This is a genomic window from Methylobacterium sp. 13MFTsu3.1M2 (assembly GCF_900112625.1).
Taxonomy (GTDB): Bacteria; Pseudomonadota; Alphaproteobacteria; order Rhizobiales; family Beijerinckiaceae; genus Methylobacterium.
Window position 1 is genome coordinate 1 of record NZ_FOMM01000035.1, and the last position, 56759, is coordinate 56759.

A 56759-nucleotide genomic window follows, 5' to 3' on the forward strand; every position below is an offset into this window, starting at 1 on the left:
AGATGACCGGCCACACCCGCGACGCCGTCATCGGCCGCAGCGTCTACGAGGTCGACGTCCTGGCCGGCGCGCGCAACCGCGACCTCGCCGTCGCGCGGCTCAACGCGGGCGGCACGATCCCGCAGATGGAGGCCTGCCTCGACCTGCCCGACGGCGGGAGCCGCTTCGTGATCGTCGCCGGGCAGCCGATCGAGATGGGCGACGAGCCCTGCATGCTGTTCACCTTCGCGGACCTGGAACTGCGCCGGAAGGCCGAGGCCGCCCTGCGCCAGAGCGAGGAGCGCTTCGCCAAGGCGTTCCGGATGACGCCGATCCCGACCGTGCTGGTGCGGGCCGAGGACGGCCAGGTCACGGGCGTGAACGAGGCGTTCAGCCGGGTCTTCGGCCTGAGCGGGGACCGCGTCGTCGGTCGCTCGCTGGAGGAGGCCGGCCTGTGGGTCGCCGAGAAGCAGCGCCTGCAGGTCGAGGCCGCCCTGGAGCGGCAGGGCTACGTGCTGGGTCTCGAGGTGTGCCTGCGCCACGAGAGCGGCGCGAACCTCGACTGCCTGGTCTCGGCCGAGCGGGTCGAGATCAACGAGACGGCCTTCGTTCTGCTGGTGCTGCAGGACATCACCGCGCGCAAGCACTCGGAGCGGGAGCTGTTCGACGCGATCGAGACGGTGATGGCCGACACGTCGTGGTTCAGCCGCGGGCTGATCGAGAAGCTGGCGAACCTGCGCCGGCCGGCCCGGGAGGGCGGCGACGCGGCGGCGCCGAACCTGACCGTGCGCGAGCGCCAGATCCTCAACCTGATCTGCGCGGGGCTCGGCGACGACGCGATCGCGCGCAAGCTCGGGCTGTCGCGCAACACGGTGCGCAATCACGGCGCCGCACTGTACCGCAAGATCGGCATCCACAAGCGCAGCGAGGCAGTCGTTTGGGGGCGCGAGAACGGCTTTCCCCTGAACATCTCTGACGGATGAATACCGCCATACTGGTACAACCACACCATTGATCCGGCGCGCCCGGCGTACATCTTCCGCTCGGCAAGGGTTTTCTCACGCATGACGAGGCGCCCATGACCGAAGACAGGAAGACACCGTCCGCCGAGCACCTCAAGGGCTCGGTGAAGGAGGCCATCGGCAAGCTGACCGGCGATGCCCGGACGGAGACCGAGGGCCGGCGCCAGAAGCGCGACGCGCCCGGATCGAAGGCCGGCTCCGGGCCCGCGGGCTCCGGCCCGCGCTGACGGACGTCACCCGGCGCCTCACGGTGAGGCGCCCCCACCACGAGCGCGATCGCGGAGGCGGTCGCCGACGCGACGACGAAGGAGAACGACATGGTCGATACCAATCGGATCACGGGCGCGGCCCGGGAACTCGGCGGCAAGGTGCAGGGCGCGTTCGGCGACCTGACCGGCTCGCGGCGGGACTCGGTCGAGGGCCGCGCCCGCGAGGCCGCCGGACAGGCCGAGACCCTCTACGGCCAGGCCAAGGACACCGTGCGCGACGCGGCCGACCACGTGGCCGACGCGGCCCGCGACATCGGCGGCCGGGTTCGCGACGCCGTCGACGATCTCGGGGCCGACGACGTCGAGGCCCGCGCCCGCCGCGCCCAGGGCGCCGCGCAGGATCAGTACGCCCGCGCCGAGCGCGGCGTCCGCCACGCCGCCGAGGAGGCGTACGACTACGCCGAGGACGCCTACGCGCGCGGCAGCCACGCCCTGCGCCGCGGCACCCGCGAGGTCGGCCAGCAGGTCGCCGAGTACCCGCTCGCCGCCCTGCTCATCGCCGGCATCGCGGGCTTCGGCCTCGGCCTGCTCGTCAGCGCCCGCCGCGATTGAGCCGCGACTGAGCCGCGACTGAGCCGCGACTGAGCCGCGTCCCGGCAACCCCCGGGCCTTCCGGGCCTTCCGGGGGCCGGCGGCCCCACGAATTTCAGCGATCCACCACCGGAGTGACAGCGTGACCACCATCCAGACCGTTGCAACGCCCCTCGCGCCGGACGCGCACGCCGACACGCGCGCCGTCCTGCTCAACCAAGTCTCCTGGGGCGCCATCTTCGCCGGCGCCGTGACCGCGCTGGTCACCCAGGTGATCATCAACCTCGTCGGCGTCGGCGTCGGGCTGGCCTCGGTCGGCACGACCGCCGCCGACAATCCCTCCGCCTCCACCGTCTCCATGGGCGCGGGCGCGTGGTTCGTCGCCTCGGGCCTCGTCGCCTCGCTGGCCGGCGGCCTCATCGCCGGGCGGCTCTCGGGCAAGGCCCTTCCGGGCGCGGCCGCCCTGCACGGGCTGGTCTCCTGGGCGGTCACCACCCTGGTGGTGCTGTACATGCTGACCTCGGCCGCCAGCGGCCTGGTCGGCGGCACGCTCGGCACGGTCTCGAGCGCGCTCGGCGGCGCCGGCAACCTCGTCGGCGGCACGGTGCAGACCGCCGCCCAGGCGGCGGCGCCGTCGCTGTCGAAGATCTCGAACCCGCTCGACGGCATCGAGGACAAGGTCCGTCAGCAGGCCGCCGGCCAGGACCCGCAGGCCGCCAAGGACGCGGCCGTGGCGGCGGTGAAGGCCGTCCTGACCGGTGACCCGGCCCAGAAGGAGCAGGCCAAGACCCGCGCCGCCGACGCCCTGGCCAAGGCGCAGGGCATCACGCCGGATCAGGCCAAGGCGCAGATCGACGACTACCAGAAGCAGTACGAGCAGGCGGTGGCCAGCGCCAAGCAGAAGGCCGAGGCCGCTGCCGTGACGGCGAAGTCGGCGGCCACGCAGGGCGCGTTCTACGCCGCGCTGGCGCTGATCCTGGGTGCGCTGGCGGCGTATGTCGGCGGCCGGATGGGCGCTCCCAAGCCCGCGACCCTGCTCGGCGCCTACGAGACCCGGCGCGTCTGACACCTCCCTCTGACACCTTCACCGGCCCCCGCGTCGATCGCGGGGGCCACCACCGGCCGGGGAGACCGGCCTCACCAGCGAAGCAGGAGCACACGCGATGAGCAGCACGACCGACAAGATCAAGGGCCTGGCCAACGAGGCGGTGGGCAACGTCAAGCAGGCGGCCGGCAAGGCGACGGGCAACGACAAGCTGGTGGCCGAGGGCAAGGCGCAGGAGCTGAAGGGCGAGGCGCAGAAGACCGTCGGCGACGTCAAGGACGGCGCCAAGTCCGTCGCCGACAAGATCACCGGCAAGCACTGAGCCCGTCCCGCGGCGCCGGCTCCCCGGCGCCGCTGCCCCCGCCGAGGCGGGGCTCCATTCCCCGACACCAGGAGAGCTGCATGAACCGCGACCAGATCCGCGGCGCGTCCCGCCACCTCAAGGGCCGCGCCCAGACCGCCCTGGGCGGCCTGACCGGTGACCCGGGACGCCAGGTGCGCGGCGCCGTCAACCAAGTGGCCGGCGGGGCGCAGTACGCCTACGGCCGCGCCCGCGACCGCGCCGAGGACCTCACGGAGGACCTGGCGGAGAACGGCCGCCATCTGGCCGAGGCCGCCCGGAGGCGGGCCGACCACCTGATCGACGAGGGCCGGGACCGCGCCCGGGACGCGCGCCGCCGCGGCGCCGATTACGGCCGGCAGGCGATCCGCACGGCCGACGCCAACCGCACCAACACCCTGCTGGGCCTGGCCGCCGTCGCTTTCGCGGCGGGATGGCTCGTCCGCCGCACCCGCTGACGGAGGTTTTACCGATGCTGCGCAAGCTCCTGACGGCCTTCATCGTGCCGAAGCTCATCGCCTATCTCGGGCGCCGCTACGACCGACGCCGGGGCACCGGCCGCACCTACTGACGCCCGGATCTGGAGCCCGGGATCGCTAGCCCGGGGCCTTCCAGATGCCGGCGGCGATCCGTGTCGTCTCGACGAGCGCGGCGTGGAGCGCCGCGTCCCCGTCGCGCCGGCCGGCGCGGAGCGCCGCGACCAGCTCGGCCGGCGATCCGGCGCCGCCCAGCGCCCGCTCCCAGGCCCCGGCCGCCGCGCCGGCCTGCGCGATCTCCCGCATGACCACACCCATCGCGTTGGCGGCCATCAGCAGGACGTAGCGCTGGCGCCCCGACAGGGCCGGCGCGACCTCGTCGAGGAGGCTCTGCCGGGCGACCGACAGGAGGGCGGCGCCCGCGGGCGCGTCCGGGAAGGATTCGCTCATCGGGCTCCCCACCGCTCGGGCGCGGTATCGCGCAGGATCGCGGCCTCGAGTTCGGGGACCATCCGGCCGGTCAGCGCCAGCTCCAGCGACGTCTCCTGACCGGAGACGTGGCGGTGGCCCTGCTCCAGGGCGATCACCGCCCAGCGCAGATGCGCCATGACCTCCCAGTAGCGCACCGCCTCCGGCTCGATCGCGCGCCCGCTCTCGGCCTCGTAGCCGCGGTAGAAGGCGGCCCGCGGGGCGATGCCGCCGGCCTCCAGGTCGGGCCGGCCGAAGCGCCAGCAGGCGGCGCAGAACCAGCCGATATCCTGGACCGGGTCGCCCCAGCCGGCGAATTCCCAGTCGAGGATCGCCGTCAGGCCCTCGGCATCGACCATGTAGTTGCCGGTGCGGAAGTCGCGGTGGACCAGGACCGGCCGGGGACAGGGCGGCGCGTGGAGCTCGGCCCAGCGCAGGCCCCATTCGAGGGCCGGGCGCGCGGCGCCGATCCCGTCGAGACTCGCCCGGAGCGCGCGGATCTCGGCCAGGGCCGGCTCCGGCTCGGGCGCGCCGAGGAAGGCGAGGTCGTCCGCCGGGGCGGTTCCCGGGCCGGCCGCCGGCAGGATGCCGTGCGTCCGGGCGAGCTCGCGGCCGAGCTGCTCGGCCAAGGCCGCGCGGTGGCCGCCGAGGCTCGTGTCCTTGACCACCCGCGGCCCCAGCCCGATCCCGGAGACGAGCCCCATCAGCGCGAAGGGCGCCCCGACCACCCCCGGATCCGCGCAGAAGCCGACCGGCTCCGGCACCCGCACGCCGGCCGCGAAGGCGGCGCGCAGGATCCGGAACTCCTCCGCCCGCGAGCGGCTCGACGCGATGGTGGCGGCCGCGTCCTTGCGCAGGACGAAGCTCCGGGGCGCGCCGTCGACCCGGCACGACAGCATCCAGTTCTCCTGGATCGAGCCGCCGGTCAGCGGCCGGGCGTCGTCGAGCGCGACCGACCCGGCCCCCAGGGTCCGGCCGATCCAGGCGCAGAGCGCCGTCCTCTGATCCGCGTCCAGCATGGTGCCTCAGGGCCGCGTCACGGGACGCGCTCGAGGGCCATGGCGATCCCCTGGCCGCCGCCGATGCACATGGTCACGAGCCCGTAGCGGCCGCCGGTCCGGGCCAGCTCGTAGAGGGCCTTGACGGTGATGATCGCCCCCGTGGCGCCGATCGGGTGACCGAGGGCGATGGCGCCGCCGTTCGGGTTGACCCTGTCGGGATCGAGGTCGAGGGCGCGGGAGACCGCGCAGGCCTGCGCCGCGAAGGCCTCGTTCGACTCGACGACGTCGAAATCCGCCGCCCGCAGGCCGGTCCGCTCCAGCAGCCGCCGCACCGCCGGCACCGGGCCCATGCCCATCTCGGACGGGTCCACGCCGGCATGGGCGTAGCCGACGATGCGGGCGAGGGGCGTCGCGCCGTCGCGCGCGGCCCGCGCGGCGCTCGACAGGACGAGGGCCGCCGCGCCGTCGTTCAGCCCCGAGGCGTTGCCGGCCGTGACGCTGCCGGTCTTGGAGAAGGCCGGGCGCAGCTTGGCGAGGTCCTCGGCGGTCGTGGCCTTCGGGTGCTCGTCGGTGTCGAAGGCCACCGTCTCGCGCTTGCGCTGGATCTCGATCGGCAGGATCTGCTCCCGGAACCGGCCCTCGCGGATCGCCCGCGCGGCGCGGGCCTGGCTCTCGGCGGCGAAGGCGTCCTGCGCGTCGCGGGGGACGGCGTAGCGCGCGGCCACGTTCTCGGCGGTGACGCCCATATGGCCGTTGCCGAACGGGTCGGTCAGCGCGCCGAGCATGTAGTCGACCAGCACGGCGTCGCCCATGCGCGACCCGGTCCGCCCGGTGGTCAGGAGGTGGGGCGCGCGGCTCATGCTCTCGGCGCCGCCGGCCACGGCCGTCTCGGCGTCGCCGAGCAGGATGGACTGCGCGGCCGAGACGATCGCCTGCAGGCCGCTGCCGCAGAGGCGGTTGACCGTCATGGCCGGCACCTCCGCGGGAATCCCGCCCTCCATCGCCGCGACGCGGGCGATGTAGGCGTCCCGGGGCTCGGTCGGGATGACGTTGCCGAGGACCACGTGCCCGACCGTCTCGGGCGCGGTCCCGGCGCGGCGTAGCGCCTCCGCGACGCAGCGTGCGGCGAGGACGGAGGGCGGCGTGCCGGCCAGCGCGCCGCCGAACGTGCCGATCGCGGTGCGCACCGCGCCTGTGATCACGACCTCGGTCATACTCTCGGCTTCCTCTCGGCTTCCCTGTCTGGCTCGGCCTGCCGACGCGCCCCGCGCGGCGGGCGGACGGTGTCGGCCCCGCTCAGGCCCCGACGCTCAGGCCCCGACGCTCAGGCCCCGATGTCCCACGACCAGAAGGCGTCGCCCTCGGCCTTGAGATTGCGGTTCAGGACCATCTTGTGGACCTCGTCGGCCCCGTCCACGAGGCGCGCCTGCCGGGCGTAGCGGTAGATCCACTCGAGGGGCGTGTCGGTGGAGTAGCCCCGCGCGCCGTTGATCTGGATCGCCGTGTCGGCGGCCGCGTGCAGGAGGTTGGCCACGTGGACCTTGGCCATCGACACCTCCTTCCGGGCGAAGCTGCCCCGGTCGAGGGCCCAGGCGGCCTTCATCACCAGGAGGCGGCCGATCTCGATCCGCATGGCGAGGTCGCCCAGCATCAGCTGGATGCTCTCCCGGTCGGCCAGCCGGATCCCGAAGCCGTGCCGCTCGGCCGCGTAGGCCCGGGCGATCTCGACGCAGCGCTTCGACAGGCCGAGCCAGCGCATGCAGTGGGTCAGCCGCGCCGGCCCGAGGCGGATCTGGGTGAGCTTCAGGCCGTCGCCCTCATTCATCAGGACGTTCTCGGCCGGGATCTCCAGGCCCTCGAACAGCAGCTCGCAGTGGCCGCCATGCTCCTCCGGCCCCATGATCGGGATGCGGCGCAGGATCCGCCAGCCGGGCTGGTCCCTGTGGAACAGGAAGGCGGTCAGACCTTTGCGCGCGTCGTCGGAGGTGCGCGCCATCAGGATGAAGTGCTCGGCCTCCTCGGCGCCGGTGATGTACCATTTGCGGCCAGTGACCACGTAGCCGCCGCCGCGGCGCTCGGCCCGGGTCTGGATCATGCCGGGATCGGAGCCGCCGCCGGGATGCGGCTCGGTCATGGCGAAGGCCGAGCGGACGCGCCCGTCCACGATCGGCGCGAGCCAGCGCGCCTTCTGGTCCGGGGTCGCGACCTTCTCCAGCACCATCATGTTGCCGTCGTCGGGCGCGGCCGAGTTGAACACGACCGGGCCGAAGATCGAGCGGTTCATGGCCTCGTAGCAGACCGCCATGCCGACCTTGTCGAGCCCGGCGCCGCCGGTCTCGGGCCGCAATTGCAGGCACCACAGGCCCTCTGCGCGGGCGAGTCCGCGCAGCCGCGTCAGCTCGGTGAGGCTGATGTTGCCGTGGCCGTCATAGGCCGCCGGATCCGCCTCCAGCGGCAGGATGTGCGCGTCCACGAAGGCCGCGATCCGGGCGCGGTAATCCTCGACGCGCGGGGAGATGGTGAAATCCACGGGCCCACCTCCTGGGTCGGTGCCGACGACGAAAATCGAGCGAGCGCTCGCTTTTTATCGCCTGGATTCGCGCCTGGCAACGGACTAGACCTCGGGAGCCGCTCCCGGTCGTGGCCACCGCGGGCTGGCGCGACGACGAAACGACGACGGAGCGACGATGGATCGATGAGCCCCGCAGACGCTCTTCCGGCGAACTTTCCGGCGCACCTTCCGGCGAAGGACGCCTACGCCACCGAGGCGATCTGCGCGCGGATCCTGGCGCGGCACCGGGACCGGATCAGCGTCCGGAAGGACCACGTCGCCGTCGCCAACCTCGCGCGGATCATCGAGGCGGTGCTGAAGCTGTCGAGCCGGCAGGGCTTCCACGAGACGAGCCTGCGCGACCTCGCCCGGGCCTCCGGGCTCAGCATGGGCGGGCTCTACTCGTACTTCGACAACAAGAACACGCTGCTGGTGATGATCCTCACCGAGGTGGCCGAGACGGCGGAGGCGGTCCTGCGGCAGGCCCCGGCGGGGCTCGCGGCGGATCCGGCCGCGCATCTGCGCTGGCTGATCGAGACCCATATCCGCCTGACCGAGGCGATGCAGCCCTGGTTCGTCTTCGCGTTCATGGAGGCGAAGGGCTTCCCGGCCCCCGCCCGGACGATGGCGACGGAGAGCGAGGCCGCCACGGAGCGCATCTTCGCCGAAGTCCTCGCCCGCGGGGCGGCGGCGGGCGTCTTCGCGGTCGCCGACGTCGATCTCACCGCGGCGCTGATCAAGCCGCTCCTGCAGGACTGGTACGTGAAGCGGGCCAAGCACCGGAAGCGCGGGATCCCGATCCAGCGCTACATCGCCGGCGTGACCGCCTTCGTCGAGAAGGCCATCGCGGCGGGCTGAACCGGCGCGGCGGACGAACAACCCCTGGTCGAGGCCACCGCGCGCCCTTATGCCGGGCCCGGAGGGCATTCCGGAGCGCGGGGAGCATGGCCGGACCGATCGGGCGCCGCGCGGACGCACACGGAACCGCCGGAATCGACGATCCGCTGAGCGGCCTCGCGCCGCTGCTGCGCGTGCGGCCGCACCTGGACGACGTCTGCCGGTTCGGCGGCGCCTGGGCCGCCCCGCACGCGCCGGAGCCGACGCGGCAGGCCTATTTCCACCTCGTGACGCGCGGCCGCGCCACGCTGCGGCGGCCCGGGGGCGCGCCGCTGCAGGTCGCGGCCGGGGACATCCTGCTCCTGCCGCGCGGCGACGCGCACCTGTTCCACGGCGCGGGGCCGCCGCCGTCGACGCCCCTGCCCGTCGCGGTCCGCCACGCGCACGATCTGCGGTTCAAGACCACCGTTGGGGCCGAGCCGGACGTCGAGCTGATCTGCGGCCGCCTGGCCTTCGAGGCGGCGCCCCAGACCCTGATCGTGACCGCCCTGCCCGACCTCCTCGTCCTGAGCGTCGGCACCGAGCCCCTGGCCACCCGGTTCGCGCCGCTCCTGGCGGGCATCCGCGAGGAGCTGAACGACCTCCGCGCCGGGTCGGTCGCGGTCGCCGAGAACCTCGCGAGCGCGCTGTTCATGATGATGCTCCGCGCGCATCTCGAGGCGTCGGCCCCGGCCGAGGGCCTGCTGCGCCTCCTGGGGCAGCCGCTCACCGCCCGGGCGGTGCTCGCGATGGTGCGCGACCCGGTACATCCCTGGACGCTTGACGAACTGGCCGCGACGGCCGCCGCGTCGCGGGCGAGCCTCGTGCGCGCCTTCCGCGGGGCGGCGGGCGTCGCCCCGCTGGAATTCCTCACCGACCTGCGGCTCGGGCTCGCCCATCACCGCCTGCGCACCGAGACGGTCCCGCTGGACCGTCTGGCCGCGGAGGTCGGCTACCAGTCCGCGCCCGCCCTCAGCCGGGCGTTCCTGCGCAAGTACGGGATCCGCCCCGGACAGGCGCGGCAGGCCGAGGCGCCCCCGCAGGCGGTTTGATCCGCCCGGTCATCGGCCTGCGCCGCGCGGTCATCGAGGGCGCGGCCGGCCCCGACTACCTTCCTCGTCATCACGAAGGAGGTCGTCATGCACATGATCGATTGGAACAGCTACCGCCAGCAGGTCACCGCCAGCGTCGGACACTTCGCCAAGCTCAGCCCCGACACGGTGCGGGGCTACGGCACCCTCAGCACGGCGGGCCAGAAGACCGGCCAGCTCGACGCCAAGACCCGTGAGCTGATCGCGGTGGCGGTGGCGATCTCCCTGCGCTGCGACGGCTGTATCACGGTCCACACCGACGCCGCCCGCAAGCTCGGCGCCACCGAGGCCGAGCTGGCCGAGGCCCTCGGGGTCGCCACCAGCCTCAATGCCGGTGCCGCGGTCGTCTACGCGACCCGCGCGCTCGACGCCTTCGCGGCCTCCGCCGAGGCGTAGCCCCTCCCCCCATCCGATTGAGCAAGGAATCGTGCCATGAACACGCAGGTTCGCCGCGTCCTCGGCCTCGTCTCCGGGCCGGGCTCGAACCGCCTCGGCCTCCAGGCCATGCGGGTCGCCATCGCGGTCATCTTCCTCTGGATCGGCGCGCTCAAGTTCGTGCCCTACGAGGCCGACAGCATCACGCCCTTCGTCGCCAACAGCCCGGTGATGGCGTTCTTCTACGCCCACCCCGACCAGTACGCGCAGCACCTCACCCACGAGGGCGAGCTCAACCTCGCCGCCCGCGCGTGGCAGACGGCCAACCACACCTACGCGTTCTCCCGCGGACTCGGCACGGTCGAGCTGCTGATCGGCCTGCTCGTCCTCGTCGGGCTGGCGTCGCGGCGGCTGGGTCTGGCCGGCGCGGTGCTGGCCTTCCTCACCCCGGTGGTGACCCTGTCGTTCCTCGTGACCACCCCCGAGGCCTGGGTCGCCGCGCTCGGCGACGCCGAGCACGGCTTCCCCTACCTCTCGGGCGCCGGGCGCCTCGTCCTCAAGGACGTCACCCTCATGGCCGGCGCGTGGCTCGTCCTCGCTGACAGCGCCCGCGCCGTCCTCGAGCGGCAGGCCCGGGCGCCGGGCGCCCCCGCCCGCCTCGACCTCGCGGCAAGCCGCTAGGATCCCGCTAGAAGGCCGGGGTGCCGCCCGCGGGCAGCGCCCCGATCATCGCCCGCAGGCCGCCGATGTCGTCGAGGACGGCGTCGGCGGTCCGCGCGTCGTCCGGGCGCCCGTAGCCGTAGCGGGCCAGGATGGCGGCGGTGCCGGCGGCGCGGGCGGCCGCGATATCGTGGTGCATGTCGCCGACCATGACGGCCCGCCCGGGCTCGACCCGCAGGCGACGCAGGGCCTCCCGCAGCGGCGCGGGATCGGGCTTGCGCTCGGGCAGCGTGTCGCCGCCCACGACCGTGTCGATCAGCGGCGCCAGCCCCACCGCGTCGAGGATCAGGCCGGTGGCGCGGGCCGGCTTGTTGGTGACGATCGCCAGCGCGTAGCCCGCCGCCCGGAGGTCGCGGACCGCCGCGGCGGCGTTGGGGAACAGGGCGGTGCCGGCGGCCGCGAGCGGCTCGTACACGGCCAGGAAGGCCGGCAGGAGGTCCGGCGCCCGCTCCAGATCGCCGCCCGAGGCCCGCAGGGCGCGCCGCAGCAGCGCCACCGCGCCGTCGCCCACCATGGCCCGCATCGCGGCGGTCCCGAACGGCGGCAGACCCTCCCGCGCCAGGGTGGCGTTCAGGGCCGTCCGGAGATCGGCCAGGCTGTCGACGAGGGTGCCGTCGAGGTCGAGGAGGACGGCGTCGAAGCGCGACGGGGGCGCGGGCGCGGGCAAGGAACGTCTCCGCGTCGCGGGCGACGCGCGGCGGGACGCCGACGCCTCAATCTCCGGGACGGGCGGTTCCTAGCGGGTCCGGCGCTGCCGGGCCAGGGTCCGGCACGCGCCCCGTGCACCCCCCCCCCGAGCATCCCCCGGGCAGCCTAGCGCGGCTTGGCGTCGGCCGGCGTCCGGTCGGTGCAGGTGACCGGCGTGCCGGCGCCGTCGGTCCACGTGACCGACCGCCCCTTGCCCCGCAGCTCGTGCGTGGCGTCGGCGTAGCGGAACCCCGACCCGCTCAGCTGCACCGGCAGGGTGACGGCGGCGCCGTTGTCCGGCCGGACAACCGCCCGCTCTGGCGCCGCGGCGTTCAGGAAGGTGACGGCCAGCGTCCGACCGTTCGGACAGGCGAAGGTCACGTCGATCGTCTCGGCCTGCGCGGGCGCGGCGGCCACCAACAGCCCGCCGACGAGGATCGCCAGCCGGGCGACGCGGATACGGATTCTCATCGGCCTCTCCTGAGCCCCGCGGCCGCGGCCGCGACGACGATCATCGCCGGGATGTCCTGTCCGGGCAATCGGCGCCGACGGCACGCGAGGCGGCCGGCCGACCCCCATCCACCAGTCCCTGGAAGAGCAGATGGAGCAGAGAGGCAATTGTACGATCCTCGATACAAGTCGAACCGGATCACTTCCCGCTCAACTTGGGACGAAAGCGGTAAATCATCGGCTCGGCCGCCCGGCGGATTGTCTCCCGAGCGCCGCGATGCGGCGGTCCGGCGCGGGGAATAGAGCCGTGGACGACCGCCGTGACAGCTCGCGGCTTAAATATCTCTTTAATGTTAGGAGTATAATAATATGGCAATCTCTCAGACGCAGCTTCGATGAACCGTCCGAAATATCCTTTCTCGATATTGATCGGGAGGTCGACCGCATCCGCCCCGGGTCTGACGGCCATGCGTCAGCTCGCGGAACTGCAGAAGCATATCCCGTCCCTCTACGGACTGCTCTCGGTCAATGCCGGCGCCCTCGCGGTGACGCATTACGGTCTCGCGCCCGCCTACCTGACCCTCGGCATCCCGGGGACCGTGATCGCGCTGTGCCTCCTGCGCGCGATCCACTGGTGGCGCTTGAGGCCCGAGACCCTGGACGAGGCGCAGGCCGCCCGCCACCTGCGGCGGACGACGGTGCTCACGGTCTTCTTCTCCGTCGCCTTCGTGATCTGGGCGATGGTCCTGAACACGTTCGGCGGCCCCTACGAGCAGGGCCACGTCGCGATCTTCGTGGCCGTCACGGTGATCGCCTGCATCTTCTGCCTGACCTACCTGCCGCTGGCGGCCTTCCTGGTCACCGGCATCGTCATGGGCGTCTTCCTGTTCTGCTGCGTGACGAGCGGGAACCACGTGTTCCTCGCCATCGCGGCCAATACGGCCTTCGTCACGGCCGTGATGGTCCGCATCCTCAACACCAACTACCGGGCCTTCGTCGCCCTCGTCGCGTCCCAGGCCGTGGCGAGCCGGCTCTCGGAGGAGAACGCGCGCCTCGCCCAGACCGACAGCCTGACCGGCCTCCCCAACCGGCGCTACTTCTTCCAGAAGCTCGACGAGGCGCTCCGGTCGTCCTCCGGGGCGGACACGCCCTTCGCCCTGGCGATCTTCGATCTCGACCGGTTCAAGCCGATCAACGACACCTACGGGCACAATGTCGGCGACCGCGTCCTGGCGGAGGCCGGCCGGCGCCTCGCGGCCTTCGCGGGGGCGGACGTGGTGGTGACGCGGCTGGGGGGCGACGAGTTCGGCGTGATCCTGCGCGCGCCGGCTTCGGCCGCGGCGGCGCTCGCCTTCTGCGACGGCGTCTGCACGGCGCTGCAGCGGCCGATCCGGATCGGCGACATCCAGGTCGTCACCGGCTGCTCGGGCGGGCTGGCGCTGCCCTGCCGGATCTCGCACGACGCCGACGCCCTGTTCGACCGCGCCGACTACGCGCTCTACCACTCCAAGGAGCAGCGGCGCGGCGCGACGACCCTGTTCTCGCAGGAGCACAAGGACGCGATCCGCGCCGAGCAGGCGGTGGAGACGGCCTTGCGGACGGCGGACCTCGCCGCCGAGATGGTGCTGCACTACCAGCCGGTCCTCGACCTCGCCACGGGGCGGACCGCCTTCGTGGAGGGTCTGGCGCGCTGGACGAGCCCGACGCTGGGCCGCGTCGCGCCGGACCGGTTCATCGCGGCCGCCGAGCGCGGCGGCATGATCCACACGGTGACGCTGCTGCTCCTGCGCAAGGCGCTCGCCGACTGCGCGCAGCTCCCGCCCGGGACCGGCCTGTCCTTCAACCTGTCCGCCCACGACCTCGCCTCGCCCGAGACCGTCCTGTCGATCCTGGCGGCGGTGCGGGGCAGCGGCATCGACCCGCGCCGCCTGACGCTCGAGCTGACCGAGACCGCCCTGATGCGCGACTTCGACCACGCCAAGGCGGCCATCACCACCCTGCGCAGCCTGGGCATCAAGATCGCGCTCGACGATTTCGGGACCGGCTATTCCAGCCTGGGCTACGTCCACCGCCTGCCGCTGGACAAGATCAAGATCGACCGCGGCTTCATGGCCGACATCGACACCGACCGGGGCTGCAGCCTCGTCTCCACGATCCTGGACCTGTGCCGCAACCTCGGCCTCGACGGGATCGTCGAGGGGATCGAGACGGAGGCGCAGCTCGACGTGGCGCGGCGGCACGGCAGCCGCTACGCCCAGGGCTACCACATCGGCCGCCCGATGCCCCTCGGCGACCTGCTGGAGCGGCTGGAGCGCGAGGGCGCGGCGGAAGCGAAGGTAGCGGCAGAGGCAGCGGCAGAGGCCGGCACGGTGCGCCGGAGGGCCTGAGGCGGCCCCGGCGCGAGGCGGAGCCGCGCCCTCAGGCGCGCCGGAGGTTCCAGAGGATCGGGAAGCCCGGGAGGCGGCCCGTGAGGTCGCGCCGGTAGGACGTCATCGAGCGGTAGGAGCCGACCGGCACGAACACGACCTCCTCGAGGGCGATCCGCTGCATGTCGGCGCAGATCGCCCGGCGCGCCTCCGCGTCGGGGGCCGCGAACCACGCGGTCCGGAGCGCCTCCAGCCGCGGCACCGACGGCCAGCCGAACCACGCGTTCGGCCCGCTGGCCCGGAGCGGCTGCAGGGCGGCGGGGTCGGCGTTGTCGAAGGACGAGAAGGTGGTGAGCAGCACCGACCAGCCGCCCTTCTCGACGGGCTCGCGGGAGACGCGCCGCTGGATCACCGTGCCCCAGTCGCTCAGGGCCAGGTCGACGTTGAAGCCGATCCGGGGGAGCAGGTCGGCCGCGACCTGGGTCAGCGCCGCGGGCGCCAGCAGGTCCGTGGGACCGATGAGCCGGATCTTCGCGCCGTCGTAGCCCGAGGCCCTGAGCGCCGCGCGGGCCGCCTCCAGGCTGCGCGGCCCGGTGAGCGCCTCCAGGCCGACCTGGCTCGCCATCGGCGTGCCGGGCGTGAAGATCCCGCAGCGGTCGTCGTAGGCCCCGGGATCGTCGCCGACGATCGCCGCCATGAAGTCGCTCTGGACGATCGCCGGCAGCACCGCCCGGCGCACCGCGACGTCGTCGAAGGGCGGCTGCAGGTGGTTCATCCGCAGGATCGCCGGGTTGGTGAGCCGGTCGAGGCCCTCCACCACGATGTCGCGGTTGCGGGCGAGCAGCTGCTGGAGCTCGGGCGGCGGCTGCTCGTACCAGTCGATCTCGCCGTTCTGCAGGGCCGCCGCCGCGGTGGCGCCGTCGGCGATGATCCGCCACTCGATCCGGTCGAAATGGGCGACCTTGCCGCCGGCCGTCAGGCTCGGTGTGCCGGGCGCCGGCACGTAGCCGGGGTGGCGCTCGTAGACCATCAGGCTGCCCGAGTTGAACTCGTCGGCCTTCCAGCGGAACGGCCCGGAGCCGGTGGCGTCGGTGATCTGCTTGTACGGGTCGGTCTGGGCGACCCGCTCGGGCATGACGAAGGCCGGCTGGCTCACGCTCGCCAGCGCCTGCGGCAGGAGCGGGAACGGTGCCTTCAGCCGGAACACGATGTCGGTGTCGCCGTCGTGGGCGAGCTCGTCGGTGGCGGCCATCAGGGTCTGGCCGAAGCCGTTGCGGGCCGCCCAGCGCCGGATGCTGGCGACGCAGTCCCGCGCCAGGACCGGCGTGCCGTCGTGGAAGCGCAGGCCCGCGCGCAGGGGGATCGTCACCCGGCGCCCGTCCTGCTCGACCTTGAGGCCGGCCGCCATCTGCGGCTGCGGCCGCAGGTCGGCGTCGAGGCCGAACAGCGTGTCGTAGACCACGTAGGCGTGGTTGCGGGTCACGATCGCCGTCGTCCAGATCGGATCGATGGAGGTGACGTTCGCCTGGGGGACCATGCGCAGGACCCGGGCGCCCTGCGCCCGCCCGACGGAGGGGGCCGCCAGGGCCGCGGCCCCCGCGGCCAGGAAGGTGCGTCGCCTCATCGTCACTCCCCGAACGGTGGATTCCGGCGTCGCAAGCGCCGGACCAGGGGGCGCCCCGCCTCAGCTCAGCGGGACGGCGAAGCCCCGCTGCACGGCGGGGCGCTCCATCATCCGGTCGTACCAGCGCCGGACCTGCGGGTAGTCGGCGAGGTCGACCTGGTGGCGCTCGTGGCGCCACGCCCAGCCGAGGATCGCGAAATCCGCCACCGAGAGCGGCCCCGCGACGTACGCGACCTGCGCGAGGCGCCGGTCCAGCACGCCGTAGAGCCGGTGCGTCTCCTTGCTGTAGCGGGCGAGCCCGTAGGCGCGGTCGGCCTCCGCGACGGTCAGGAAGTGGTGGACCTGGCCGGGCATCGGCCCGAAGCCGCCCATCTGCCACATCAGCCATTCCAGGGCGGCGACGCGCTGCCGTCGGTCCTCGGGCAGGAAGCGGCCGGTCTTCTCGGCGAGGTAGAGCAGGATCGCGCCGGACTCGAACACCGGGATCGGGGACCCGTCCGGCCCGTCCGGATCGACGATGGCGGGGATGCGGTTGTTCGGGCTGATCGCCAGGAAGTCCGGCGCGTGCTGCGCCCCTTGCGTGATGTCGACCGGGATGACCCGGTAGGGCAGCGCCATCTCCTCCAGCGCCACGCTGATCTTCCGGCCGTTGGGGGTGTTCCAGGCGTAGAGATCGATCATCGCGGGCGCCTCCGCTGTGCCGAGGGAAGCTAGGGCCCGTGACGGGATCCGGCAATTCGGCCGGCGCTCAGGCGGCGACCGGGGCCGGCTCCGGCTCCGGCAGGCCGAGATGCCGGTAGGCGTGTCGGGTGAGGACGCGTCCGCGGGGTGTGCGCTGCACGAAGCCGCGCTGGATCAGGTAGGGCTCGATGATGTCCTCGATCGCGTCCCGCGGCTCCGACAGCGCCGCCCCGATCGTCTCGATCCCCACCGGCCCGCCCCCGAACGAGCGCGCGATCAGGCTCAGGTACTTGCGGTCCATCACGTCGAGACCCGCCCCGTCCACGTCCAAGAGCTGCAGCGCCCGGTCGGCGATCGCCCGCGTCACCGTCTCGGCCTCCGCCACCACCGCGAAGTCCCGCACCCGCCGCAAGAGCCGACCCGCGATCCGCGGCGTGCCCCGCGCCCGACGGGCGATCTCGTTGGCGCCCTCCGCCGACATGCCCAGACCCAGCACCCGCGCGCCGCGCGCCACGATCTGCTCCAGCTCGTCGATCTCGTAGAACTCCAGCCGGATCGGGATGCCGAACCGGTCGCGCAGCGGCGTCGTCAGCAGCCCCGCCCGCGTCGTGGCCCCAACCAGCGTGAACTTCGGCAGCTCGATCTTGACCGAGCGCGCCGCCGGGCCCTCGCCGATGATCAGGTCGAGCTGGTAATCCTCCATGGCCGGGTAGAGGATCTCCTCGACCGCCGGGTTGAGCCGGTGGATCTCGTCGATGAACAGGACGTCGCGCTCATCCAGGTTGGTGAGCTGGGCGGCCAGATCCCCGGCCTTGGCGATCACCGGCCCGGAGGTCGAGCGGAAGTTCACGCCGAGCTCGCGCGCCACGATCTGCGCCAGCGTGGTCTTGCCCAGCCCCGGCGGACCGACGAACAGCACGTGGTCGAGCGCCTGCCCGGTCTTCCTCGCCGCCTCGATGAACACCTGCATGTTCGCCCGCGCCGCGCGCTGACCGATGAACTCGGACAGGCTCAGGGGGCGGATCGTCTGATCCGGCTCCGCGGCCGCGGCACCGGACCCCTGCGCGACCGTCCTGATCGGCGTCGCCATTCAGGCCGCCCTGGCGCGACCCGACGCCTTCTCGAAGGGCTGCACGAAGGGCTGCACCAGGACCCGCCGGCCCGAGAGGTCGTGCACGCTCACCCGCCACTCGGCCCAGTCGGTGCGGTTGGCCAGCGAGCGCCGGACGTCGGAGGCGACCTTGCGGGCGCGGTCGACGAGGCGCGCCGTCGCGCGGACCTCGGTGCCGCGGGCGTCGAACACGCATTCGAGGCCGTTGGTGCAGTGGAACCGGTACTTGGCCATCCCTCGCTCCTCCTCGGCCGCCCCGCGCGGCGCTCACCCTGTGTTCACTATATGTTCTGTTCTCGGCCGGATCCAGCCCCGGCGAAGCGTCGCAGGCGTCCCCGGAACGGACCCGCGCCGGACTCACGACTGCGGCCGATGGGACCGGACCGGAACACCGCGCGCCCCGCGGGCTTACCGGGCGAGACGCCTCACCGCCGGACCGGGAACCCACCATGCGCGCCACGCTCCTCGCCCTCCTGCTGGCCGCCGGCCTCGGCGCGCCCGGCCGCGCCGCCGAGGCGCCGGCGGGGTCCGACGCCCTGAAGCCGATGGTGGAGTCGAACGACCTCGTCTTCAACGGCATCACCCGGTCCGCGGACGGCCGGCTGTTCTCGCCGTTCCAGCGGCAGAGCCAGGACAAGGGGATCGAGCTCGGCGAGTGGCGGGACGGCAAGGCGGTCCCGTACCCCGACGCGGCCTGGAACGCCTGGAAGACGGGCGACGACCCGGCCAAGGCCTTCGTGGCGGTCAACGCCATCCGGATCGGGCCGGACGGGGACCTCTGGGTGGTCGACAAGGGCGCGCCCGGCATGGGCGCGGCGCCGCTGCCGGGCGGCCCGAAGCTCGTGCAGATCGACCTCGCCACGAACGCCGTGCGCAGGGTCTACCCGCTGCAGGCGGCGACCACCGAGAAGAGTTTCATCGACGATTTCCGGTTCAACGGCGGCCACATCTACCTGACGGATGCCGGCCAGCCCGGTCTGATCGTCCTCGACCGCGAGACCGGCGGCCTCCGGAGGGTGCTCGACGGACACTGGTCGACGATCGCGCAGCGCCCGCTGACCGGCCAGGGCCGGGTGCTCCGGGACGACAAGGACAAGCTGCTCTTCATCCACGCCGACCAGCTGGAAGTCTCGCCGGACGGCAAGACCTTCTACTACCAAGCGTGCACCGGGCCGCTCTACAGCATCGAGACCCGGTACCTCGACGACGCGGCCGTGAGCGACGACGAGCGCGCCCGGCACGTGAAGCTCCACGCCGCCACGGTGGCGACGGGCGGCACCGCCATCGACGCGGGCGGCACCATCTACGCGAGCGACACGGACGGCCTGCGGATCCTCAAGATCGCGCCGGACGGGACGATGAGCACGCTGGTGCAGGACCCGCGGCTCGTCTGGGTCGACGCGATGTGGATCGACGAGCAGGGCGGTCTGTGGATCCCGGCGGCGCAGATGAACCGCACGCCGGCGATGAGCGGCGGCGCGGCCTCGACGGTCAAGTTCCCGACGACGATCTACCGGATGCAGATCGACGCCGAGCCGCTGCGCAACTGAGGATGGATCGGCCCGGTCCCAGGGGCGGCCTCGCGTCGGGCGGGCGGCGGCTGACGCCGAACCCGGAACCCGGGTTACAAGTTGGATCGAGGCGGGTGCCGGGCCCGGGACCCTGTACCGGGATCCGGCACCGAGGCCCGGCACGAGGAGAGGATGGACCGACCATGCGCAGGATGCAGTCGTCGCGGTGGGCCGGCGCCTTCCTGGCTGCCGGCCTGATCGTCGCGTTCGCCCCGCCGGCGCGGGCCGACGCCGCCCTGGTCCTGCGGGAGACCCGGCTGCACACGCCGCCGGACTCGCACGAGCCGCAGCGGGCGATGGTCAACCTGCGCAACACCGGCCCGGACCTCGCGACGAACGTGACCGTGCTCTGCACCTTCACGGGGGCCGGCGGGACGGTGCTCGACACGCAGCAGGCCTCGGTGCCGGAGGTCGTGAGCCTCGCCGACGTGCAGGCCGAGACGATCTACTACGGCTGGCCCCGCGCGAGCAGCGCCACCTGCCGCCTCGCCGAGCCGTAGCCGGCGGCCCCGTCGCCCGCCGGGCCGGCCGACGCAGCCTTAGCGGTTTCCGCGCGTTATGGTCCGGTCCCGTGGCGTCCCAGGTCCGTTTCCGGCAGAAGGCGCCCACGCCCCGCCCCTCTGTCGCAGCGCCAGCCCCGTGCCCGTATCCCCCGCCCTCCCGATTTTGGCGATCCGCCCCGACCGCCCCGCGCGGCCGGCGGGGGAGTCCATCGCGACGCACGGGCGCTGAGGGTGGACGAGACGGGGACCGAGGCGCTCCTGCGGCGCGCCCGCGCGCTGGAGGCGGAGGCCGCCGGGCTCCGGGCGCGGGCGGCCGCCACCGGCGCTGAGGCGGACGCCCCGACGCTCCCGCAGCCCCCCGCCGACCTGTCCGGGGCCGGCCTCGCCCTCCGGGAGGCCGAGGCGCGCCTGCTGCGGGCACAGGAGGCGGGCGGGATCGGCCTGTTCACCGTGGGGGTCGCGGACGGGCTCCTGCACCCGACCCCGCAATTCTGCCGGCTCTACGGCCTGCCGGAGCGCGACACCTACCCGGCCGAGCTGGTCGAGGCGCTGATCCTGCCGGAGGACCAGGCCCTCGTCTCGACGGCGGCGAGCCGGCGCCGCGGCGACGCCCCGCGGGACGTCGCCTACCGGATCCGGCGGCCGGATACCGGCGAGATCCGCTGGATCGCCCGGCAGGGGGAGATCGAGCGCGACGCCGCGGGGCGGCCGGTGCGGTTCTCCGGGGTGGCGCGCGACATCACCGAGCAGCGGGAGGCCCGCGACGCCCTGCGCGCCGGCGAGGAGCGCTACCGGACGCTGTTCGAGGCCATCGACGACGGCTTCTGCATCATCGAGTTCTTCGACGGCCCGCACGGCCCGCTGAGCGACTACGTCCACGTCGAGGCCAATCCCGGCTACGAGCGCCACACCGGCATCGCCGGCATCGTCGGGCGGACGCTGCGCGACCTCGTGTCGGCCGAGGACGCGGAGGCCTGGCTCGAGCTCTACGGCGGCGTGCTCCGCACCGGTGTCCCGATCCGGTTCGAGCGCTTCTTCGCCCAGGCCGACCGCTTCATCGACGTCTCGGCGGCCCGGATCGGGCCGGCGAGCCGGCGCCAGGTCTCGGTGCTGTTCCGGGACATCACCGCGCGCCGGCAGGCGGAGGACGCCCTGCGCGCCAGCGAGGCGCTCGCCCGGACCAACATCGAGCGCGTGCAGCTCGCCCTCGCGGCCGGCGCCATCATCGGCACGTGGCACTGGGACCTGCCGAGCGACCGGTTCACGGTCGACGAGGGCTTCGCCCGCAGCTTCGGCCTCGACCCGGCGCTGGGCCGGGACGGCATCCCGCTCGCCCGGATCGTCGCGACCGTGCATCCGGACGACCAGCCCGGGCTGGCCGCGGCCATCAACGCGGCCGTCGCCCGGGGCGGCGCCTACGCGCACCAGTACCGGGTCCGCCGGGCGGACGGGCGCTACTACTGGCTGGAGGCCAACGGCCGCGTCGACCACGCGCCCGACGGCACGCCCCTGAGCTTCCCCGGGGTCCTGATCGACGTGGACGAGCGCCGCGCCGTCGAGGCGGAGCGGGACCGCGTCGCCGCGGCGCTGCGCAGCCTCAACGAGACCCTGGAGCAGCGGGTCGCCGAGCGGACGGCCGAGCTGATGCGCGCCGAGGAGGCCCTGCGCCAGTCGCAGAAGATGGAGGCGGTCGGCCAGCTCACCGGCGGGCTCGCCCACGACTTCAACAACATGCTGGCCGGGATCGTCGGCTCGCTGGAATTGATGCAGACCCGGATGCTGCAGGGCCGGGTCGGCGACCTCGACCGCTACATCGGCGCGGCGCAGGGCGCGGCCAAGCGCGCCGCCGCCCTGACCCACCGCCTGCTGGCCTTCTCGCGCCGCCAGACCCTCGACCCGAAGCCGACGGACGCGAACCGCCTGGTCGAGGGCATGATGGAGCTCGTGCGCCGCACGGTCGGCCCCGCGGTGGCGATCGAGTCGGTCGGGGCCGGCGGCCTGTGGCCGACGCTGGTCGATCCGAGCCAGCTCGAGAACGCGCTGCTCAACCTGTGCATCAACGCCCGGGACGCGATGCCGGCGGGCGGGCGCATCGTCATCGAGACCGCCAACCGCTGGCTCGACCACCGGGCCGCCCAGGAGCGCGAGCTGGAGCCGGGGCAGTACGTGACGCTCTGCGTCTCGGACAACGGCACCGGCATGACCCCCGACGTGGTCGCCAAGGCCTTCGACCCGTTCTTCACCACCAAGCCGATCGGCGAGGGCACGGGCCTCGGCCTGTCGATGATCTACGGCTTCGCCAAGCAGTCCGGCGGGCAGGTCCGGATCTACTCGGAAGTGGGCCAGGGCACGATGGTCTGCCTCTACCTGCCCCGCCATCTCGGCGAGGCGGAGGCCGAGGTGAGCCTGCCCGACCTCGCCCACGCGCCCCGCGCCGAGCAGGGCGAGACGGTCCTGGTGGTGGACGACGAGCCGACCGTGCGGATGCTGGTGACCGAGGTGCTGGAGGATCTCGGCTACGCGGCGATCGAGGCGGCGGACGGCGCCTCGGGGCTGAAGGTCCTCCAGTCGGACGTGCGCGTCGACATGCTCATCACCGATGTCGGCCTGCCCGGCGGCATGAACGGCCGCCAGATGGCCGATGCCGGCCGCCAGCACCGCCCGGACCTGAAGGTCCTGTTCATCACCGGCTACGCCGAGAACGCCGCCCTCAACCACGGCCATCTCGGCCCCGGAATGCAGGTGATGACGAAGCCCTTCGCCCTGGAGGCGCTCGCGACCCGCATCCGCGGCATCATCGGCGGCGAGGGATGAGATCCGGACGGCCCCGGGCGGGCGGTGCCCCCGGGGCACACGGCGTCGCAGGGACGTGCGGAACGGGTTCGCCGGCCCGGGCGTCATTGCCATACCGCGGCGGCGCGCCCATGAGGGCGTCCTCGCGGGCACCATCGCGGGCGTCCTCGGCACGGGGCCCGGCGGGCGGGCGGGCCCGGGAGCGGACCGGCAGGGCCGCGCCGAACGGAGGCGACAGGGAAGCTACCGTGGACACGCAGACCATCCCGGCCGAACTCACGACCTTCTTCGAGAAATCCCACATCGCCCTGGCGCTGGCCGCGGCGGGCGACGACAACGTCCTGCTCCTGGTGAACGAGCGGTTCCACCAGCTCACCGGCTACACGGGCGCGGAGGTCGTCGGGCGCAATTGCCGCCTCCTCCAGCGCGACGCCGACAACCGGGAGGCGCGGGCCAAGATCCACGCCTTCCTGGAGAACGACCGTCAGGACACGGTGCGCACGCCGATCGTGAATTTCCGCAAGGACGGGAAGCCCTTCGTCAACCTGCTGTACATGTCCAAACTGAAGGCGCTCTCGGGCGAGGTGCGCTACCTTTTCGCATCCCAATTCGACGTCAGCCGCTCGCAACCCGAGTTGCTTTCCGCCTACGATGCAGAACTGGGCCGGACCCTGTCCCGGCTGACCCCGACGCTTGCGGAGAGTGGGCTCGTCATCGAGGGCTCGCTGATGACGATCGCCAACACGGTCGCCACGGTCGCGCAGGCCAAGCTCACGCTCGCGGATCTCGATGCACCAGGATTTCCATAGCGCCCCCGGCGGCGAGGCCTCGGAGGTCCTGGACGGCGCCGGCACGGTGACGGCCCCGCCCTTCGCCGGGCCCGTCGTGGGCATCGGCGCCTCGGCGGGGGGCCTCGAGGCCCTGCGGGAGATGCTGGCGCGCGCCCGGCCGCCGACCGGCATGGCCTTCGTCATCGTCCAGCACCTCGACCCCAACCACGAGAGCATGCTGGCGCAGCTCCTCGACCGGCAGACGGAGCTGGAGGTGCTCCAGTGCGAGGGCGGGGAGCGGATCGCGGGCGACAAGGTCTACATCATCCCGCCCGGCCGGGGCCTCGTCATCCAGAACGGCGTCCTCGAACTCACCCACTTCGTCCAGCCGCGGGGCCTGCGCCGGCCGATCGACGACTTCTTCCTGTCGCTCGCGGTCGACCAGCAGGCCAACGCCGCCTGCGTGATCCTGTCGGGCACGGGGGCCGACGGCACGACCGGCCTGCGGGCGATCAAGGAGCACGGCGGCGTCTGCGTGGTGCAGCAGCCCGACACCGCCCGCTACGACGGCATGCCGCTCTCGGCGGTCGGGACCAGCCTCGTCGACTTCGTGCGGCCGCCGGGCGAGATCGTGGACTGCCTCACCACCTTCTTCCGCCGCCGCGGCACCGACGCCGTCGACGCCGAGTCCCGCCTCGTCGCCGACCACATCGACGACCTCTGCCGGGTCATCCGCGCGGCGGTGGGCCACGACTTCGCCGGCTACAAGCGGACCACCCTGGTCCGGCGGGTCGAGCGGCGCATGCACGTCCTCGGGCTCGAGTCCGGCCGGGCCTATCTCGGCCGCGTCCGGGCCGACAAGACCGAGTGCGAGGCGCTGTTCCGCGACCTCCTGATCAACGTCACCCGCTTCTTCCGCGACGCCGAGATGTTCGAGCTCCTCCGGGAGCGCGTGGTGGAGCCCCTGCTGCGCACCCGCGATCCCGAGGAGGACATCCGGGTCTGGATCCCGGGCTGCTCCAGCGGCGAGGAGGCCTACAGCATCGCCATGCTGTTCGCCGACGCCGCCCGCCGCCTCGGGCTGCCGCCGGCGGTCCAGATCTTCGCCACCGACATCGACGAGCGCATGCTCCAGATCGCCCGGGAGGCGACCTACCCGGCCGCCGCGCTCGCCGACATCCCGGCCCATCTGCGGGAGCGCTACGTCGTCCTCCACGCCGAGCGCTTCACCGTCGCGGCCGAGATCCGCGACCTGATCCGCTTCTCCAGCCACAGCCTGGTCAAGGACCCGCCCTTCTCGCGGGTCGACCTCCTGTCCTGCCGCAACCTGCTGATCTACTTCGACGAGCGCCTCCAGCAATCGGTGGTGCCGCTGTTCCACTACGCGGTCCGGCCGGGGGGCTACCTGTTCCTCGGCCCCTCGGAGAGCGTCAGCCGCTTCGAGCACCTGTTCCCGGTCATCGACCAGCACGCCCGCCTGTTCGAGCGGCCGCCGGGCGCGCCGCAATACCCGATCGACCTGCCGGGGAGCGCCCGCCGGGGCGAGGCCCGGCGCGGCGGGCGCGAGGAGCGGCGCGGCGAGCCCTCGATCGCCGACGAGACCGTGGCGGTGCGCCGCGTCATGGAGCGCTACGCCCCGCCCAGCATGGTGCTCAACGAGGACGGCGGCATCATCGCCGCCTACGGGCGCCCGAGCCGCTACTTCGACTTCCCGGTGACCCGGACCGGCGGCACCAGCGCCATCACCCTGGCGCGCCCGGGCCTGCGCGACGTCATCGGCCCGCTGCTCCGCCAGACCCGCGACGCGCGCAAGCGCGTGGTCGTCCGCGACGTGGAGATCCGCTCGGAATACGGCGTCCAGCCGGTGGAGCTGATCTGCGATCCCCTGCCCGACGGCTCGATGCTCCTGGTCCTGCGCGACACCGGCGCCTTCCGGGCGGCGGACGACCTCGACCTGATCGAGATGGATGCCGGCGGCGACCACGTCGAGGCGCTGGAAGAGGAGCTGCTGCGCACCCGCTACAAGCTGCGCTCGGCGGTCGAGGAGCTGGAGACGACGAACGAGGAGCTGAAGAGCTCCAACGAAGAAATGATGTCGATGAACGAGGAGCTCCAGTCGACGAACGAGGAGCTGTCCACGGTCAACGACGAGCTGAAGACCAAGGTCGAGCAGCTCACCATCGCCAATGCCGACCTGCGCAACTTCTTCGAATCCACCGACCTCGCCGTCGTGGTGCTCGACCGCGAGCTGAAGGTGCGCAGCTTCACCACGTCGGCCACCACGATCTTCCCGCTGCAGCCGGGCGATCGCGGCCGCCCCCTCGCCGACGTGTCGAGCCGGCTCGCCGGGCACGAGTACCTGCACGACGCCCAGGAGGTCTGCGCCGGAGGCTCGGTGATCCAGCGGCGCGTCGCCACCCGGGACGGGGAGCGCACGCTCTCGCTGCGGGTGCTGCCCTACCGCCTGCAGAACGGCAGCGTCGACGGCGCCACCCTGGTGCTCACCGACATCACCGAGGCGCTGTCGCTGGAGCGCCAGCTCGCCGCGGAGCGCGAGCGGCTGGAACTGGCCGTGAAGGCCGGGGGCATCGGCGTCTGGGAATACAGCCCGGATGCCGGGACCGTCGTGGTCGACAGCATCGCCGGCACGATGTTCGGCCTCGCTCCAGACACCCCGCACCCCACCGCGTCCCTGGCGGCCAGCGTGCTGCCCGAGGACCGTCCCGGCTTCGAGGCGGCGCTGTCCGAGGCGGCGCATGGGCTAAACGAGTTCGAGGCGCGCATCCGCGTGCGCGCCGCCGACCACGCGCCGCGGCACATCCGCAGTTACGGGCGCCTGACCCGGAGCGGCGACCGGAAGCGGATCGTCGGCGTCTGCATCGACGTGTCGCCCGAATACGCGCTCGCCGAGACTCGCGACCTGATGCTGCGGGAGATGAACCACCGGGTGAAGAACCTGTTCGCGATCATCGGCGGCATGATCTCGGCGGGCGCCCGCACGCACCGGGAGATCGGCGTCTTCGCCACCGACATGCGCGACCGCATCTCGGCCCTCGGGCGGGCGCATTCCCTGGCCGACCCGTCCGACGGCCAGGGCATGAGCGACCTCGCCGGCCTGATCGGCGCGACCCTGCGCCCGTACCGCGACCACGTCCCCACGGTGATCGAGGGCCCCCTCGTGGCGATCAACTGGCGGCACGTGTCGTCGCTGGCGATGATCCTGCACGAGTGGGCGACGAACTCGGTGAAGTACGGCGCGCTCGGGGCCGACGACGGCGCGCTGTCGGTCACCTGGGAGCGGCAGGAGGCGGGGCTCGTCCTGGACTGGTGCGAGCGGATGGCCCGTGTCCCGGAGCCGAGGCCCGGACGAGGTTTCGGGACGATGCTGGTGGAGATGTCCCTGCGCCAGCTCGAAGCGACCGTGACGCGCAGCCACGACGCCGCCGAGTACCGGATCACGCTGCATCTGCCCGAGGCGGCACTCCTGCGGGGCTGAGGCGCGCTCAGGGATATCCGTGCGTCGGCCGTCCTTGCGAGCGCAGCGAAGCAATCCAGTCGGCGCCACGCTTGCCGATGCTGCGCGACCCTGGATTGCTTCGCTGCGCTCGCAAAGACGGCGAGGTCTCCCGATCCTTCACTGCGGGTTCGGGAGGAGTCACGATGCCGGAGGGCGCCGGACGAACCGGCGCCCCGCCCCCCTCAGTCGATGACTTCGACGATGCGGTGGCCGCGATCGACCAGGACGGGCTGGTCGTTCACGATGGTGTAGCGGTAGCCCGGGCGCACCCGGTACTCGGTGGGCACGTCGTAGTAGGTGACGCTGTCCTCCGGCAGCACGGTGCCGACCCGGACCGGGCCGCCCCAGCTGTAGGAGCGCGCGCCGCGGTCGCGGACGTAGCTGCGGAATCGCGGGCGGTCGTCGACGCCCAGGATGCCGCCCACCGTGCCGGTCGCCGCGCCGACCGCGCCACCGACGATGCCGCCGACCGGGCCGGCCGCGTCGGCGCCGACCGCCGCACCCTCGGCCGCGCCCCGCAGGGTGCCCTGCGCCTGGGCGGCCGCCGGGAGGGCGAGGAGGCCGGCCGTCGCCAGCGACAGAAGAAGCTTGTTGGTCATGCTGAGATCTCCAGGGTCGTCAGGGCGCGGCTGTCCGCCCAGGATCAGTTGCAGCCTTCCTTGTGGACGGTCTTGGAGTTGCCCATGCCGTCCTCCTTGTGGACGGTCTTCGAGCCGCAATCGACGCTGCCGGTGGTGACCTCGCGCTTCTCGACGACGGTGTCGCGGTGGTCGACGACGGCGGGCCCGTCGCGGCGGATGACGGTGGTCTCCTCGGCGCTCGCCGCGCCGCACAGGGCCGCGAACAGGGCGCCCGAGAGAATGATGTTGCGCATTGGTAGCCTCCTGACTTCAATCGAAGCCAGCAACGGCAGCGGCGGAGAAAGGGTTCCACGCGCATTGATCGGTAGATCACGCGGATATTCGCGATGCGGCACGGTATTGGTTGTGTACAATCGACCGCCCCCGTCCCGCTCAGCTGTTCGGGACGGGAGCGGCGCTTCAGCCGGCCAGGGGCGGCATCCGGGACCACCACGCGTGCGCCCGCTCGTACTGGTGGGCGACGCGCAGGATCTCGGCCTCGGCGAAGGGCCGGGCGGCGATCTGGAGGCTGATCGGCAGGCCGCGCCGGTCGAAGCCGCAGGGCAGCGCGATGGCGGGCAGGCCCGCGAGGTTGAACGGGTAGGTCAGGCGCCAGGAGGCCGCCAGCACGCTCTCCGCGCGCCCGCCGAGCGTCACCGCGGACTCGTCCGTCCGCCACGCGGTCAGCGGCGAGGCCGGGCCGACGATCACGTCGGCCTCGGCCAGGACGGCCGCCATCTCGTCCATGATCAGGGCCCGCACCTGCTCGGCCCGCAGGTAGTCCGGCCCGGTCACGAGCCGGCCCATCTCCACGAGGTCGCGAACGTCGGCGGCGAAGCCCGCCACGTGGCCCCGGGCGAGGCTGCGGTCGTGGTAGGCGGTCGAGGAGGCGAGCTCGATGGCGTAGATGGCGCCGAGGCCGTGGCGCAGGGACGGCACCGCGACGTCGCGCACCGCGCAGCCCCGGTCTTCGAGGAAGCGGAGCGCCGCCTCGACGGCGGCGGCGACGTCGTCGTCGATTGCGTCGAAGAAGTGGTTGCGGATCACCGCGACCCGCAGGCCCCGGATCGGCCGGTCGAGCCCGGCCGTGTAGTCGGGGACCGGCGCCGCGCTGGCCGCGGGATCGCCGGGATCCGGGCCGGCGAGCGCCTGCAGCATCAGGGCGGAATCGGCCACCGTCAGGGTCAGCGGCCCGGCATGGTCGAGGGACCAGGAATGCGGCACGATCCCCGACCGGCCGACCCGGCCGTAGGTCGGCTTGAGGCCGACGATCCCGCACAGGGCGGCCGGGATCCGGATCGAGCCGCCCGTGTCCGAGCCGAGCGCGGCCGGGCAGAGGCGGGCCGCGATTGCCGCGCCCGAGCCGCCGCTGGAGCCGCCGGGCACCCGATCGGGGTCCCAGGGGTTGCGGGTCGGCGGCGTGACCATGCCCCAGGCGAATTCGTGCATCCGCGTCTTGCCGAGGATCACCGCGCCGGCCGCCCGCAGCCGCGCCACGGCGTGGCTGTCGGCCGCCGGGAAGGTCAGGGCCTCCACCGCCGTGCCGGCCCGGGTCGGCATGTCGGCGGTGGTGTAGTTGTCCTTGATGGCGATCGGGATGCCGTGGAGCGGGCCGCGCGGCCCCGTCCGGGCGATCTCGGCATCGGCCGCGCGCGCGGCGTCGAGGGCCGCCGGCGCGAGGTGGACCATGCTGTTCAGGGCGCCGTCGAGGCGCGCGATCCGGTCGAGGCTGGCGCCGACGAGCTCGGCGCTCGACAGCTCCCGCGCCGCGATCCGCCGCGCGAGCTCGGTGATCGGGGCTTGCCAGAGGGGGTCAGTCGCGGCGGTCGTCATGGGGCACCCGGCGGTAGGGGAGCGTCGGATCGAACACGACCGGCGGGTGGATGTCCGCGAGGTCGAGGTCGCGGAGCCGCGCGATCTCGGCGAGCACCGGCGCGAATTGGGCCAGCAGGTGCGCGACCCGCCGGGGCTCCTGGCGCAGGCCGACGACGTCGCGCAGCAGGTCGGGGGCTGCATCCCCGGCGGCGCCCGGCCGCTCGGCGGGGGGCTTGAGCAGCATCGCCACGACGTCGTCCGGCAGGGCGCCGGCCGGGCCGCCCTTCCGCGGCATGCCGGCCACGAACGGCACGAGCTGACGGCGGGCGACCAGGAGAACGCGACGCAGCTCGGCCACGGGCTCGGCATGCTCGTCGACCCGCAGGTCGAGGTGCGGGTACTCCTCGCCGGCGACGATCTTGAGCGCCGCCGACTGCTTGCCGCGCCGGTCGCCGCCGGCCGCGTCGCCGGCCTCCAGGGCGCGCATCAGCCGCTCGTCGAGATCCTGGGCGGCGCTCCCCTCGAAGGCCGCCACCATGGCGTCGACAACGCCCGGCCCGGCGAGCATGTTGCCCTGGACGGCGTAGCCGGGCCCGGTGCGGTGGCCGGCCGCCGGCGTGCAGCCGGCGCCGGTCCAGGCGGCGGCCCGCCCCTGCCCGTCGACGAGGCCGAGCTGGCGCAGGTCCGGACGGTCGTCGGTGGCGAGGGCCGCCGCCAGCGCGGCGTCGGGATCCTGCCCGCCGGCCAGCCCGTCGAGGATGCGGGCGGCGAGGTAGGGGTTCACCCAGGACTGGGTGGTGACGGCCCCGATCCCGGCCCTGAGGAACGGGCACAGGCCGCCCACCGCCGGGACGGCGCTCGCCACCGCGACGCCGAGCTGGCCGGTCCGCGGGCAGCGGGCGGCGATCGAGAAGGTGTTGAGTTCTCTCATGCGCTTACGGCTTCCTCCTCCCTGCTCCCGATCCACCACCGTCTTTGCGAGCGCAGGGAAGCAATCCAGCAGCGCCCCGTCCGGGAGCGTGGCGCGACCCTGGGTCGCTTCGCTGCGCTCGCGATGACGGTGGCGGATCCGGGTCGACCTCACACCGCCAGATGGTCGATGACGCGTGCCCGCGCGTCCGGCGCCTGCGCCGGACCGCTGTCGACGATCTCGCCGAGCTTGAGCACCGCGTAGCGGTCGGCGAGCGCCAGCGCGAAGGCGACGTGCTGCTCCACCACCAGCATGGACACGCCCGCGGCCCGCTCGGCCTGGAGCACGCCGCGCAGGCGCTCGACCATGGAGGGCTGCACGCCCTCGGAGATCTCGTCGATCAGCAGGAGGCGCGGGCGCAGCATCAGGGCGCGCCCGAGGATCAGCATCTTCTGCTCGCCGCCCGAGAGGGTGCCGGCCCGCTGGGCCAGCCGGTCCTTCAGGAACGGGAAATGGCCGAACAGCCGCTCCAGCGCCTCCGGCAGCATCCGGTCGGAGGGTACCGCGAGGCGCAGGTTGTCGCGGATCGACAGGTCCTGGAACAGGGGCTGCTCCTGCGGCGCGTAGCCGACGCCGAGCGCGTTGAGCTTGGCCGGCGTGAGGCCGGCGAGCGCCTGGCCCCCGACCGTGATGGCGCCGCCGCGCAGGGCCACCATCCCCAGGACGGTCTTGAGCAGCGTGGTCTTGCCCATGCCGTTCTTGCCCAGCAGCGCCACGATCTCCCCCGGCCCGACCGACAGGGACACGTCCTTGACGATGGCGACGGCGCCGTAGCCGCTCGACACCCGGTCGAGGGCGAGGGCGGCCCCCGCCGGCGCGATCTGCCGTGCTGCCCGCCGTACTGCCTCACCCATGGGCGCCTCCCGAGTAGATGGTCCGGACCAGTTCGGAGCCCACGACGTCCTCGACCGTGCCGTCCAGGACCAGCCGGCCCTGGTGCAGCACCACGATCCGCGACGAGATCTCGCGCACGAAGTCGAGGTCGTGCTCGACCAGCACGGCGGCGATCCGGCCCTCGGCGGTGAGCGCCTTGAGGACGGTCCCGATGGTGGTGCGCTCGGCCTTGGTCAGGCCGGCGGTGGGCTCGTCGAGCAGGATCAGTCGCGGCTCCAGCGCCACCACCATGGCGAGCTCCAGCGCCTGCTTCTGGCCGTGGGACAGGAGGCGCGTCGGCTGCGTCAGCTGGCGGTCGAGGCCGGTCATGCGCAGGACGTCGAGGGCCGGCTGCGGCAGGCCCAGCGTCTCGGCCCGCCCGACCGGGCTCAGGCCGTCGTGGGACGCCCGGGCGAGGCGGAGGCAGTCGGCCACCGACAGGCTCTCGAACACGCTCGCCACCTGGAACTTGCGCCCGACGCCGAGGCCGACGATCCGGTTCGGCGTCAGCCCGGTGATCGGCGTACCGCCGACGGCGATCGCGCCCTTGAACGGCTCGGTGCCGTCGCTGAGGCAGCGCATCAGCGTGGTCTTGCCGGCGCCGTTGGGCCCGACGAGGCTGACGAGCTCGCCCGCCCGGATCTCGAGGTCGATGCCCTCCAGCACCGTCAGGGCGCCGTAGGCCTTGGCGAGGTTCTCGACCTTGAGGATCGGGGTCCCGGTCGCCTCGGTCCCGGTCACCTCCGGCCCGGCCGCCTCGGTCCCGGCCGCCCGCGCGACGAGGCGCGGCGGCGCCGGCTGCCGCCGGCCCACCGGCAGCGCCCGCCAGAGGCGGCCGACGAGGTCGGCGAGGCCGCCCGGCAGCAGGATGATGATGACCACGAAGGCCGAGCCCAGGAGGAGCTGCCAGAGGAACGGCAGGTCGCCCGAGAGATTCGCCGCGAGGTAGTCGATCGCGACGGTGCCGAGCACCGGGCCGAGCAGCGTGCCGCGGCCGCCGAGCGCCACCCAGATGACCAGCTCGGTGCCGAACAGGAAGCCGGCATTCTCGGGCGCGACCACGCCCGAGGCGTTGGCGAACAGGAAGCCCGCGAGCCCCGCCACCGCGGCGAGGGACGCGGTCAGCCGGATCTGCAGGCGCCGCGGGTTGAGGCCGAGATAGGCGCAGCGCGCCTCGTTGTCCCGGAGCGCCACGAGGGCGCGGCCGGCATCGGCCCGGACCAGGATCCAGGCCGCCAGCGTGACGGCGATCAGGAACAGGGCCGCGAGGCGGAAATAGCCCTCGGTCTCGAAGGGCAGCACGTCGAAGCCGACGAGGCCGCTGCTGGAGCCGGTCCATTCCCCGCCCGCGTAGATGAGCTGCACGACGACGATCGGGACGACGAGCGAGATCACCGAGGCGTAGAGCGGGGTCGAGCGGTGGTAGAAGGACAGCCAGCCGACCGCGAGGCCGAGCAGGGCCGGCGCGACGAGCGCCGCCGCGATGGCCGCGGCGATCCCGAGCGGCGTCGCCCCGTAGGCGGCGAGGATCATCGCGGTGGCGTAGGCGCCGATGCCGAAGAACGCCGCCTGGCCGAAGGTCAGGATCCCCGCGAAGCCCCAGAGCAGGTCCACCGTGACGGCCAGCACCGCGTAGATCATCGAGCGGGTCAGGACGTTGACCGCGAAGGTGTCGAGGACGAGCGGCGCGATCCAGAGGGCCAGCGCCGCCAGGCCCGCGACCACGAAGGGCGCGGCGCGGGACAGGCGGCGTCCGCGGGGCGCCGCGGCGGCACGCTCGGCGACGGGCAGGGTCTCAAGCACGGGAGAAACCTTTCGGGCTGATCCGCAGCACGAGGGCGGCGAGCACCGCGACGGCGATGCTGCCCAGGATCGGGCTCACGAAGGTGCTGATCAGGACCTGCGCGGCCCCGAAGACCAGGCAGGCCGCCGCGAGCGCCAGGTACGAGGCGTCGGCGACCATCACCAGCATGAAGGCGCCGATCAGCCAGGAGACGCCCATGTTCGGATCGACGCTGGTGAGCGGCGTGAGCAGGACGCCGGCGAGGCCCGCGAAGCCGGCGCCGAGCATGAACACGACGAGGCGCACCCGGCCCGTGTCGATGCCGAGGCTGCGCGCCAGGGTCTCGTTCATGATCACCGCCCGGGCCGAGAGGCCGAGCCGGGTCCGCTCGATGGTGAGCGCGAACAGCGTGCCGATCGCCAGCGCGATGCCGAGCGCCACGAGGCGGTAGGCCGAGTAGTCGACGCCGAGGAACGCGACGGTGCCGGCGTAGAGGTTCGGGGTGAGCTGGACGTCCCGGCCGAAGGCCAGGGTGATGAGCTGCCCGACCACGATGCCGAGCCCCCAGGTGGCGAGAATCGCGTCCAGCGGCCGCCGGTAGAGCGGGCGGATGATGAAGTGCTCGGCGAGCCCGCCGAGCGCCGCGCCGACGACGAAGGCGAGCGGCAGGGCGAGCCACGGATTGAGCCCGAGCCTGGCGGTCACCACCGCGCAGTAGGCGCCGACCGTCAGCCACGCCCCGTGGGCGAAGTTGATGATCTTGAGCACGCCGAAGATCGCCAGGAGGCCGATCGCGACGATGAACAGGATCGCCGCCGTGGTCAGGATGTCGAGGGTGAGCAGCATCGGGGATTCCGGGTGCGCGTGTCGTCGCGGGCTGAGGGAGGGATTTGGCGGGTGACGACGGTCCCCTCCCCCTCTGCGGGCTTGCCGAGTCACGTATCGACCACGGCACCGCGGCTTCCGGACCGGGCGCGGGTCCCCTCTCCCGTGCGGGAGAGGGACAGGGGTGAGGGGTGTGACCTCTCCGGAGAAGTCTCGTCCAAGACAGCGCGACGACGGCGCGCTCGATCTTGGAGCGTCTAATCCCTCACCCCAACCCTCTCCCGCACGGGAGAGGGGGCACGTGGCGCTCCGTCATCGACGTCGGCGCGAGACGGGTGGATATCGTCGCCCGCCCGGGCGAGGCCTCGTGCCCCGCTCCTCACTGCAGCTTCGGGCACTGCTCGCCGGGATCGACGTCCTTGAAGGTGCCGGCGACCTTCACGGTGCCGTCCTTCTGGATCTGGCCGAGATACATGGTCAGCGGCGCGTGGTGCTGCTTGCTCATGGTGATCGTGCCCCGCGGCCCGGTGAAGCTCACGGTCGGGAGCGCCTCCAGGACCTTGGCGGTCTCGGTCCCGCCCGCCTTCTCGACGGCGGCCTTGTAGAGGTAGATCGCCTCGTATTCCGGCACCGAGAGGTCGTTGGGCGTGCGCAGCTCCGCGCCGAACTTCTTCTGCATCGCCGCCAGGAACGCCTTGTTCTCCGGGCTGTCGATCCCGGTGACGTAGGAGGCCGAGAGGTAGACGCCCTCGGCGTCCGCGCCCATGCTCTTGGCGGTGCCCTCGTCCAGCGCGAGGTTGGCGAAGGGCAGCGACACGCCCGCGCCGCGCAGCTGCTTGGTCAGCGTCACGTTCGGCGCGCCGCCCGCCGTCGAGGTGATCAGCGCGTCGGGCTTGGCCTCCTTCAGCTTGGAGATGATCGCCGTCCAGTCGCTGCCGTCCATCGGCAGGTATTCCTCGCCGACCACCTTGCCGCCGGTCTTCTCGACGTAGCTCTTGGCGAAGCCCAGCATGCCGCGGCCGAAGGCGTAGTCGCTGCCGATCAGGAAGTAGGTCTTGGCGCCCTTCGCCTTGAAGGCGTCCACCACCGGCGGCACCTGCTGCTCCGGCACCCAGGCGTCCACGAACATGTTCTTGTTGCAGGAATGGCCCTCGTAGAACGAGGTGTAGATGTACGGCACCTTCCCCTTGGTGACGGCGGGCAGGCCGGCGTTGCGGGCCGCGCTCGTCTCCATCGAGATCAGGACGTCGACCTTCTTCTGGTAGATCAGGCTGTCGAAGGCCTTCTGGGCGCCGGCCGCCCCCGAGGCGTCGTCGGCCACCTCCAGGACGAGCTTGCGGCCGAGGACGCCGCCCTTGGCGTTGATCTCCTCCACGGCGAGCTCGGCCGACTGCACCACCGAGGGGGCGACGACGCTGTTGGCGCCCGACAGGCCGATCGGGATGCCGATGACGATCGGCTTGCCGTCGGCGGCCTGCGCGGCCGTGGCGGCCTGCGCGGCGGCTAGGGCGAGCGCCGCGGCGCCGACGAGGGACCATTTCACCATGAACGAACTCCTTGAATGACGACGGTGCGAAGCGGGCTCAGCCGTAGATGTCGGCGCGGCGGTCGCGCAGGAGCGAGTTGAACGCGTTGAGGTCCTTGCGCCCGGCCGCGTCGAGGTCGACCAGCGCCGAGACGGTCTCGGTGCGGCCGCGGCTCGCCGGGCCGGCGAGCGGCCAGCCCTTGGGGCCGATGATCAGGCTCTGCCCCTCGAAGGGCTGGCCGCGCTCGATTCCGACCCGGTCGGCGCAGGCGATGAAGATCCCGTTCGAGTGCGCGGCGGCCCGGTGCAGGGTGTTGGCCATGGCGGCCTCGCCCGCGGGCTGGTCGGGCATCGGCACCCAGTTGGTCGGGATGCAGACGATCTCGGCGCCGGCGAGCGCCAGCTGCCGGAAGGTCTCGGGGAACCAGCCGTCGTAGCAGATGGCGACGCCGACCTTGCCGAGCGCCGTGTCGAAGACCGGGAAGCCGAGATCGCCCTTGGCGAAGAACACGTTCTCCTGGTCCCAGAGATGCGCCTTCCGGTAGGTGCCGATGTAGCCCTCGGGCCCGACGATCACGGCGGCGTTGTAGAGGGTCTCGCCGGCGGATTCAGCGATCCCCGCCACGATGTGCACGCCGAGCTCGGCGGCGAGCGCCGCCCAGGCGCGGGTGGTCGGGCCGTCCGGCACCGGCTCGGCCAGCGCGGCGGCCTCCGCGGCGGATTCGAACACGTAGCCGGTGCTCGCGAGTTCCGGCAGCACGATCAGCCGGCCGCCCTCGGCGGCGGCCGCGCGGACGAGGTCCGACGCGCGCGCCATATTCGCGTCGACCGCGCCGAATTCCGGCTCGAACTGGATGCACGACACCCGTATCGGCGGGCGCGCGGGATCGTTCGCCTGGACCATGAGAGCTCCGAAACGCAAAAAGCCCCTGGGCGCGGAGACAGATCGTCCGCGAACCAGAGGCTTCAAAGCCGTGATGTCGTGCAGCACTGCTGCTGCGGGGCAACCTTGCCCGGTTAGACTACGATACGCACCCCGAAACAGACCGCAAGACCATAAATGCGGCAGGCTGCTGCGATCAAGTCTTTTCCGCCAACGCGATGCGCAGGCCGAGTCCGCTCATCGCCTCGTGGGCGGAGACCACGCTCTCGGCCACGCTCGCCATCGGCACGCGGGCGGCGGTGGCCCGGTCCCGGAGCATCTTGTAGGCGGCGTCCTCGTCGATCCGGTTCAGGTCCACGAGCAGCCGGACCGCCTTCTCGACGGTGCGGCGGCCCTTCATGGTCTCCTCCAGCCGGTTGATCTTGCTGGTGAGCCGGCCCTCGTAGCCGCGCCGGTAGCGGGCCAGGGCGAACTGGGTGAGCACGCCCCGCGGGTGGAGCGGCTTGTTGAGCACGCCGTGGGCGTTGACGTCCGCGATCGCCTTCAGCGAGGTCGGGCTTTCGTAGGCCACGATGGCGATGACCGCCGGCTCGATCGCCTCGATCGACGGCAGCAGGTGCATCACCTGGGCGTCGTCGAGCTGGATGAACAGCGTGTCGATGTCGGCCGGCAGGGCGGCGGGCGGCGGCCACGCCAGGGAGACCGCGCAGCCGAGGCGGCGGAGCTGCTCCAGCAAAGCGGCGGCCTCCTCGTCCCGGGGATGGATGACGAGGGCGCGGGCGCGCCGCAGGTCGTCCAGGATCTTGCGGGCGGGGGCGGTCACGCGGCGAGCCCCTCCTCCAGCCAGTTCGTCTCGAACCGGGACCACGCGAGGTACGGGTCGGGCCGCACCGGCCGCCGCGCCCGCCAGACGACGTCGAACTGCCCGTCCGCGCGGGCGACCCCGATGCCGGGGGTGAGCCAGATGTGGCGCGTCTCGCCGTCGAAGGCGAGTTCGCCCTCCGGCGCCGCGAGGCGCTGCCGCAGGGCCGCCGCGCCGAGGCGCTCGGCGTCGAGGGTGCCGGCCTCCGCGAGCGCCCGGGCGAAGAGGTGGACCTGCGCGTAGGCGGTCTCCGACCACATGCTGGTGGGGCGCTCAGGCCCGAACCGGGCCTGGAAGGCGGCGACGAAGCGCCGGTTCTCCTCGCCGGGCAGCGCGCCGAAATACGGCGCCGCGAGGACGTGGCCGGTGCAGTGCTCGGGGCCGATCGCGCGGATCTGGCCCTCCGCCAGGGTGAGGCTGGCGATCGGGCAGCGGGCGCGGTCGATGCCGGATTCGGCGTAGGCGCGGTAGAGCCGCTCGGCGCCGCGCCCCACCACGGTGGAGAAGACCGCGTCCGGAGCGGCGTCGCGGATCGCCGCGATCATGGCGGCGTGGGCCGCGTCGTCCGCGTCGAGGGCCGCGTACAGCTCGCCCGCGATGGTCCCGCCCTTCGCCTCGATCAGGTCGCGCATGACCCGGTTCGATTCCCGCGGGTAGATGTAGTCGGAGCCGATCAGGAAGATCCGCGGCCCGTGCTCCTGCATCAGGTAGTCGGCCAGTGCGAAGACGTTCTGGTTGAGGGTCGCGCCGGTGTAGATGATGTTCTCCGAGTACTCGAAGCCCTCGTAGATCGACGGGTACCAGAGCAGGCCGTTGTGCCGCTCCACGGTGGACATGACCGACTTCCGGCTCGCCGAGAGCGAGCAGCCGAACACCACCTCGACCCCGTCCTCGGCGAGCATCCGCCGGGCCAGGGTGCGGTAGGCGTCGTTGTCGCCGGCGGGGTCGTAGCAGACGGGCTCGATCGGGCGCCCGAGCACGCCGCCGGCCCGGTTGATCTCCTCGATCGCCAGGGCGGTGCCGAGGAAGTGCTCGGTCTCGGTGATGCCGCTCACCCCGCTGCGGGAGAACAGGACGCCGACCCGCCACGTCGCTTCATCCTTGGCCGCCATGGTCCCCCCGGGCTCGCCGCAGGCACCCGGGGGGCTGCGCGCCCCGCTGTCCTAGCCGAGGGAGGACCCGCCGCGAAAGCCGTTCCCCGCGCCGTCGTCCGGGGGCGGCCCTAGCGCCGCTCCGCGCGGGCGAGGCGCGAGACCAGGATCCCGAGCCCGATCGCCGCGCCGGTCAGCGCGAGCTTGCCCGCCAGCCCGGACCGGTTGTGGGCCAGCTCGGCCCGGGCGCCCATCTCGGCCGGGACGTTGGGGACGCGGCCCCGCGCGAGGTCGTCGACCACGCCCTCGACCACGTTCACCCGGTCGGCGGCCATCAGCATCAGCCAGTGCGCCCACTGGGACTCGCTGTAGCGGAACGCCTGCCGGCGGATGACGCCGCTCACGCCGCGCGGCGGGGTCGACGTGCCGACGACCGCCGGCCGGGCGTTGTACTCGATCGAGGTGAGGACCTCGACGCGCGCCCGCTGCTGCGGCGGCCGCGTCCAGTTCATGCCCCGGCTGTCGTCGCGCGCGATGTCGCGCATCGGGTAGGTCGGATCGTTCTGCGGATCCGCGTCGACGCCCCAGCCCGGGACCGTCGACGGATCGATCGGACGGTTTCTCATCGCCCCCTCCTCACGCGCGTGCCGTCGGGGGGACCAGGACCGGCTTGATGCAGCCGTCGAGCTTGGCCGAGAAGAGGTGGTAGGCATCCGCGGCCTCCTCGAGGGGCACCTTGTGGGTGATCAGTTCCTTGGGGTTCAGGCGGCCCGCCTCGATATGGGCGATCAGCTTCGGCAGCAGGCGCTTCACCGAGGCCTGGTTGGCCCGGATGGTGATGCCCTTGTTCAGGACGTTGCCGATCGGGATCAGGTTGCCGGTCGGCCCGTAGACCCCGACGATCGAGACGATCCCGCCCTTCTTGACCGCGTTGATCGCCCAGTGGAGCGCCACCGCCGAGCCGCCCTCGAGCTTCAGCTTGGTCCCCATCAGGGTATGCAGGGCGCTCCCCGCCGCGTCGCCGCCGACCGCGTCGATGCAGACGTCGGCCCCGAGGGAATCGGTGGTCTTCTTCAGGAAGACCACGGGATCCCCGATCGAGCGGAAATTGTAGACCTCGGCGGGACAGTACCGCCGCGCGAAGTCGAGCCGGTACTCGACGTGGTCGATGACGATCACCCGCCCGGCCCCGAACAGCCACGCGCAGCGCGCTGCCATGATGCCGACCGGTCCGGCGCCGAAGACCACGACGGTGTCGCCGCGCTGGATCCCGCCCATCTCGGCCGCCTGATAGCCGGTCGGCACGACGTCGGTGAGCAGCACCGCGTCGTCGAGGTCCATCGTCTCGGGGATCTTGCACGGGCCGACATCGGCGTAGGGCACCCGGACGTACTCGGCCTGGCCGCCGTCGTAGCCGCCGGCGGTGTGCGAGTATCCGTAGATCCCGCCGACCGCGGTGGCCTGCGCGTTCGACTCGTGGCAGTTCCCGAACAGCCCCTGCCTGCAGAAATGGCAGCGGCCGCAGGCGATGTTGAACGGGACCAGCACGTGGTCGCCGACGGCGAGATTGCGCACGCCGGAGCCGACCTCCTCAACAACGCCCGTGAATTCGTGGCCGAACGTCGTGCCGACGCGCGTATCCGGCACCATTCCATGGTACAGGTGAAGATCAGATCCGCAGACGCAGGTTCGCGTAACTCGGATGACCGCATCCTCAACATGCTCGCACACGGGGATCGGCTTGCGATCGACGCGCACGCGGTACGGCCCGCGGTAGTTCATCGCCAGCATGCCGGGGCTCCCTCGTCCACGACCGGGGAACCGCAGGCGGATGCCCAAGTTCCCGGCAGCCGCGGCGGGGCGCGAGGTGACGCGCGGTGGGCGGCCGCCCTCACCCGGCGGCCGGCCCTGCCTTCCGCGCCGGGCGGCTCACGAACCGGGAGCCGGCGAGCAGGAAGCGCCAGGGCGTCTCGGCGCCGCGGGTGATGCCGATGCGCCGGTCGCTGACCACGTCGACGCCCCCGGAATCGCCCGCGGCGCGCGGCTCGAACCGGAACGGCGCCCGCGCGAGGGGCGCCCCGTCGAGCGCGTCGGTGACGCCGAGGGCCTGGCAGAGGCGGCCGGGGCCGGCGCAGAGGAGGCGCGGATCCTCCAGGCCGCGGCGCGCCCGCATGGCGGGAAGCCCCTCGGTCGGCGCGAGGGCCCGGAGCAGCACGGCGCTGCCGGGCTCGCAGACGAGGTTCAGGCACCAGTGCATCCCGTAGGACCGGTACACGTAGGCGTGGGCCGGCGGGCCGAACATGCTGGCGTTGCGCCGGGTCGGGCCGCGGAAGCTGTGGGAGGCCGGATCGGTGCTGTCGTAGGCCTCGGTCTCGACGATGATCCCGCCGGCCGCGCCGACGAACAGGCGGGCGCCGATCAGGTCGGAGGCCACCGCGGCGGCGCTGCGGGCGAAGAAGGTGTCCAGCATCGGGGCTCCGACGCGGGCGGCCCCGCGCGATCCGCGTCGCCGGGATCCGGCGAAACGCGGGCGATTAGAAATAAATCGGACGCAACGGAAGTCTTGCTGGTACGAGGGGCCCGTGAATGGCGGGCCCAGAACCGATCCCCTCGGACCTCCAGCATGGTGCGCACAGCCTCGATCGCGACGCTCCGGTCCGCCGAGTCGGGCGCGCAACCCCGGTCGGCCCCGCGCGCCGCGCGCCTGCGCCTGAACCTGCGGCGCCTCCGGCTGGCCAGCGGCCTGATCCTGTTCGGCTACGTGCTGACCCACCTGCTGAACCACGCCCTGGGCAACGTCTCCCTCGACGCCATGGAGGACGGCCTCGACCTCGTCACGGCCGTCTGGCTCAACCCCGTCGGCCTGACGCTGCTCTACGGCGCCCTGGTGGTCCACCTGCTGCTCGGGCTCCAGGCCCTCTACGCGGCCCGCTTCTTCCACTGGCGGCCGTCCGAGACCCTGCAGCTGGTCTCGGGCCTGCTGATCCCGCCGCTGCTCATCAGCCACATCGTCGGGACCCGGGTCTCCTTCGTCACCGAGGGGCTCGACAAGGGCTACGCGCAGGAACTCTACGCCTTCTGGATCGCCTCGCCGATCCTCGGCCTGATGCAGGTCACGGTCCTGGTCGTCGCCTGGATCCACGGCTGCATGGGCTTGTATTTCTGGCTGCGGCTGAAGCCCGGCTTCGACCGCATGGCGCCCTGGCTGCTGGCGCTCGCGGTGCTGGTGCCGGTCCTGTCGCTGCTGGGCTTCGCGCAGGGCGGCCGGATGGTCATGACCCTGGCGCAGGATCCGGCGTGGCGCGCGGCGGCGCTCCAGCCGGTCCATGTCGGGCTGCCCGACCAAGTGGCGCGGCTCGCCGCCGTCCGGGACGGGCTGCTCGGGACCTACGCGGGCCTCGTGGCGGCGGTGATCGCGGCCCGCGGCGCGCGGACGCTCGCCGAGATCAAGCGCGGCACGATCCGGCTCAGCTACCCGGACGGACGGGTGGTGCGGGTACCCCGCGGCACGAGCGTCCTGGAGGCGAGCCGGCGCAACCGGATCCCCCATGCCAGCGTCTGCGGCGGCCGCGGCCGGTGCTCGACCTGCCGGATCCGGGTGACGGACGGCAGCGACGGGGCGCCGGCGCCCGGCCGCACCGAGCGGGCGGTGCTGGAGCGCATCGCGGCCGGCCCGGGGGTGCGCCTCGCCTGCCAGTTCCGGCCGGAGACCGACATGGCCGTGGTGCCGCTGCTGCCGCCGCAGCCGCGGATGCGCCAGGCCGACCTGCTCGACCGGGCGCAGTCGGGCGAGGAGCGCTTCATCGTGGCGATGTTCGTCGACCTGCGCGGCTCGACGCGGCTCGCCGAGGAGCGCCTGCCCTACGACACGGTGTTCATCATCAACCGCTTCCTCGGCGCGGTCGGCGACGCCGTGCGCGAGGCCGGCGGCTCGACCAACCAGTTCCTCGGCGACGGCCTGCTGGCCCTGTTCGGCCTGGAGACGGAGGCCGAGGCGGCCGCTCGGGAGGCCCTGAGGGCGATCGACCTCATCGCCGAGTCGGTCGACACCCTGAACGGGCTCCTGGCGGCCGACCTCGAGCACACCCTCCGGTACGGGATCGGCGTGCATGCCGGCCCGGCGATCGTCGGCGAGATGGGCGACGCCACCGACGCCCGGTTCACGGCGCTCGGCGACACCGTCAACGTCGCGGCCCGGCTCCAGGGCCTGACCAAGGTCCTCGGCTGCGTGGCGGTGGTGTCGGAGGCGGTCTACGCGGCGGCCCGTGTGGCGCCGGCGGAGATCCGGGACGTGGCGGTGGACGGACGGTCCGAGGCCGTCCGGGTCAGCACTCTCGGAAACGCCTGACGCGAACGTCTTTGCGAGCGGAGCGAAGCAATCCAGAGTGGCACCGCGGTTCTCGGCGTCGCGCATCCCCGGGTCGCTTCGCTGCGCGCGAGATGACGGGTGATCCGAGCGGACGGCGCGCCTCAGGCCCGGTGCCGGTGCGCCGCCCCGAGGCGCGGCGCCAGGGCCAGCATCAGCGGCACCACGGCGAGCGCCGTCCCGGCCGCCGCCACGGCCGCCCAGTGCGGGCCGGCCGCGTCGCCGAGCCGTCCGTAGAGCAGCGGCGCCGCCAGCGCGCTGCCGCCGAGCGTCCAGGTGTAGAACACCGCGAAGGCCCGCTCGACCTGGCCGCCCGGGGCCAGGTCCGGCACCGTGCCGTAGAGGACCGACGAGGTGCCGTTTAGCATCACGCCGAGCAGCGGCAGCAGGATCAGCCCGGGGGCCAGCGGCAGCACGATCACCGCGAGGATCGCGAGCGCGGTCCCGGTCTCGGTGAGGATCACGGTCCGGGTCACGCCGAGGCGTTCCCCGAGGCGCCCGCAGACCGCCTTGCCGAGCGCGCCGCCGACGAAGACCAGCGACAGGGCGAGGCCCACCGTGGTCAGCGCCGCGCCCTTCTCCTGCAGCAGGAACGGCAGGTAGAGCAGGAAGGCCGGCCGCGCGGCGTTGTCGAGCATGCCGATGGCGACGAGGAGCCGGAAGCCCGTGCCGCTCCCCGACCCGGTCGCGGACGGGTGGGGCGCCGGACGCGCAGCGGCGCCGCCGCTGCGTGACGCCGGCTCACGCGGCAGCAGGCGCGCGACCGCGAGCGCGACCACGATCCCGGCGCCGGCGATCACCCAGAGCGCGTGCCGCCAGCCCGTCAGGGTCAGCAGCAGGCCGACCAGGGGTGGGACCGCCGCCTTCCCGAGATCGCCGGTGAAATTGTAGGTGCCGAGCGGGCCGCGGGCGCCGGGCCCGTAGGCCCGGGCGATCACCGCGGACGCCAGGGGATGCTGGGTGCTGCTGCCGGCGCCGCCGAGCAGGAGCCCGATCCCGAGCCCGACGAGGCCGCCCGAGGCGCCGGCGATCGCGTAGCCGGCCGCGCTGAGCACGGTGCCGAGCACCAGCACGGTGCGGGCACCCCAGGCCTGGGCGAGGCGGCTCGCCGGCATCTGCAGCGCCGCCAGGGCGCCGTTGTAGAGGGAGCGCAGGAACGCCAGGGCGACGTAGTCGAGGCCGAACTCCGCCTGCCAGACCGGCAGCAGCACGTAGATCAGGTCCGTGTAGCCGTCGTGCAGCGCGTGGTTCACGCCGGTGGCCACCAGCGTGCGCCGGGCGTCCGGCAGGGACGCGGCCCGGGGGGATGCGGTTTCGGAAGACGCAGTTTCGGAAGACGCGGTCAGATCGGACGCGACGGACATCCAGCCATCCTTCGTGGTGCGGCATTAGGATGGCGCCCTGGCCCGGAGCTGACAAACGACTTATGCTGACACTCGCGTGAGGAAACCTGACCCGTGCACCGTCGCCTGCCGCCGCTGAACGCCGTGAAGGCCTTCGAGGCGGCCGCGCGGCACGGGAGCTTCACCCGCGCGGCGGACGAGCTGCGGGTCACCCACGGGGCGGTCAGCCGGCACGTCCAGACACTGGAAGGCTGGCTCGGGCTGCCGCTGTTCGAGCGCCACAACCGGCGGGTGGTCCTCACCGAGGCCGGCACGGCCTACGCCACCGAGATCGGCGCCGCCCTCGACCGCATCGCCCTGGCCACCGCCCGGCAGGCCGAGCGCGGACGGCCGCGCCTGCTGCACGTGAACGCGCTGGCGACCTTCACACTCCGCTGGCTGATCCCGCGCCTGTCGGGCTTCCAGCGGGCCAACCCGTCGATCGAGGTGCGGCTGACCACCTCGAACGTGCCCCTCGCCAGCCTGGCGGAGCCGTTCGACGTGGCGATCCGGGGCGGGCCGGACAGCCGGCCGGGCCACCGCGCGGAGCCGTTCCTGTCCGAGCGGCGCATCCCGGTCTGCAGCCCGGACCTGCTGCGCCGGCTGGCGCTTCGTGTGCCGGAGGATCTCCAGCAGCACACGCTGCTGCACGCCGCGACGCTGCCGCGGGTCTGGCCCGACTGGCTGCGCGCGGCGGGCGTCCCGGACCTGGCGCCGCGGGCCACGGTGACGCTGGAGCATTTCTACCTGACCCTCCAGGCCGCCCTCGACGGGCTCGGCGTCGCCATGGGGCCCGAGCGGCTGATCGCTGACGACGTCGCGGCCGGCCGCCTGACCCTGCCCTTCCCGGGCCCCGCCCTGCCCGCGCGGAGCTACTACACCTACATCCCCGAGCCGCGGGCGGAGGATCCGGCGGTCCGGGCCTTCTGCGGCTGGCTCGCCGAGGCGGCGCGGCATCCGTAACGCTCCGTCATCGCGAGCGCAGCGAAGCGACCCAGGGCTGCGCGCCTTCCGTCCGGAGGGCACCGACTGGATTGCTTCGCTGCGCTCGCAAAGACGGCAGTGACGCGCCTTCGGGGATGGCGCGCGTCGTCCGTCCGGCGCATGGATCGGATCCGGAACGCCCCCGACCGCGTCGGGGTTGGCGTCAGACGCTTCTGCCGAAGGTGACCGCATGGCGCGCAAGCGTCTCCGCCCGACGATCGAGAGCCTGATCGAGTCCCTGGGGCGGCTCGGCGTCGCCCCGGAGGCGGTCGACCTCGACCGGCTGCTCGCCCAGCTCGACCTGCCCGATTACGGCGCCGAGGTCGACGACGACCGCGTCGCCCGGGCGCTCCAGGAGATGCGGGCCGCCCGGGCCTTCGCGGAGACCGGCGTCCCGGCGATCCGGAAGGGGATCCCCAATCTCCGGGCCGTGGTCACCAAGGACCACCGCATCACCTGGCTGATCCGCACCGAGATCCCGCTCCTCGACAACGGCCGCCTGGACCTGCGCCTCGACGTGGCCCCCGAGCCGGAGGCGGCCGAGATCCTCGCCTGCATGGCCGCCCGGAACGACCCGACGCACCGCCTGGAGGCCCTGCGCGACGCCGTGGCGCGCACGGCCCTCCAGGCGACCCGCGCCCTGCACAAGCCGGTCGACCGGCTGCGGGCGCAGCTCCTCGTCGACCTGCGCGAGGTCGGGGCGGACGCGGCCGCCTACATCGCCCACATGGACCGCTCGCTCCGGTCCCGGGTCTTCACCTACGGCTCGAAGCTGGCCCGCGGCCTCAACGACACGCTCACCCCCGTCCGCCGCCACGCCAAGGCGGTGGCGCGCGAGGGCTCGCGCCTGCGGAGGCTGCGCGATCAGGTCGGCTTCGGCGCCTATATCGAGCGGTTCACCGCCGCCCGGCGCCTCGACCGGAAGATCGTGTTCCACATGGGGCCGACCAATTCCGGCAAGACCTACGCGGCCCTGCAGCACCTGACGGCGGCCGAGACCGGCGCCTACCTCGCCCCGCTCCGGCTCCTGGCGCTGGAGAACTACGAGACCCTGCGCGAGCGCGGCCTGCGCGCCGGCATGATCACCGGCGAGGAGGTGCTGGGCGAGGCGAACCCGACCCACACCGCCCGGACGATCGAGACCGCCGACCTGACGCGGCCGATCGACGTGGCGGTGATCGACGAGATCCAGATGCTGTCGGACCCCGACCGCGGCTGGGCCTGGACCAACGCGCTGTTCGGCGTCGCCGCCAGGATCGTGATCGTCTGCGGCTCGGACGACGCCCTGTCGTATGTCCGCCGCGCCGCCGAGGCCGCCGACGAGTCCCTGGAGGTGATCCCCTTCACCCGCAAGTCGCCGCTCCTGCTGCTGGAGGAGCCGGTGCCGCTGGAGAAGGTCGAGGCCGGGGACGCGGTCGTGGCCTTCTCCCGCCGGGCCGTGCACGAGAATCGCGAGGTCCTCGTCGCCCGCGGCCACCGGGTCGCGACCATCTACGGCGCCCTGTCGCCGGAGGTCCGCCGGGCCGAGGCCGCGCGCTTCCGCTCCGGCGAGGCCAACGTGCTGGTGACCACCGACGCGATCGGCATGGGGCTGAACCTCGGCCCGCTGAAGCGGATCGTGTTCTCGGCGGTGCGCAAGTGGGACGGGACCGCCGAGCGGGCGCTGACCCATTCCGAGATCCGGCAGATCGCCGGCCGGGCCGGCCGCTACGGCCACCAGGATGTCGGCTACGTGGCGGCGACCGACCCGTACGCCGCCGAGCCGATCCGCACCGCCCTCTCGGGCGCCCCGACGGCGCCGGCGGCCGACACGCGCTTCTTCGTCCGCCCGGATCTCGGGGCGATCCGCTCGGTGGCCGAGGAGATGCGCACCCACAGCCTGCACGAGGTGCTGACCCACTTCGCCCGGGCGACCTTCTACGCGGGCTCGCCGTTCCAGCCCTCGGCCCTGGAGGAGGTGCTGGAGGTCGCCCGGATCGTCGACCGGGCGCGGCTGCCGATCGAGGAGAAGTTCGCCTTCTCGGTCTGCCCGATCGACCGGCGCGACGAGATCGCCATGGGGCTGCTGGAGCGCTGGTGCCAGGCGCGCGCCGCCGGCCTCACGGTCCCGGCTCTGCGCGGCAACCTCTCGGGCGCGCTCGACTACCAGGAGCGGACCGTGAAGCTCGCCAGCGCCTATCTGTGGCTGTCGCGGCGCTTCCCCGAGACCTTCGACGACGTGGACGCCATCCGCCACATGCGCGGCCGGGCCAACGACGCCATCGAGCATCACCTGCGCGAGACCGCGACCCGCAAGGCCGAGCGGCGCAGCCGGCGACCTGTCGGAACGCGGTGAGACGCGGCATCGGGCCATGAAAAAAGCCCGCTGCGCGTTCGGCGCAGCGGGCTTTGTCAGATGACGTTGGTTGCGGGTCCCCGCAACACCCGATCTCGGCGCAATCCGGCGATTCGTTCTGAGCACAGATCGTTGGTTACGAGGGAATGCAACGCTCTATTTTCGCGACTGATCGAAAGAGTTATACCGAAATTACCGGAGTAGCTTCTCAACCCGAGACAGGCTCAACTCCCTTTTGGACGTGCTTCGGTTCAGTGGCTCTTCGTCATTTCGTGTGGGTCAAGGAGCCAGAAGCACGCGACGGCGTAGAAGGTCGAAGCCGGCCCGGCCGTACATCAGTCGCTTGATCAGCTTCAGTTTCGTAATCTGGCCCTCGGACTGAGCGTTGCTCCACGGCTTCGCCCGAGGTGGAACGCGAGGCCAAGACGCAGGCCAAAGCGCAGTGGCTCGACACACACCGACTCACGAGCGAGCTAGGTCGGCAGGACGATTGGCCCTCCGCTACCGAGACTTGTGAGGCGAAGAACATGCCTATGACGGAGCGCCCGCAGCTTACGCTTCCCGAGACGGTGGCCGAAGCGTTCCGCCAGAAGGAACAGCGGCCGTGGTCGTTCATCCGATATGATGTGGAGGCGAAGGGGATCGCACGTGGGGTCGCGGCGATCGATTCAAGCGGTGACCCCGATTTCGATGCAGCGGCTGCGGCTGCGATGAGTTCCGCACGCTTCGAGCTTTTGAACGGGACCGATCTCGCGAAGGGCTGTATCGCCTATTTTGCTGGCACCGACTATGTTGGCACAGCGCCCGTACAGCCGAGCGAGAAGCGGGAAGCTGCTGCCGCTCCACGGCCGCTCACCCCGCGCCGGCGGCCAAAGGCTATCCCGCCTTCCGGCACACGGGAAACTTCACCTTTGCAGGGCGCAAGCACTGAAGATAATTCCAGCCCAACCAAGCGTTGGTGGTATCAAGATGCTCGCGACCAGTCAGGTTCCGCCTCTCATACCGCACCAACTGAGGGTATTACCTGTGCAACCTTAGCCGATAGGCTGGCGCGCCCCGTGCAGTGCGAGCGCTAACACTTTGAGGGGCTACCAGAACGATTGCTGCATGGACAGCGGCAAGCTGAATATTGTGCGAACGCGGCTCACGCCGCCCTGGCCTCGTCGCGGAGGTTGAGCGGACAGTATCCGTCGCGGTCCAGCTCGGCTGCGGCGTTCTGTCAGATATTGTCGCCGATAAGGCTGATGTGCCGCCAGTCGAGCGGGGCGACATGGGCGAGCAACTTGTCGGGCACAGGTTCACCGAGGCTGCGCAAGTGCTCGACCGCGCCGAGACTGGAGATCGCCACACCCGCGAGGTTGCGCGCCGGGTCATACGAGAACCGCTCCGCCCGCTCGCCGAAGCGCGCCTCGGCCACCTGCCCGTTGCCGTCGTAGGCGAACGCCGCCTCGCCCCACAGACGCTCCACGATCGCGGCCGGCGCGTCGGCCCGGTCCCAGGCATAGCTACGCTCGATCGGCCGCGCCGCGTCCGCCGACAGACCCGACCGCTGCACCGCCATCGCCCCGGACAGGCCCCGGATCGTCCGCCCGCCCCGCTGCGCCGACAGCCGACCGCCCGCGTCCCAGGCGCTGTCCAGCACGAACCCCGCCGCGCTCTCACGCCGGACCTCGCGCCCGAGCCCGTCCCGGGTGAAGGCGAGCGGCGCGTGCTCGGCCACCACCAGCTCGGCCAGGGCGCCCAGCGGATCGTAGGCGTGGCGGGTGACGTGCTTGCCGAGCCGGACTTCATGGGGCTGGTCGATCCCGGAAAAGATCCGCCGCGCCACACGCCGGCCGCAGGCATCGTACCGGCTCTGCACCCGCCGCCCGCCGACATCCTCCTCGACGATCTGCCCGTCCCGGTCGCGGATGTATTCCACCCGCGTCGCCTCGTTCCGCGCCTCGACCAGCAGCCCGCGCCGGTCGTACCCGTAGGCGACACGATCCTGCCGCCGCCCGTCCGGGCCGAACACCGCGATCCCGGTGACCAGCCCGGTCCGGCCGTAAGTGTAGGTCAACCGGGCGCCGTTCGGCCTGACCGTCTCGCTCACCCGCCCGAGGACGTCGCGGGTATAGCGCGTCACCCGCCCGTCGAAGTCGACCTCGGTCACCACCCGGCCGGCCGCGTCCCGCTCCAGCGCGTAACTCCGGCCGAGCGCGTTGGTCACCTGGACGAGCCGGCCCTCGCCGTCATAGCCGAGGGTCAGCGTGCCGCCGTCGGGTCCTCGATCGCCTCCAGCACGAAGGCGCCGTGGCGGTAGCGCCAGGTCCGGCCCTCGCCGTCCGTGACGCTGGCCAGCGCCCCCTCCGGATCGAAGGCGCGCGCCACCGTCGTGCCGTCCGGCCGGGTCAGCCCGGTCGGGGTGGCAAAGCCCCCGGGACCGGCCGCGTAGGTGAGCCGCGTCGTGCGCCCGAGCGGGTCGGCGGTCTCCACCAGCCGCCCGAACGCGTCGTAACCGAACCGGGTCACCCCGCCCCTGGTGTCGGTGACGCTGGCGAGCCAGCCGCCCGCGTCGTAGGTGCGCCGCTCCTCGGTGCCGTCGGGGAAGCGCGTCAGGGTGATCCGGCCGTGGGCGTCCCGCTCGTACTCCGTGCGGTGGCCCTCGGCGTCGGTCTCGGCCGCGAGGTTGGCCTGGGCGTCGTAGTCGTTGCGCCGGACGTTGCCCGCGCCGTCGACGACGATATCGAGCTGGCCCTCCCGTCCCCAGCCGTACAGCGTCTCCCGCCCCTCGGCGTCGACGTGGCTCCGTACGTTGCCGAAGATGTCGTAACGCGTGCGCACGGTAGCCCCGGCCGCGTCGGTGGTGGCGATGCGGAAGCCGTAGCGGTCGAAGCTGTGGCGCGTGGTGGCACCGAGCGCGTCGGTCTCGGCCGTGACGTTGTCGTTCTCGTCGTAGGCGAAGACCTGCGCCCGGGCCGCGTCACCGCCGGGCTGGTAGGTGGTCCGGCGCGCCTGCGCGTCGTAGAGGAAGCGGTCGCCGTTCCACAGGCCGGTGGTCTCGGTGTGCACCACCCGGCCCGCATCGTCGTAGCCGAACACGGTCTGCGAGCGGCGGGTCCTGTTGTGCCAGCGGGCGAGCAGCGGCCGGTCGGGCTGCCAGGCGTAGTCGACCGACATGCCGAAGGCGCAGTCGGCCCGGTCCATGCGGCCGCCTGTGTCGTAGCCGTATTCGGTGAGCCTCAGGCTGGCGCCGCCGAGCCCGATCAGGGTGATGCTGGTGCGCCGGCCGGTATCGTCGTTGTCGAAGGCGAGTGCGAGGCCGTCGGAGCGCTCGACCCGCCGGAGCACGCCCGCTTGGTCGCGGATGAGGGCGAGCGCGTTGCCGGAGAGGTCCTCGACGCGCTCCAGTCAGAGGCTTTGCACGGTGCAAAAGCCTAGCCTACCTGGCGCCTTTCAGGCGGTCGACACCACGATTCCATCACGTGTCGCGCGCGCCCAAGCCTCATCATGGGTGCCGCAACGCCGTTCCCACCATGCCCGGAACGGTGGCACCGGGCCGAACCCGGCCGGCTGAGCCCGTGGTGCGCCAGGGCCGGAACCACTCACGGGGCCTGTCGATATCGCCCCGAAGTAGTGCTGGTCATTTGCTCGTGATCGCACGTCATATCATAAATCTACATAGCGCAAATTGCTTGGATCCGTGCAATCAAAATAAAACTCCTTAAATCTCTCCGATTGAGACAATATGGAAAGATAAACGTCCGCACGAAGTCGCTCAACGTTGGCTACGGTAGGCGTTCCACCTAAGCTAAGAGGGGGGACAAAACCATAAATCTCCAGCTCGTTTAATGCACCGAGTTTATTTATCGCAGCGTCGAGGAGACCAAAATCGCGAAAATATCGCTTGTTAAGAGGGAAACTGGAGTAAAATTCCACGTCGCTAACGGTATCGGCGAATATTTCTCCGGGATTTATATTGTATACAATTCTATTGTTTGGAAATTCGATGTTTACCGAGCCAACTTTTGAATTCCATGCTTTTGCTATACCGAAAGCACTTATTAAGTACGGAATAGTCTTATCTGCTTCGAGGTGCTGATTTCCGTCCAGGGCTTCTCTTACAGAATCCCAAATGGACTCAGGGTCGCAGGTTTGGAAGGCGCCGCCTGCCCAACTCGCAATGCCAAAACGCTCGCAGATGGCGATTATAGGTTTTGGAACTACATCTACATATTTTCTACCATCGAATTTTCTAAATTTTTTCGGCTTTGCAGATTGGATGATGTGTGAGACATTTTCATCTAAATCCATGACTCCCTCCTAGCAGTTGAGGTCTGACTCGCAAACTATTTGGTCTTTGAACTCAGCACATAGAGAAACATTTAATTTCTTATCATTGTTGCTTTTAGCTTCTGCTGCGATTGTGTCAAGTTTAGAGGTCCTTGCTGACCATCCTCCACCGAGCGATGAATTAACTTAATATAGACCCAATCTCTCGATAACGGATAGACTTCCACTAACTACCTGATCTGGGGTACGCAGCGGAACAATTCCAAATATATTTTTCTCAGCGGCTGCGCGAGCCGCAAAAATGCTAGTGTACTAGCCACTCTTGAACAAATCATTCACAACTGTCTGGAGGTGTTCTTCTCTAAATTCAGCCCGACTGTTCAGGCGACCGTGCGCTTTAAACCATTCCCTTTCGTTAAGGTACTCGCTTGGCGACATGCTATTTAAATCTCTTGCCTGTTCGAATAGTTGACGGCAATATTCATTCACTAGAGGATGGCTTGCGTCCGATACTCCTCGTTTGTAAAGAAATCTATCCAGGCTCCAACATCTCAGTCGCGTAACTCCCTTGCGGGTTACGCGCATTCCATGGCGGCTTAAAGCAGCGGCATCGCGCCGCTGTGCTGCTCTACTTTTTTGAAGGGTTTCACGGTACAAATTCTCGAGTTCATCGCGTGAAACAATAAGGTGGCCATTAGGCAGCCACTCAGCCAAGATGTAGTATTTTCCATCAGGGTCGTATGTAGTAACCCGCGCCAGAGGTCCGGATAATCTTGTATTAAAAGTCCAGGATCCATCTCCGTTGCGCCAGGCATCCGAGCGGTAATCACTTAAAAAGCTGTTTACATGCGGCTGTGGAATATTCGATGGAGGAATAATAGGAGGCCTGCTCGGGCCAGGTATGACTGGTACGTTGTCGTTGATTGCAGGGGCTCTCGCCGGAGGTGGTGGCTCTACCGGCAAAGGCATCGGCATTGGTGCTCGCATGGGGCCAAGCTGCGCGAGTTGTATTCTCGGCTCGATCTCATTTCTGTTCGGAGTGGGATAGCTCTGGGTGTCCTCGATGTAGATGAGCTTGCCCCAAGTCTCCTTGTGGTTCATCCACCACTTGTCGTCGTGGCGCACCACACACTTGTCCTGGATCTTCACCGTCTTCGACCACGTCTTCGGCTCGCACTCCGCGCCCTGCGTGCCGAACTGGCCCCCCCCGCCGGTCGCCGCCTCGTCGTCGTAGCAGCGCGTGATCAGCGAGCCCTCGACGTAGGACGCCTGATCCGTCTGACGCACGGTCCCGCCGTGCACGCCCCCTCGATCTGACCCTGCGTGTGAACCCGGTACGGCACCGCCTTATCCGGCGAGAGACCCCAGTTCATCGGGACCGACATCAGGATCCCCTCGCGCGTCAGGCTCATGCGGCCTCTCCCCCATCCCGCAGCCCGTGCTCGCCCGAGACCGGCAGGCCCGCCGCCTGCCCGGCCGGCACCGCGTCCAGCCACGCTATTAATGATTGCTAACTCATTTCATCAGCGTCTACCCGAAGAACGCGATCGGTTGTAATGCCGATACCTTTCTTTATGATGCTAAAAGCTGGATTGGCGTCACTTGAAAAGAAAATCTTTAACAAAAAAGTACAATCTCCGCCTATAACGCGCCCATCATAGACGGAAAATGTCAGATTGTATTTATCGCTATCGATGTAGATTCCGCGTGTTTCGGAATCCGTCCCGACGTGTATATAATCTCCGCTGACCTCAAATGGGACCTGCACGGCCCATAGACACAGGTCGTCGGGTACAAATTTTTCGTTGCCGTATATCTGTATTCGGCACACACCGTCGTGATCCGGAACTCCGAAAGACACATCACCTGGGGAAAATAAAAATCCCTGAGCTACGTGGTCGCCAGTCCATTCATAGGCCTTCGGAAGGCGTTCAAAGACAACAACTTGTGCATGCGTTACAGTACAATTAAATTCTGTAATCAGCATATTCACGGCCCCATGGTTATCGTTAATTTGCAGCTTTCGTCGGCACGAGCTGGTGTATTAATCTGCGCTTTAAGCTGCTGACCAGCGCTTCGATTATCCGACAACGGAATATATTTGACACTCGCGTTGGTGCTCTCGGCAAATGTCGCAGGCGGATACTCGTCCCGATCATATAATGGATTAGGCGGCAAGCCTGATATTCTCATATTTGCCGCTCGCCACTGGTTCGTACCCAGCCTATCAAGCTTCAACTCTCTAGGCTGTCCCGAAGCTTGAGCATCCTCAATATGCTTGGCCGCCAGCGGTGAACGTGATCGCGAGATTACAACGGTTCTTCTGCAATTATTCCTTTTTGAGCTGCGTGTGATTCGAATGTTCTGCAATGCGGCTGCTGTCGCCAAGCCGGCAGCAATCGCGGCCTCCATCCTCTTCTTCGCATCTGGATCGCCTTGTCCAGCTGCTCCTACAGTTCCGGGATGCGTGCGTTCCATCTCGGCAACTGACCGCGCCACACTCTCGTTGCGGGGGCCAGACCATGGAACATCCCAATAGCTCATCGGAGCCATGTTCTTTGCCCACACGTAAGCGCGCGCGGCGAGCAGATCATTTGTGTTCTGTAGATTTAGATCAAGCTGCTGAGCAGCATTCTGGATAGCGCTGTCTTCGCGAAGAATGTCGAGTTCGTGGAGAGCTATTCCCCCGGCTACCGCGCCTGCTGCAAGGCCAGGCTTCGGTATGGAAATCGCACCGCCGCCGATGGGAACAGCATCGGTCATCGTGCCAGCGCCCGCTTGCGCAAATCTTATCCTTGACGCGACTTTTACTCGTCGCGGCGTCGGATAGCTGTTGGTGTCCCTTAAATGAGTGAGTTTTCCGAAAGTATTTCTGTTATTCATCCACAGTTCGTCACTGTGGCTCAGCACTCCCTTGTCTTCGATCCTTACCGTCGAGGAGTATGTCTTTGGCTCACACTTCCCACCGTGTGTGCCCGATAGAACCCCACCACCAGCCCCCGCCTCGTCACCATAGCAGGTCTTGATCAGCGAACTGCTCACGTATGAGGGTTCGTCGTTCTGCCGGACGCTCGCGATCGTGCAGGCGCCCTTGATCTGTCCCTGAGTATGGATCCGGTACGGCACGATCGCCTGAGGCGACCGGCACCAATCCATTGCGGTCGAGACCACAATCCCTTCGCGCGTCGTGCGCGCGCCCTCCCGCGGCAGGCTCATGCGGCCTCTCCCCCGTCCCGCAGCCCGTGCTCACTTGAAACCGGCAGGCCCGCCGCCTGCCCGGCCGGCACCGCGTCCAGTTCCGCGCCCAGATACGCCGGGCACCGCGCGATCCAGCCGCGCCACGTCAGATCCACAGACCAAGGCGGTGCGTCCGCCCGCAGGTCGAGGTGCAGCCCGTCCAGCGTCAGCGCCGCCCGCGCCTCCCGGCCGTCGCTCCAGCTGTGCCGCACCACCGGCACGAACGCGGGCAGCTGGAAGCCGAGCGGCCCGGTCGGCAGCAGCCCGTCCAGGCTCACGCGCGTGCCGCCGGTCAGCCGCCGGACCACCAGCCGCGGCGCCGCCACCTGGAAGAAGCGGTAGTCGAAGTCCTGCGGCATCTGTGGGCATCGCCCGCGCTGCCACGTCTCATCCCGGGTGCCGCAGCGCCGCTCCCGCCACGCCCAGAACGGCGGCACCGGGCCGAACCCGGCCGGCTCCGGCACTCCAAACGGGTCGGTCACCGGCGCATCCACCGCCTCGATCTGCGGCGCCCGCAGCGCCCGCCCCGCCGGGCTCCAGTCCCGGTGTAGCAATCCCGGGTCGATCGGGTTGTACGGGCTGCCGCCGCCCTCCGGATCGCCGACGAACCGGCCGCCGGCCGCCAAGCGGTAATCCAGCGGCACCCGCGCGACCGGCTCGGCCGGGCCGAGCCGCCAGGATGACCCGTCCGGCTCCCAGCGCCGCGGCCCGTGCACGCGCAGATCCGTGCGGGCATTCCCCAGGCCGAGCGATACTTCCCAGGAGGCCGCCGGCCGACCACCGGGTGCATGGGCGCTGCCCAGCACGGTTACGTCCGCGTACGGCCTGTAGCCGACGAGGTCGTTCGCCCGCAGCAGCGGCGTGCGGTGCGGGTCGCCCTCGTAGACGTCGCTCAGCGCGATCGCCTGCCGCTCGTACAGGCGCGGGGTCGCCTTGTTCAGCGGCGCGGTGAACTTGAACGGCAGGTGGACGCGCTGGCCCGAGGGCTGGCCCGACTGCGGGTCGCGCGGGATGGTGACGCGGTGTTCGATCGCCTGGACGAGGATCTCGTTCTCGTGGCCCTCCTGCCAGATGTTGCCTACGGAGGCTTCGGTGAAGGCGCCCTGGGTGATGTTGCCCTGGGTGGCGCCCTGATCGAGATATAGGCGGGTGTCGGCATGGTCTTCCCCGGTGATCCGGGGCCGGTGGTGGTCGATCCGCAGGTCCGGTTAGATTATGACCGGTGTTCTGCGCTGTGTTCCGACCTCGCGGGGAGTACATGTCAGATTTCGTGCCAAGCCGTTCTGGGGTGACATTATTTTTTCTTTTTCAGCTCAAGTGCCTGATCTATCAGGTGGATCGTTTTAGCCTCTGAATCGGGTCTTCAGGCGCGTCCATCAGCGGTTGATATTTTTGGCCAAAAATGGCCAAGGGCTTGGCCAAAAATGGCCGAACTTTTTAAGTGGTTCAAGCGACTGTGGCAGCTGGTGAAATCAATACGGTTCGGAATTGGAACAGGTCCAAGGAATGGCTAAGCCCTTGATAACACTCGATCGGGACGTTTGGCCAAAAATGGCCGAACCATCCGGACGGTTGGTAAGGAAAATGGCCTGATGTCCGTTGTCAGATGATTTGAGACGATTTGGGACGCTCAGGAACGGAGGCTCTGGTCCACCTGGGTTGAGAGGTTGGGCAGCCTGCGCGTGGTGGCGCAAGCGGCGGTCCATAAGGGTCTGGCGCTTGATCCGCGCCCACTCCCGCAGGATGGCCTCGCCGCGGCCGAAGTAGACGTCGGCGGGGGTGAGGTTGCCCAGGCTCTCGTGAACCCGAGCTTGGTTGTAAGGCTCGACGAAGGCGGCAACCCGCGCCTCCAGCTCGCCGGGCAGGCAGGCGTGTTCGAGCCGGATGCGGTTCTTGAGCGTCGGGTGCCAACGCTCGATCTGACCCTGCGTCTGAGGATGGCGGGGCGCACCGCGGATGTGGGTCATGCCCCGGCTGCCGAGCCAGTCGGCGAGATCCCCCGCGACGTAGCTCGGCCCGTTGTCGGAGAGCCGCCGAGGCCGCTGACCACGTGCACGTGGTCGAGCCCGGCGGCTGCCAGCGCGCGGTCGAGCGTGGCGGTGACGTCGCTGGCCTGCAT

The 56759-nt window shown here is 71.2% G+C and carries 51 protein-coding genes and 2 pseudogenes (1 of these 53 running past the window's edge); 20 read left to right on the plus strand and 33 right to left on the minus strand.

Annotated features, from left to right (window positions below):
- The 6 genes from BM314_RS26835 to BM314_RS26860 all read left to right on the plus strand — a co-directional run.
- A partial coding sequence (locus BM314_RS26835) for a helix-turn-helix transcriptional regulator (protein WP_107353647.1) occupies positions 1 to 962 on the plus strand: 962 nt, incomplete at its 5' end.
- Positions 963 to 1057: 95 nt separating this feature from the next.
- Positions 1058 to 1228, plus strand: a complete 171-nt coding sequence (locus tag BM314_RS26840) for a CsbD family protein (protein ID WP_020096302.1) — start codon at positions 1058 to 1060, stop codon at positions 1226 to 1228.
- Positions 1229 to 1318: 90 nt separating this feature from the next.
- Positions 1319 to 1822 (plus strand): CsbD family protein, encoded by a 504-nt coding sequence (locus BM314_RS26845; protein WP_091981456.1) that lies wholly within the window; start codon positions 1319 to 1321, stop codon positions 1820 to 1822.
- A gap of 121 nt (positions 1823 to 1943) precedes the next feature.
- Positions 1944 to 2867: a hypothetical protein gene (locus tag BM314_RS26850; RefSeq protein WP_020096304.1), complete on the plus strand. Its 924-nt coding sequence runs from the start codon at positions 1944 to 1946 to the stop codon at positions 2865 to 2867.
- 97 nt (positions 2868 to 2964) lie between these two features.
- Positions 2965 to 3168: a CsbD family protein gene (locus tag BM314_RS26855; RefSeq protein WP_020096305.1), complete on the plus strand. Its 204-nt coding sequence runs from the start codon at positions 2965 to 2967 to the stop codon at positions 3166 to 3168.
- Positions 3169 to 3248: 80 nt separating this feature from the next.
- Entirely contained in the window at positions 3249 to 3644 is a 396-nt protein-coding gene (locus BM314_RS26860; RefSeq protein ID WP_091928243.1) for a CsbD family protein, read from the plus strand.
- 138 nt (positions 3645 to 3782) lie between these two features.
- Here the strand turns inward: BM314_RS26860 and BM314_RS26865 are convergent, their stop codons facing one another.
- The 4 genes from BM314_RS26865 to BM314_RS26880 all read right to left on the minus strand — a co-directional run bounded on the left by BM314_RS26865 (position 3783) and on the right by BM314_RS26880 (position 7661).
- A complete protein-coding gene (locus BM314_RS26865; protein WP_056524493.1) occupies positions 3783 to 4112 on the minus strand; it encodes a DUF6285 domain-containing protein in 330 nt (109 codons plus the stop codon).
- Complete coding sequence (locus BM314_RS26870) at positions 4109 to 5149, minus strand: phosphotransferase family protein (RefSeq protein WP_091981459.1); 1041 nt, start codon at positions 5147 to 5149, stop codon at positions 4109 to 4111. The genes BM314_RS26865 and BM314_RS26870 overlap by 4 nt, the downstream gene beginning before the upstream one ends.
- Positions 5150 to 5166: 17 nt before the next feature.
- Positions 5167 to 6345, minus strand: a complete 1179-nt coding sequence (gene bktB, locus BM314_RS26875) for a beta-ketothiolase BktB (protein WP_091981461.1) — start codon at positions 6343 to 6345, stop codon at positions 5167 to 5169.
- A gap of 110 nt (positions 6346 to 6455) precedes the next feature.
- Positions 6456 to 7661, minus strand: a complete 1206-nt coding sequence (locus BM314_RS26880; protein WP_091981463.1) for an acyl-CoA dehydrogenase family protein — start codon at positions 7659 to 7661, stop codon at positions 6456 to 6458.
- Positions 7662 to 7826: 165 nt separating this feature from the next.
- Between BM314_RS26880 and BM314_RS26885 the strand changes: the two genes are divergently transcribed.
- The 4 genes from BM314_RS26885 (at position 7827) to rclC (ending at position 10705) form a co-directional block, all read left to right on the plus strand.
- Entirely contained in the window at positions 7827 to 8540 is a 714-nt protein-coding gene (locus BM314_RS26885) for a TetR/AcrR family transcriptional regulator (protein ID WP_091928239.1), read from the plus strand.
- 86 nt (positions 8541 to 8626) lie between these two features.
- Positions 8627 to 9610, plus strand: coding sequence for a cupin domain-containing protein (locus BM314_RS26890; protein ID WP_020096312.1), 984 nt, complete (start codon positions 8627 to 8629; stop codon positions 9608 to 9610).
- A gap of 87 nt (positions 9611 to 9697) precedes the next feature.
- Positions 9698 to 10045 carry a carboxymuconolactone decarboxylase family protein gene (locus BM314_RS26895; protein ID WP_091981465.1) on the plus strand — a complete coding sequence of 116 codons (348 nt, stop codon included), beginning with the start codon at positions 9698 to 9700 and terminating at the stop codon, positions 10043 to 10045.
- Positions 10046 to 10081: 36 nt separating this feature from the next.
- Positions 10082 to 10705, plus strand: a complete 624-nt coding sequence (gene rclC, locus BM314_RS26900; protein ID WP_020096314.1) for a reactive chlorine resistance membrane protein RclC — start codon at positions 10082 to 10084, stop codon at positions 10703 to 10705.
- A 7-nt stretch (positions 10706 to 10712) separates the two neighbouring features.
- Here rclC and gph read toward each other — a convergent pair whose 3' ends face one another.
- Both gph and BM314_RS26910 read right to left on the minus strand, forming a co-directional pair.
- Positions 10713 to 11411, minus strand: coding sequence for a phosphoglycolate phosphatase (gene gph, locus BM314_RS26905; protein ID WP_091981467.1), 699 nt, complete (start codon positions 11409 to 11411; stop codon positions 10713 to 10715).
- Positions 11412 to 11557: 146 nt separating this feature from the next.
- A complete protein-coding gene (locus BM314_RS26910) occupies positions 11558 to 11902 on the minus strand; it encodes an MliC family protein (RefSeq protein ID WP_091981469.1) in 345 nt (114 codons plus the stop codon).
- 446 nt (positions 11903 to 12348) lie between these two features.
- Between BM314_RS26910 and BM314_RS26915 the strand changes: the two genes are divergently transcribed.
- Positions 12349 to 14268 (plus strand): putative bifunctional diguanylate cyclase/phosphodiesterase, encoded by a 1920-nt coding sequence (locus tag BM314_RS26915; RefSeq protein ID WP_244540051.1) that lies wholly within the window; start codon positions 12349 to 12351, stop codon positions 14266 to 14268.
- A gap of 31 nt (positions 14269 to 14299) precedes the next feature.
- Here the strand turns inward: BM314_RS26915 and BM314_RS26920 are convergent, their stop codons facing one another.
- The 4 genes from BM314_RS26920 to BM314_RS26935 all read right to left on the minus strand — a co-directional run bounded on the left by BM314_RS26920 (position 14300) and on the right by BM314_RS26935 (position 17897).
- Complete coding sequence (locus BM314_RS26920) at positions 14300 to 15871, minus strand: ABC transporter substrate-binding protein (protein WP_091981473.1); 1572 nt, start codon at positions 15869 to 15871, stop codon at positions 14300 to 14302.
- A gap of 60 nt (positions 15872 to 15931) precedes the next feature.
- On the minus strand, positions 15932 to 16552 hold the full coding sequence (locus tag BM314_RS26925) for a glutathione S-transferase N-terminal domain-containing protein (RefSeq protein ID WP_091981476.1): 621 nt from the start codon (positions 16550 to 16552) through the stop codon (positions 15932 to 15934).
- 67 nt (positions 16553 to 16619) lie between these two features.
- Positions 16620 to 17642 carry a Holliday junction branch migration DNA helicase RuvB gene (gene ruvB, locus BM314_RS26930; protein ID WP_042672936.1) on the minus strand — a complete coding sequence of 341 codons (1023 nt, stop codon included), beginning with the start codon at positions 17640 to 17642 and terminating at the stop codon, positions 16620 to 16622.
- Complete coding sequence (locus tag BM314_RS26935; protein WP_020096048.1) at positions 17643 to 17897, minus strand: DUF6894 family protein; 255 nt, start codon at positions 17895 to 17897, stop codon at positions 17643 to 17645.
- A 215-nt stretch (positions 17898 to 18112) separates the two neighbouring features.
- Here BM314_RS26935 and BM314_RS26940 point away from each other — a divergent pair, with 215 nt between their 5' ends.
- The 5 genes from BM314_RS26940 (at position 18113) to BM314_RS26960 (ending at position 26796) form a co-directional block, all read left to right on the plus strand.
- The gene (locus BM314_RS26940; protein ID WP_020096049.1) at positions 18113 to 19213 is read left to right on the plus strand and encodes an SMP-30/gluconolactonase/LRE family protein; all 1101 of its coding nucleotides are present in this window, start codon (positions 18113 to 18115) and stop codon (positions 19211 to 19213) included.
- Positions 19214 to 19377: 164 nt separating this feature from the next.
- Complete coding sequence (locus BM314_RS26945; protein WP_091981479.1) at positions 19378 to 19734, plus strand: hypothetical protein; 357 nt, start codon at positions 19378 to 19380, stop codon at positions 19732 to 19734.
- Positions 19735 to 19968: 234 nt separating this feature from the next.
- A complete protein-coding gene (locus BM314_RS26950) occupies positions 19969 to 22551 on the plus strand; it encodes a PAS domain-containing protein (RefSeq protein WP_091981481.1) in 2583 nt (860 codons plus the stop codon).
- A 227-nt stretch (positions 22552 to 22778) separates the two neighbouring features.
- Complete coding sequence (locus tag BM314_RS26955) at positions 22779 to 23339, plus strand: PAS domain-containing protein (protein WP_020096052.1); 561 nt, start codon at positions 22779 to 22781, stop codon at positions 23337 to 23339.
- Positions 23320 to 26796, plus strand: a complete 3477-nt coding sequence (locus BM314_RS26960; protein ID WP_091981483.1) for a CheR family methyltransferase — start codon at positions 23320 to 23322, stop codon at positions 26794 to 26796. Before BM314_RS26955 ends, BM314_RS26960 begins: the two co-directional genes overlap by 20 nt.
- Positions 26797 to 26999: 203 nt before the next feature.
- Here BM314_RS26960 and BM314_RS26965 read toward each other — a convergent pair whose 3' ends face one another.
- The 14 genes from BM314_RS26965 to BM314_RS27030 form a co-directional block, all read right to left on the minus strand.
- Complete coding sequence (locus tag BM314_RS26965) at positions 27000 to 27416, minus strand: DUF1236 domain-containing protein (RefSeq protein ID WP_091981485.1); 417 nt, start codon at positions 27414 to 27416, stop codon at positions 27000 to 27002.
- Between the two features lie 44 nt (positions 27417 to 27460).
- Positions 27461 to 27691, minus strand: a complete 231-nt coding sequence (locus BM314_RS26970) for a hypothetical protein (RefSeq protein WP_056524541.1) — start codon at positions 27689 to 27691, stop codon at positions 27461 to 27463.
- 166 nt (positions 27692 to 27857) lie between these two features.
- Positions 27858 to 29270 carry an amidase gene (locus BM314_RS26975; protein WP_091981488.1) on the minus strand — a complete coding sequence of 471 codons (1413 nt, stop codon included), beginning with the start codon at positions 29268 to 29270 and terminating at the stop codon, positions 27858 to 27860.
- Positions 29251 to 30183 carry a DUF1028 domain-containing protein gene (locus BM314_RS26980; RefSeq protein ID WP_091981491.1) on the minus strand — a complete coding sequence of 311 codons (933 nt, stop codon included), beginning with the start codon at positions 30181 to 30183 and terminating at the stop codon, positions 29251 to 29253. The genes BM314_RS26975 and BM314_RS26980 overlap by 20 nt, the downstream gene beginning before the upstream one ends.
- 149 nt (positions 30184 to 30332) lie before the next feature.
- Entirely contained in the window at positions 30333 to 31076 is a 744-nt protein-coding gene (locus BM314_RS26985; RefSeq protein WP_091981494.1) for an ABC transporter ATP-binding protein, read from the minus strand.
- Positions 31069 to 32898 carry a branched-chain amino acid ABC transporter ATP-binding protein/permease gene (locus tag BM314_RS26990; protein WP_091928227.1) on the minus strand — a complete coding sequence of 610 codons (1830 nt, stop codon included), beginning with the start codon at positions 32896 to 32898 and terminating at the stop codon, positions 31069 to 31071. The genes BM314_RS26985 and BM314_RS26990 overlap by 8 nt, the downstream gene beginning before the upstream one ends.
- A complete protein-coding gene (locus tag BM314_RS26995; RefSeq protein WP_020096060.1) occupies positions 32891 to 33724 on the minus strand; it encodes a branched-chain amino acid ABC transporter permease in 834 nt (277 codons plus the stop codon). The genes BM314_RS26990 and BM314_RS26995 overlap by 8 nt, the downstream gene beginning before the upstream one ends.
- A gap of 358 nt (positions 33725 to 34082) precedes the next feature.
- On the minus strand, positions 34083 to 35249 hold the full coding sequence (locus tag BM314_RS27000; RefSeq protein WP_020096061.1) for a substrate-binding protein: 1167 nt from the start codon (positions 35247 to 35249) through the stop codon (positions 34083 to 34085).
- Positions 35250 to 35286: 37 nt separating this feature from the next.
- Positions 35287 to 36132 (minus strand): nitrilase family protein, encoded by an 846-nt coding sequence (locus BM314_RS27005; protein WP_091981496.1) that lies wholly within the window; start codon positions 36130 to 36132, stop codon positions 35287 to 35289.
- A gap of 175 nt (positions 36133 to 36307) precedes the next feature.
- Positions 36308 to 36934, minus strand: a complete 627-nt coding sequence (locus BM314_RS27010) for an ANTAR domain-containing response regulator (RefSeq protein ID WP_020096063.1) — start codon at positions 36932 to 36934, stop codon at positions 36308 to 36310.
- Positions 36931 to 38085: a transporter substrate-binding domain-containing protein gene (locus BM314_RS27015; RefSeq protein ID WP_091981498.1), complete on the minus strand. Its 1155-nt coding sequence runs from the start codon at positions 38083 to 38085 to the stop codon at positions 36931 to 36933. The genes BM314_RS27010 and BM314_RS27015 overlap by 4 nt, the downstream gene beginning before the upstream one ends.
- A 110-nt stretch (positions 38086 to 38195) precedes the next feature.
- The gene (locus BM314_RS27020) at positions 38196 to 38690 is read right to left on the minus strand and encodes a hypothetical protein (protein WP_091981500.1); all 495 of its coding nucleotides are present in this window, start codon (positions 38688 to 38690) and stop codon (positions 38196 to 38198) included.
- Positions 38691 to 38700: 10 nt separating this feature from the next.
- Positions 38701 to 39855, minus strand: coding sequence for a zinc-dependent alcohol dehydrogenase (locus tag BM314_RS27025; protein ID WP_091981502.1), 1155 nt, complete (start codon positions 39853 to 39855; stop codon positions 38701 to 38703).
- A gap of 100 nt (positions 39856 to 39955) precedes the next feature.
- The gene (locus tag BM314_RS27030) at positions 39956 to 40534 is read right to left on the minus strand and encodes a DNA-3-methyladenine glycosylase (RefSeq protein ID WP_020096067.1); all 579 of its coding nucleotides are present in this window, start codon (positions 40532 to 40534) and stop codon (positions 39956 to 39958) included.
- Positions 40535 to 40687: 153 nt separating this feature from the next.
- On the opposite strand from BM314_RS27030, the gene BM314_RS27035 reads away from it, so the two are divergent.
- Positions 40688 to 42412, plus strand: coding sequence for an adenylate/guanylate cyclase domain-containing protein (locus BM314_RS27035; RefSeq protein WP_056524564.1), 1725 nt, complete (start codon positions 40688 to 40690; stop codon positions 42410 to 42412).
- A 122-nt stretch (positions 42413 to 42534) separates the two neighbouring features.
- On the opposite strand, the gene BM314_RS27040 is transcribed toward BM314_RS27035, so the two are convergent.
- Entirely contained in the window at positions 42535 to 43794 is a 1260-nt protein-coding gene (locus tag BM314_RS27040) for an MFS transporter (protein ID WP_091981504.1), read from the minus strand.
- 93 nt (positions 43795 to 43887) lie between these two features.
- Between BM314_RS27040 and gcvA the strand changes: the two genes are divergently transcribed.
- The 3 genes from gcvA to BM314_RS30305 all read left to right on the plus strand — a co-directional run bounded on the left by gcvA (position 43888) and on the right by BM314_RS30305 (position 48207).
- Entirely contained in the window at positions 43888 to 44775 is an 888-nt protein-coding gene (gene gcvA, locus BM314_RS27045) for a transcriptional regulator GcvA (protein WP_091981507.1), read from the plus strand.
- Between the two features lie 211 nt (positions 44776 to 44986).
- A complete protein-coding gene (locus BM314_RS27050) occupies positions 44987 to 47131 on the plus strand; it encodes a helicase-related protein (RefSeq protein WP_091981510.1) in 2145 nt (714 codons plus the stop codon).
- Between the two features lie 527 nt (positions 47132 to 47658).
- The gene (locus BM314_RS30305) at positions 47659 to 48207 is read left to right on the plus strand and encodes a hypothetical protein (protein WP_170868192.1); all 549 of its coding nucleotides are present in this window, start codon (positions 47659 to 47661) and stop codon (positions 48205 to 48207) included.
- Between the two features lie 143 nt (positions 48208 to 48350).
- Here the strand turns inward: BM314_RS30305 and BM314_RS27055 are convergent, their stop codons facing one another.
- The 8 genes and pseudogenes from BM314_RS27055 to BM314_RS27085 all read right to left on the minus strand — a co-directional run.
- The gene (locus BM314_RS27055; RefSeq protein WP_348272750.1) at positions 48351 to 49439 is read right to left on the minus strand and encodes a hypothetical protein; all 1089 of its coding nucleotides are present in this window, start codon (positions 49437 to 49439) and stop codon (positions 48351 to 48353) included.
- Entirely contained in the window at positions 49376 to 50461 is a 1086-nt protein-coding gene (locus BM314_RS27060) for an RHS repeat domain-containing protein (RefSeq protein WP_091981516.1), read from the minus strand. Before BM314_RS27060 ends, BM314_RS27055 begins: the two co-directional genes overlap by 64 nt.
- 318 nt (positions 50462 to 50779) lie before the next feature.
- Positions 50780 to 51424 (minus strand): T6SS immunity protein Tdi1 domain-containing protein, encoded by a 645-nt coding sequence (locus BM314_RS27065; RefSeq protein ID WP_091981518.1) that lies wholly within the window; start codon positions 51422 to 51424, stop codon positions 50780 to 50782.
- 291 nt (positions 51425 to 51715) lie between these two features.
- The gene (locus BM314_RS27070) at positions 51716 to 52705 is read right to left on the minus strand and encodes a PAAR-like domain-containing protein (protein ID WP_091981520.1); all 990 of its coding nucleotides are present in this window, start codon (positions 52703 to 52705) and stop codon (positions 51716 to 51718) included.
- Between the two features lie 208 nt (positions 52706 to 52913).
- Positions 52914 to 53390 carry a competence protein ComJ gene (gene comJ, locus BM314_RS30035; RefSeq protein WP_107353649.1) on the minus strand — a complete coding sequence of 159 codons (477 nt, stop codon included), beginning with the start codon at positions 53388 to 53390 and terminating at the stop codon, positions 52914 to 52916.
- Between the two features lie 2 nt (positions 53391 to 53392).
- Positions 53393 to 54619, minus strand: a complete 1227-nt coding sequence (locus BM314_RS27075) for a PAAR-like domain-containing protein (protein WP_091981522.1) — start codon at positions 54617 to 54619, stop codon at positions 53393 to 53395.
- Positions 54616 to 55799, minus strand: a pseudogene (tssD, locus tag BM314_RS30855) (type VI secretion system tube protein TssD). The gene BM314_RS27075 and the pseudogene tssD overlap by 4 nt, the downstream one beginning before the upstream one ends.
- 511 nt (positions 55800 to 56310) lie before the next feature.
- A pseudogene (locus BM314_RS27085) lies at positions 56311 to 56759 on the minus strand (DDE-type integrase/transposase/recombinase); its annotated part runs 228 nt beyond the window's last position; the annotation flags it as partial.

What these genes read in the sequence shown, in the direction of transcription:
- BM314_RS26840 (WP_020096302.1), top strand. Translation starts at nt 1,058, where the DNA reads ATGACCGAAGACAGGAAGACACCGTCCGCCGAGCACCTCAAGGGCTCG.
- BM314_RS26845 (WP_091981456.1), top strand. Translation starts at nt 1,319, where the DNA reads ATGGTCGATACCAATCGGATCACGGGCGCGGCCCGGGAACTCGGCGGC.
- BM314_RS26855 (WP_020096305.1), top strand. Translation starts at nt 2,965, where the DNA reads ATGAGCAGCACGACCGACAAGATCAAGGGCCTGGCCAACGAGGCGGTG.
- BM314_RS26860 (WP_091928243.1), top strand. Translation starts at nt 3,249, where the DNA reads ATGAACCGCGACCAGATCCGCGGCGCGTCCCGCCACCTCAAGGGCCGC.
- BM314_RS26865 (WP_056524493.1), bottom strand. Translation starts at nt 4,112, where the DNA reads ATGAGCGAATCCTTCCCGGACGCGCCCGCGGGCGCCGCCCTCCTGTCG.
- BM314_RS26870 (WP_091981459.1), bottom strand. Translation starts at nt 5,149, where the DNA reads ATGCTGGACGCGGATCAGAGGACGGCGCTCTGCGCCTGGATCGGCCGG.
- bktB (WP_091981461.1), bottom strand. Translation starts at nt 6,345, where the DNA reads ATGACCGAGGTCGTGATCACAGGCGCGGTGCGCACCGCGATCGGCACG.
- BM314_RS26885 (WP_091928239.1), top strand. Translation starts at nt 7,827, where the DNA reads ATGAGCCCCGCAGACGCTCTTCCGGCGAACTTTCCGGCGCACCTTCCG.
- BM314_RS26890 (WP_020096312.1), top strand. Translation starts at nt 8,627, where the DNA reads ATGGCCGGACCGATCGGGCGCCGCGCGGACGCACACGGAACCGCCGGA.
- BM314_RS26895 (WP_091981465.1), top strand. Translation starts at nt 9,698, where the DNA reads ATGCACATGATCGATTGGAACAGCTACCGCCAGCAGGTCACCGCCAGC.
- rclC (WP_020096314.1), top strand. Translation starts at nt 10,082, where the DNA reads ATGAACACGCAGGTTCGCCGCGTCCTCGGCCTCGTCTCCGGGCCGGGC.
- BM314_RS26910 (WP_091981469.1), bottom strand. Translation starts at nt 11,902, where the DNA reads ATGAGAATCCGTATCCGCGTCGCCCGGCTGGCGATCCTCGTCGGCGGG.
- BM314_RS26915 (WP_244540051.1), top strand. Translation starts at nt 12,349, where the DNA reads ATGCGTCAGCTCGCGGAACTGCAGAAGCATATCCCGTCCCTCTACGGA.
- BM314_RS26920 (WP_091981473.1), bottom strand. Translation starts at nt 15,871, where the DNA reads ATGAGGCGACGCACCTTCCTGGCCGCGGGGGCCGCGGCCCTGGCGGCC.
- BM314_RS26925 (WP_091981476.1), bottom strand. Translation starts at nt 16,552, where the DNA reads ATGATCGATCTCTACGCCTGGAACACCCCCAACGGCCGGAAGATCAGC.
- ruvB (WP_042672936.1), bottom strand. Translation starts at nt 17,642, where the DNA reads ATGGCGACGCCGATCAGGACGGTCGCGCAGGGGTCCGGTGCCGCGGCC.
- BM314_RS26935 (WP_020096048.1), bottom strand. Translation starts at nt 17,897, where the DNA reads ATGGCCAAGTACCGGTTCCACTGCACCAACGGCCTCGAATGCGTGTTC.
- BM314_RS26940 (WP_020096049.1), top strand. Translation starts at nt 18,113, where the DNA reads ATGCGCGCCACGCTCCTCGCCCTCCTGCTGGCCGCCGGCCTCGGCGCG.
- BM314_RS26945 (WP_091981479.1), top strand. Translation starts at nt 19,378, where the DNA reads ATGCGCAGGATGCAGTCGTCGCGGTGGGCCGGCGCCTTCCTGGCTGCC.
- BM314_RS26960 (WP_091981483.1), top strand. Translation starts at nt 23,320, where the DNA reads ATGCACCAGGATTTCCATAGCGCCCCCGGCGGCGAGGCCTCGGAGGTC.
- BM314_RS26965 (WP_091981485.1), bottom strand. Translation starts at nt 27,416, where the DNA reads ATGACCAACAAGCTTCTTCTGTCGCTGGCGACGGCCGGCCTCCTCGCC.
- BM314_RS26970 (WP_056524541.1), bottom strand. Translation starts at nt 27,691, where the DNA reads ATGCGCAACATCATTCTCTCGGGCGCCCTGTTCGCGGCCCTGTGCGGC.
- BM314_RS26975 (WP_091981488.1), bottom strand. Translation starts at nt 29,270, where the DNA reads ATGACGACCGCCGCGACTGACCCCCTCTGGCAAGCCCCGATCACCGAG.
- BM314_RS26980 (WP_091981491.1), bottom strand. Translation starts at nt 30,183, where the DNA reads ATGAGAGAACTCAACACCTTCTCGATCGCCGCCCGCTGCCCGCGGACC.
- BM314_RS26985 (WP_091981494.1), bottom strand. Translation starts at nt 31,076, where the DNA reads ATGGGTGAGGCAGTACGGCGGGCAGCACGGCAGATCGCGCCGGCGGGG.
- BM314_RS26995 (WP_020096060.1), bottom strand. Translation starts at nt 33,724, where the DNA reads ATGCTGCTCACCCTCGACATCCTGACCACGGCGGCGATCCTGTTCATC.
- BM314_RS27000 (WP_020096061.1), bottom strand. Translation starts at nt 35,249, where the DNA reads ATGGTGAAATGGTCCCTCGTCGGCGCCGCGGCGCTCGCCCTAGCCGCC.
- BM314_RS27005 (WP_091981496.1), bottom strand. Translation starts at nt 36,132, where the DNA reads ATGGTCCAGGCGAACGATCCCGCGCGCCCGCCGATACGGGTGTCGTGC.
- BM314_RS27015 (WP_091981498.1), bottom strand. Translation starts at nt 38,085, where the DNA reads ATGGCGGCCAAGGATGAAGCGACGTGGCGGGTCGGCGTCCTGTTCTCC.
- BM314_RS27020 (WP_091981500.1), bottom strand. Translation starts at nt 38,690, where the DNA reads ATGAGAAACCGTCCGATCGATCCGTCGACGGTCCCGGGCTGGGGCGTC.
- BM314_RS27025 (WP_091981502.1), bottom strand. Translation starts at nt 39,855, where the DNA reads ATGCTGGCGATGAACTACCGCGGGCCGTACCGCGTGCGCGTCGATCGC.
- BM314_RS27030 (WP_020096067.1), bottom strand. Translation starts at nt 40,534, where the DNA reads ATGCTGGACACCTTCTTCGCCCGCAGCGCCGCCGCGGTGGCCTCCGAC.
- BM314_RS27035 (WP_056524564.1), top strand. Translation starts at nt 40,688, where the DNA reads ATGGTGCGCACAGCCTCGATCGCGACGCTCCGGTCCGCCGAGTCGGGC.
- BM314_RS27040 (WP_091981504.1), bottom strand. Translation starts at nt 43,794, where the DNA reads ATGTCCGTCGCGTCCGATCTGACCGCGTCTTCCGAAACTGCGTCTTCC.
- BM314_RS27050 (WP_091981510.1), top strand. Translation starts at nt 44,987, where the DNA reads ATGGCGCGCAAGCGTCTCCGCCCGACGATCGAGAGCCTGATCGAGTCC.
- BM314_RS30305 (WP_170868192.1), top strand. Translation starts at nt 47,659, where the DNA reads ATGCCTATGACGGAGCGCCCGCAGCTTACGCTTCCCGAGACGGTGGCC.
- BM314_RS27065 (WP_091981518.1), bottom strand. Translation starts at nt 51,424, where the DNA reads ATGGATTTAGATGAAAATGTCTCACACATCATCCAATCTGCAAAGCCG.
- comJ (WP_107353649.1), bottom strand. Translation starts at nt 53,390, where the DNA reads ATGCTGATTACAGAATTTAATTGTACTGTAACGCATGCACAAGTTGTT.
- BM314_RS27075 (WP_091981522.1), bottom strand. Translation starts at nt 54,619, where the DNA reads ATGAGCCTGCCGCGGGAGGGCGCGCGCACGACGCGCGAAGGGATTGTG.